The sequence below is a fragment of the Fredinandcohnia onubensis genome (assembly GCF_002734285.1).
Lineage (GTDB): Bacteria > Bacillota > Bacilli > Bacillales > Bacillaceae_L > Ferdinandcohnia > Ferdinandcohnia onubensis_A.
This window is the reverse complement of record NZ_NSEA01000019.1, coordinates 1-57,671: the sequence shown is the minus strand read 5'-3', so window position 1 is coordinate 57,671 and position 57,671 is coordinate 1. Positions and strand designations below refer to the sequence as shown.

Sequence of the window (57,671 nt, the reverse complement as noted above, 5' to 3'; positions counted from 1 at the left end):
TCGTAGCAAAATTTTAGCAAACATACTATCAACAATTTACCAGTTTGGTATCGAAAATGAAGTTACTTGTTTTGTCGCGTTGATTGAACCTAAATTATTCAAAGCATTAAAGGTGTTTTACAAACTACCAGTATACCAACTAGGAGAAAAGTTCTGGTATAAAGGAGATGAGGTAGTTCCATTTGCAATTCTACCAGAGGATGTTCTAAATGAAGAGAATTACCCTTGGTATGTAGGGAAGAGATTTAAAAGGCTGGTTCACACGAATTAGGTGTTTCGTTATATTTTTTACACAAAATATGCTGAGGCTAAAGCAAAGGCGGATGCTCAAGCGGCTTCAAGTCAAGGATCAGAGGACTTTGCCAATTGTACTGAACTAAGAAAGAAATATCCAAATGGAGTAGCTTCTGATCATCCAGCCTATCAACCTAAAATGGATAGAGATAAAGATAATTTTGCTTGTGAAAGATAGTATATTATCCCTTAGTAGACCTTTCTAAGGTATTGAATTATGAATAATCCCTTCTCAACTAATGAGATGGGATTATTTTTTTTGATTTCCTTAACAAACTAAATGGTACATTGATATATCGAATTTAGACTCGAGTTGTAAGTACTTGAAATGCAAGGGAATAAATCAGGTCTTTTTGGAATTTAATAATAGTTGATAGGAATAATCTTAGAATGTACTATTAACAGTGTGATAATAGTGTTAATCTATGTTTTGATTCTGAGATTTTTTAGATTGAACAGTATGAAACTATTATGGGAGAGTCTTGAAATGAAAAAGAGAATCAACTATTTATTCTTACTTTTAACGATCATCTTTATATTTGGTTGTTCCAACGTAGAAGATCCATCCATTACAGATGGAGCAACAGCTCCGCAAGACGTAACGACAGGTGATACAAATAACACTAAAAAAGAAGAAACGAACACTACGGTTGTTGATGAACCAGTAGTCAAGGAAACACCAACCCAATCAAGTAAGGAATTGTTCCCAGGATACAAACTGATTGAAGTTGATGGTGGTGATTTGTCTGGATATCGTGAAGCTAACGTCGTCGTTGATATTGGTTTTGGGGACCGTGAATATTGGGCATTTACGAATGAATACGGTCAACTAGTACGTGTCATTGCTGACGAAATCATTTTACAAGATGACCGTAACGAGCCTGTATTATCGTCTGGCAGATATTACTCTGATGAGGCAAAGGTTCCTGGTGTCGAAAGTGACGTTTTAGATGAAGGACATATCATTGCTGATTCTCTCGGTGGGGTATCGAATGCTTATAACATTACCCCACAAGATAGTACGCTCAACCGACATGGTGATCAAGCATATTTGGAAGACGCCATCCGTCGCGCAGGTGGAGCCACTAATTTTGAAGCGATTATCACATATCCGAATACGGAAACGCAGATTCCTTCAAGTTATCAGTATACCTATACTTTAAAGGGTAACGTAATTGTTGATAAATTTGATAATGTTAACCCTGATGAAGTAAACGCAAAACTTGGTTTAACAGAAAAGAAGCCACCCGAGTCAACTACTCCAAATACAAACGGTGATATTTCTAGCATTGATACAAATGGAAATGGACAGGTGACGATTAAAGAAGCAAAAGCAGCAGGCTTCCGTATGCCAATAACGAGTGACCACTGGTTATACCAATATATGGATGACCGTGATGGGGACGGTATGGTGGGTGAGTAAACCGCTATAACTTTGAGGCAAAATAAATGAACGATAGAACATATTCATTAGACGATTTATAACAACTTGTGAAAGTATGTCAGTACAGGAACAATTGAAGTGAATGGTCATATCGTCTTCATTTGTACGGGTGAAAATATAAGTAATTTTCACTAACCAGGGTGTTTGTAAAAAATCATAAGCCTATTTCCCACTAAAATACTTAGGGAATTAGGCTTTTTTTGTAAATGCAGTTTCTTAAATTATCATTGGAAAGATATTGGAAATTGCTGCTTAAAACTGGTATTTCTACTAAGGGGCAAGCCCTCGGAATTTGTCAATTTTTAAATGAAAATGTCGGACCCCAGCATCTTTCAAAGTATAACAGCTTCACTCACATACAATTTTCCCCCACAAAATAAAATCAAACAAACGATTGATTAAATCACTAGTTCCTTGCTACCACTAGCCTAGCTCATTAAACAAATGTTTGTTTGAAATCGCCAATTTCAGAAGTCATAAAATTAGTACAGATTGCCTTTCTCCTGACAAAAAATGCAACCAAAATACCGAGGATATTACTTATGCACTCCATATAAACTATAGTACGGTAAAACTTTATCACAGCGGGGGCCTGACCCCGTAATCTAAAAAAGGATTCACGTGGGGCACCAGCCCCTTTAGCTATTCATATTCGTGTGGATCATCTTACCCTTAAACTATTAAATTCATATACTCTTGATATTGCCCAATGCGTACCGACCTTCGACAAACTTCGGGGCGTCACTGTGACGCTTTGTTTACACTTTGTTTATTTTCACCGCTTCCCCCTTAGCCGCAGACGTATATAAACCATTAATAATTTGTTGGAGATAGACACCTTGTTTAGGGGTACTTAATGGGAGTGTGCCATTTAAACAGGCATCTACAAATCTTTTAATCTCTTGTTCATGAAAATTTCGTTTCGGTAAATGTGCTGGTGTAATGTCGATTAGGGAATCGTACTTTTCTTGATAAATCTTTAACGGAAAGACATCAGCTCCACCTTGGTCACCCATTAAGGTTACACTCATTTCTTCTGCTTTCTCGACATTAGCAGCAAAGGCTGTTTCCAAAAGGATAGACGCGCCATTTTTGAAAGTGATCATCCCACGGGCCATATCTTCAACCGAAAAATTCTCCCAATCCCATGAGCCCATTAGGCCCACTCCTTTTCGGTTCCCTAACTTTTGGTAAGTAATCCCCAGGACGGTGTCAGGTTCTGGGTAACCCATCAGATATAACGCCGTGTCAAGCATATGGACTCCTATATCTATTAATGGACCTCCACCTTGAAGCTCCTTATTCGTAAAAACTCCCCATCCAGGAATACCTCGACGGCGCATCGCTGTGACGCGGGCAGCATAAACTTCTCCGAGTTCTCCACCATCGATAAATTTCTTAAGCATTTCAACTTGTGGAGCATAGCGAAAATGAAATCCATATGTTAGTATTTTCCCAACCTTCGAGGCAGCAGAAGCCATCTCCTTTGCTTCCTTTGCTGTTATAGCCGGCGGTTTCTCACATATAACATGGCAGCCTGCATGTAGGGCAGCGATTGCAGCAGGATGATGGAACTTATTTGGGGTACAGATACTCACTGCATCTAATGGGACCTCTTCTAGCATTTCCTCATAACTTGAAAAAACGTGCGGAATGTGGAAATCCGCTGCTAGTTGATCAGCTTTTTCTTTTACAACATCACTTACGGCCACAACCTCAACCAGCTCGCCACATTTTAAATAGTTTGGAACATGTACGTCCCTTGCGATACCACCTGCTCCGATAATTCCTACCCTTAAAGTTTTTCCCATGTTTTTCACCACTTTCAATATGATTATGCTAATTTATATGCTAGGAATAGCTTGAATAGCCTGGACCATAAGTTAAAATCTATAGTGCTGACTTATTTTAAAAATGAAAACCAGACTTTAAATGTCTATATTTCATATGGTACGACTGAGAAATGAAGATTTTGCCCATCCTTCTTTTTTGTATATTCAACCACTTCTTCTATTTATTAGAATCATCTCTTAACCTATAATTCGGTTCTATCCCAGTGACAAACATCAATTCTTCGACAAATTTCGATGCATTTCGGGGCGTCCCTGTGACACCACAAAAGAAATTTTCCAAAAATCAAACTGTAGGATAGATTACCAGAGCACTCCAACTAACAGCGTGTTTCCATTTTGTTTTTTCTAGGATTTACTAGTCCTAGAGGTGATCTTTATGATAGATAATTCAGTTATTGGTCGAAGTATTAGAAACTCTCGTAACAAGAAAAAGCTTAGTCAAGTAGAGCTAGCAAAAGCGCTAAACATAGCATCGAAATACTTAAGTGAGATTGAGCGTGGTGTCGGAACACCTTCACTCGACTTGTTATTAAGAATTGCGGATGAACTTGATATACATCCTGGAGAGCTATTTGGGGATTTTGAGTTCATGAGCCAAATCAAACATCCTGAGTTGATGCTTAAATTAGATGAGATATATCAAGAAATCCCAAAGAAATACCACGAAGATATAGTAGTCATGAACAGAAATTTGGCAAAGCTTATTACTTCTGATCCAAAGAAGAAGTGATAGTTGGATTTCTTATCAGACTTTTCTCCAATATTGTTGAACCACCTCTCAACCGACCAATTACGTAATTCTCTTGATTAAAATCCCCCGCACCACCACCACAAAAAAAAGGAGCAACCCACATGAAAAACATTCAACTCACTTACGAAGTGAACCCTCAAACACAGGCAATTCTCCCCGCAAGGGAAATCGAGTACTCATCTATTGTCAAAGAGGAGCATCAAACCCTCTACATAAGACAAACTCCACTCCAAATCATCAAAGCAGCCTGCCTCGATGGCGGAGCCACATACGAAGGCAGGCGCAAAGCCGTCACCCACCTAACTGGCGCGATTCAAAAGGTACCTATTCCAATCAACCCTCGAAGAAATATCTTCGCGTTCCCCACTCACTCTCCTACCGCGTTTGAGTGCAATTGGATCTTCTACCACCATATAAAATCAATCATTCCATCTCTGCAAACAAACAATAAAACCCAATCAATCATACAATTCAAAAATCAACAAGAACTGCCCATGAACGAATCTCATTATCTACTAGAAAAACAATACACCCGAACCGCCATGTGTGTCTTACAGTATACAACACAAGATAAAATGCAAACGTATACATCGTTAGGCATTTAGTGGGACGAGGGACCTTTCCCTCTGACCCACCGCGGATGCAGCCCACTGTCCCGCTCCCTCAAATTAAAACAAAAAGGATGAACGAACATGAATGGAAATATTCTACTGAATGAAAGACCACTAATTGTTGTACCGACTCTTGCCAAATTACTTGGTACAAATGAAAGTATTATCCTTCAACAAATCCACTACTGGCTCCAACGCAGCAAACATATTAAACTTGGTCGAAAATGGGTGTATCTCACCTATGATCAGTTGGTCGAACAAATTCCTTTCATCTCAAAAAGCACGATTAAAAGAGCAATTCTTAAACTAGAAAATAAAGGCTACCTAACCTCACAAAATTTCAATAAACTAAAACTGGACAAAACAAAATGGTACACAATTAACTATGAAAATCTAAACGAATTAAAGGATGATGGCATTTGCGAGGATCTTACTTTCATGGAGGAAGAACTTATCCCATCAGACCAACCTGAACAAGTGGTAGGTTCAGATGGAGCAGACGATGTGTTCAACCTGGACAGCCCATGTGTTCAAATTGAACAGTCGAGCGGTTCAACTTGGCACGTAGAGGAGTTCAATCTGAACACACCAATACCAAAGATTACTACAGAGATTACTACAAAGATTACATCAGAGACTTCTTCTTCTTCAAAAGATGTCCAGCAAAATCATGAAAAAGAAGACCCATTCCAATTCTTCGAGCAAAATGGATTTGGAACAATCGGCAGCTTTATAGCTGACAAAATCAAGGCGTGGTGTAATGAATTATCAGACGAACTCGTGATTAAGGCAATGAAGCTGGCTGTAGAAAATTCATCAACTAAGCGCTGGAGCTATGCAGAAGCAGTCCTAAGGGACTGGGTTGATAAAGGCTATCAAACACTGGATGATGTTCATGCTGGACGTCTTCACTATAAACATCAAACAAAGCACCCATCTATGAAAAAAACGACTAGACAAGAACTCCTTCCTGACTGGTTTCATAATCGAGATCAGGGCAAAGAACCTGTACACAATCCTAGCTTTGAAGAGAAGAAAAGACTATTTGAGGAACGACTGAATAAACCTAGAGTAGATAATGATATACATACGTTGGACACTAAACCTGCCCCATTATGTTATTCAAGAATACTAAATAATAACATTTCACCAGTATAACAGCAGTTCTTTCCCACTCAAAAACTCATCCAATCAAGCGTTTGATTGAAATTGAAAAGGCCTGGCACTGTAATGTTAGACCGCTAATCAAACGTTTGTTTGAAATAATATTTTACGATTAGTACAGGTGAAAGTAAATTAATAGTACCATAATACATAGGAACTAATGAACACACCTACTTTCGACATACTTCGAGGATTTCCGGGGCGTCACTGTGACCATACCTAACCTGTCCCTTATTTCTTAATTAGTGCTATAATAGAGTTTATATAAAATTCTTAACTTTCATAAGGTGATTTTGATGGTGAGTGTGTATATTATTGATAGGGATTTTGAAGAGGCGAACGGTTTAAAGTGGTTTTTGCAGTCCTATTTAGTAAGCGGTGCGGAAGTTACGATTTTCACTTCCCTTAAGCAGCTTCAAGCGATCTATGACCAAAAACAGCCTGATATTATAATGGTTGAAATTGAACTGGTTCAAGATATGAATGATATTCACTTTTTAAAATCAGTCAAAAACGAAGGGAGCTTAACTTTTGGGATTACAGCAGAACCTCTTTTTAAAAATGCTTTAAAAGCAATTCAAATGCAAGTTGCTCATTTATTTGTAAAGCCTATCGATTTAAATCAGTTAAAAATTTCCATACATTCCCATTCAGATGTCATCACAAATAAAAAAGTAAGTCCTGAGCAAAAAGAACTTGATAATGAATTTTATTTGCGATTATTTTTAAATCCAGAGGAACTCATAGAAGAGAGTCAATTGTTTTTTTTAATTGAGCCAGAGAGTCCTGAGGATGTCATCAACTTATATAATTGGCTAAATGGAACACCCTTATTTGAAAACGTCAACTATTACCCATTAACCAAACAAATAATCTGTATTTCAGGAGTCAAAGATCTTACACAATTTAATAAAAAAGCGAGAGCATTGATTCGGGAATGGCACCTAATCGGGGATCATCCTATTAATATTGCTGTGTACGATGGGCCACCTGTATCATTGTGGGAGACGTACCAAGAAACATTAAACTCTTTAAATCAACGCTTCTATAAAGGCTTCGAACATGTTTTTTATACGAGTAAAAGGCTTGTATTTCAGCAATTAGATCCACTGTTAACTCCGGAAGAGCAGAAACTATGGATAGAAGGGCTCGAAAACGAGGATATTCCAAAAATCAAGGAATTTCTATATCAATTGTGTGTGGACGGAATCTATTATGATCAAGATTCAATCCGAATTCACTTAACAAGTGTATTAGCTCAAATTCGAAGATATATGTTAAAGTACAATCTACATCAAAGAGCATTCATAGAAGAAAATTACCGAAGATTATTTAATATCATCTTAGATGCCCCAATTCTCTATACAATTATTCAAGAAATGATTCTTTTTACCCAAACTTTAATGAAGAATGTGACAGATACAAAATACGAACTGAAGGCAAACTATGCCGAATTAGCGGCCGATGTAATCGGACAGGAATATCGTAATACAAAACTATCACTTACGGATGTCGCCAATATCATTGGCATTACTCCGAACTATTTAAGTATTATCTTTAGCAAGCATCATGGTGTACCCTTTAAAAAATATTTACAACAATATCGAATACAACAAGCTCAAAAAATGTTGTTAAAAACAGACTTCACGATTAATGAGGTTGCGCAAATGAATGGTTTTGAAGACCCTAATTACTTTTCTAAAGTTTTTAAATTACACACAAATCTCTCCCCATACCGATACCAAAAATTATATAGGAACGAGGAAGCTGCAAAGCCGTTCCTATGAATCTTTAATCTGTAAAAAAGAAGTAAACCTATAGCATTTGCTAGGTTTACTTCTTTTTCTAATGAAATATCTATAACAATAAATAAGCTATAGGTGTAACAATAATCAAACTTAGAATCGTACGTTCTAACCAAATGACAAGAAGTTTAGGAAAACTAATTGGAATATCTGTACTTAATACACTTGGAATACTTGCTGATAAAAAGAGGATAGAAGAAACACAAACAACTGCAATAACAAATTTTGTAACAAGTGTCGCTTCAACAACTAATAAAGCTGGTAGAAACATTTCAGTAATTCCAAGCGCTGCCGCCTTAGCTATTAAGAATGCATCTGGCAGTTGTAATAATGCAGTAAATGGATAGAAAATATAACCTAAGATATCAAAAAGATTTGTATATTCGGCAAGGAGAATACCGATTAATCCAACCGATAGAATACTAGGTAAAATACTCATTGTCATGACCATACCATCACGTAAATTAACCCATAAATTCTTTCCTATGCTTGGCGCATTGTTCGAAGCTTCCATTGCTTGTTTCCAAGCATTCTGTATATACTTTTCTTTTACTATTTCTTCAGGCTTGCCTTCCATTCCATTATAGTATTCATCACTCATTTTATTAATTGGCCAAATTCTTACTGTAATAGCTGTTACAACAAACGTTACAAATGCTGTAACGAAAAAATACAAATTCCACATACTCATAAGATCTAACGTCTTTGCAACTATAATCATAAATGCAACTGTTACAGTTGAAAAACCAGTTGCAACAATCGCCGCTTGTTTTACTGTATATTTACCATCTTTAAACTCTTTGTTCGTAATTAGCAATCCAACAGCAAAACTTGCAACAAATGACGCTAGTGCGCTTACTGCAGAACGCCCAGGACTTTTAAATATTGGCTTCATGATTCGCTGACAAAAAACTCCCATAAATTCAAATAAACCATATCCAATTAGTAGTGATAAAAACACACCACCTAGCGGTACCATAATCCCAACAGGTACAACTAGTACATCAAATAAAAACGGGCCAACATGTTCATTCATTAACCAATCTGGACCTATTTTTAAATAAATAATAATCCCAACCACTAACCCCATAATCTTTAATAATGAAAAAACGATATTGAAAAGGCCTTGATTCCAGGTTTTTTTTACAAATGGATAGATAACTCCCCCTAATATTACAAGTAAAGCATAGATTGGTGCTATTGACGGAAAGGTTGTATTTAACCAAGTAACCATATGATCTAGAGGGATTGAAGAAGTACCATCAACGGTTATTGGCACAAAAAAAACAAAAATGCCAATTAAACTAAAACATGTGAATTTCAAGATATTAGGAATACTTGCCGATGTTTTTTCTTGGGGTCCAGGATTTGCTTCTACATTGCTTGGTTGAGATTGTAACATACATAAATACCTCCTTTTTTTATAAAAACTATACATTACTAAATATTCAGAAAACCATTGCTGTAAAAAAAAACCCCTTAAGTCAGTTATCCCCCACTAATTGAAGTAGGGGATTTATACTAAATAAAATTAAACGGTTTTTCCCTCAAGGCCAGCCAACTCCTCTACTGTAGCAGCTGGTGCCTTCATCTCAAATATTTCGTTGACAACTGTATAATCATAATAACCTAAGCGGGCAATAGGTTTTATCTTCAAGATATCAAGTTTTCCACTCGGCAGAATGATGTCATCTGAAACATGTACATGAGCTACCCGTCCAATAACTAAATCAACAGTGGAAGTTTTATTACCAGTTGGTATTCTAATAGTCTGAACATACTCACATTCGAATTGGACCGGTGACTCAGCCACACGTGATACAGGAGCTTCGATACAGCTCTTCTTCGTTACACCCGCAGCCTCAAATTCATCGACATCTGCAGTTAAAGCCTTCGCTGAAATATTTACGGCTTCACGTAAATCCCATGTAGCCATGTTCCAAACAAACCAACCAGTTTCCTCAACATTTCGAACTGTGTCTTTTCTACCGCCATCTAGTACTGATTGGTTGGCAGCAAACATGACCATAGGTGGATCCCAAGTTAGATTTTGATATTGGCTGTATGGAGCAAGATTATCTACTCCATCTTTAGATCTGGTTGAAAGCCATCCAATTGGGCGTGGTATACAACTACTTTTAAAAGGATCATATGGTAAGCCGTGACTTTGACCTTTCTTTGGTGAATAATGCATGTTTAATTCCCCCTATATGTAAATAATATATTTTTATAAATGAATTAAAATAGTAAACTAGTTTATTACAATTTACTCTACTGACTTACATCCAAAACTTTCAAGATCATTTGTACAATTGAAATATAATACACGAATTCGGTAAAACGTTTACAATTATTTAAAAACTACTCATAATCTCAGCAACCAAGTAAGCTGCTAATCTTACCGTTTTTTCATCCTCATCCAATAGCGGATTTACCTCTGATATATCAAAACTAAGCACATTTTCTTTCGAAACAATATAGTTTAGAATAGTTCTTGCTGTATTTGGCTCAATCCCAAAAGGTGATGGAGCACTGACTCCTGGCGCTGCAGATGATTGAATGGAATCTGTACACAAGGTGACAATGACATGATCATTGTTATTCAAAAATTCATCAATCGTTTTGAATGTGTGTTGAAAGTCATCTTTTGTTAAATCTTTCTCTAGGATATAGTGACATCCCAATTTCTCAGCTGTTTGAAACAGTGATTTTGTGTTACCAAATTCCTGAATTCCTAAACACAAATAACTTGCTTTATCGTCCTGTTCCAATATTTGCCGGAACATAGTGCCGGAAGATGGTACTTCGTCATCCCTCATATCAAAATGAGCATCAATATTGATAATCCCTAATGTTTTATCATGGCCAATAAATTGTTTAGCTCCTAAATAATGACCATATAATGTTTCATGCCCCCCTCCTAAAATAATTGGAGTTTTATTTTTTTCATAGAGCATGCTTACCACTTGACCTAATTCTTCTTGGGCTTTCTCCAGATCACCACTTTCACAAGAAACATCGCCTATATCAATGGTTTCTACATCTTTTGGAAGATGATATGGCAATTTTGCTAACAGTGATCGAATTGCAGGAGGTGCCAATCTTGCACCGAGTCTTCCCTTATTTCGCCGCACCCCTTCATCACAGGCGAAACCAATAATCGCGAAAGCCTGGTTATATTGTTCGATATCGTCAATATGTTTATAATTCACACACTGGTGAAATCGAAAACTTGCTTGGTCTAATTCACTGTCAATACGCCCAGTCCAAAGTTCTTTATCTACTAATTTATAAATGGCGAAACACCTCCAGTCTGTTCATGTTTGTAATTTCAGAAAATAAACATTTTATCTAACATTTACAATACTAGTTTAATTAACATAATATATAATTACAAATATATTTTTCTTATGTTTTTATAAGTTCTGTTTATAAATGATCTTACTCTATTTGGTAGTAAAAGAACTCTACAAGTCATAAATATTTTTTTGCCATCTTCCTATTTCCTATTATTAATCATGGGGTGTTAAAAAGTGGATTTACGTCAATTACGCTATTTCGTTACCATAGTCGATGAAAAAAGCTATACTCGAGCAGCTGAATTACTCCATGTCTCTCAACCATCATTAAGTATGGCTATTAAAAAGTTGGAAAAACAACTAGGATTACTATTATTCGAGAGAAATACAAGGGATATGTGTATTACGAAAGAAGGAAAAGTTTTATATCACGAGGCAAAAAAGTTATTATTTCATTTTGAACATATATCGAACGAAATGACTCGAATGAAGATTCAGGGGCCACTCGAATTATCAATTGGTCTGATTGAATCAACCATGTTTTGGATACCAAAGGTTTTGGCGACATATAAGAAAGAACATACGGATGTACGCGTAACAATATTGGAGAAATTAAGTTTGAACGATGTAATAGAAGCCATTCAAAATTTAGACATTCACCTAGCCATTACGAATCAATTTATTGAACATGAAACGATTGAAACTGTTCCTATTTATAACGAGAAATTAGTTGCTCTCTTACCACCAAATCATCATTTGGTACAAAAAGAAATAATAGAAATGAATGACATGGCTGAGGAAAGCTTTATAGTTTGTAAGGAAGGGTTTCAAACCCGTAATGATATTTTAAATGCTTTTAAAAAATCAGCAATAAAGCCAAACATACAATTTGAAATTGAACGTTTCGAAACTGCATACAATTTAGTTGAAGCAGGTCTTGGAATAACAGTTGTCCCGGAAAATTATGTCACGCATTCTAGTAGAAATAATTGCATTATAAGAAATATCTATGCCCCAAACATATCAAGAATTGTATATTTGGCGTATGATAAAAACCGGTATTTGCCACCGTTAGTTATAAAATTTATCAATCAAGTACACGCATTTTTCAACACAAGATGAATGAAATTTTTAATCAATAAAAATTAAGATTTATATATTTTTCCTACTTCACAAGTAAAATTGAACAAAACTATAAATATAATTTCTATCTCATTCCTGATTTTTCTATATTTTACATAGGTTATGAAGATTACAATATGGATAAGAGGGAAAGCCATTTGGATGGGTGCATACCTTTTTATTACTTTACTTCATCTAAAAGGGGAGATTAACAATGAATAAAACGATAATAAGAGCGCCTAGGGGAAATGAATTAACTTGTAAGGGCTGGACACAAGAAGCTGCGCTACGCATGCTTATGAATAATCTTGATCCGGAGGTAGCTGAAAATCCGGATGAGTTAGTTGTATATGGAGGAATAGGAAAAGCAGCACGTAACTGGGAAAGCTATGACCAAATTATTGCTAGTTTAAAAGAATTGGAGAATGATGAGACTTTACTCGTCCAATCTGGTAAACCAGTGGCTGTTTTTCGTACTCACGAAAATGCCCCTCGAGTGTTAATAGCAAATTCAAATCTTGTCCCTGGTTGGGCAAATTGGGAGCATTTTTATAGTTTAGAAGAACGTAATTTAATGATGTATGGCCAAATGACCGCTGGTAGCTGGATTTACATTGGTGCCCAAGGTATTTTACAAGGTACATATTTAAGTTTTGTGGAAGCAAGTAAAAAAGTATTTGGAACTCCAGATTTACGTGGAAAATTCATTTTAACTGGTGGAATGGGTGGAATGAGTGGCGCTCAACCACTGGCAGGAAAAATGGCTGGAGCGGTTATTTTAGTTGTGGAAGTAGACCGCAATCGGATCGAGCGTAAAATTAAAGAGGGTTATTGTGACTATTTAGTAGAAACGGTTGATGAAGCACTTGCCTTAGTGAATGATTTACGTGATAAGAAAACACCAGCATCCATTGGTTTAGTTGGCAATTGTGCAGATGTACATCGTGAGCTACTTAACCGTGGTGTTATTCCTGACATTGTAACAGACCAAACATCTGCACATGATCCTATTAACGGATACGTACCTAATGGTATGACATTAGAAGAGGCACAAGAATTACGAAAATCAAATCCGAAAGATTATGAGCAAAAAGCTAAATTGGCAATGGCTGAACATGTTCAAGCCATGTTAGATTTCCAAAAAGCTGGTGCTGAAGTATTTGATTATGGAAATAATATTCGCGCATACGCTAAGGAGATGGGGGTCGAAAATGCCTTTGATTTCCCTGGATTTGTTCCTGCTTATATTCGTCCATTATTCTGTGAAGGAAAAGGTCCTTTCCGTTGGGCTGCTTTATCTGGAAACCCAGAAGATATCTATAAAACGGATGCACTGGCTAAAGAGATGTTTGCCGATGATGAGGGCTTAGTGAATTGGATTGACATGGCACAGAAGATGGTACAATGGCAAGGTCTTCCTGCTCGAATTTGTTGGCTTGGCTACGGCGATCGTCATCGATTTGCATTAAAGGTAAATGAAATGGTTGCAAATGGTGAATTAAGCGCTCCAATTGTATTTGGCCGCGATCACCTGGATTCAGGTTCGGTTGCATCACCAAATCGTGAAACAGAAGGCATGTTAGACGGTTCTGATGCAGTTTCGGATTGGCCAATTTTAAATGCTCTCATTAATACCGCAGGAGGGGCAAGCTGGGTAAGTGTACACCATGGTGGTGGTGTAGGAATGGGTTACTCGCAACACGCTGGTCAAGTATTAGTTGCTGATGGTACAGCACTTGCGGCTGAAAAAATTAACCGTGTGCTTATTTCAGACCCAGGCATGGGTGTTGTTCGTCACGCAGATGCCGGTTACGACCTCGCGATAGAAACTGCAAAACAAAAACAAATTAATATGCCAATGCTTAACAAAAGAGGTTGATTTGAATGGCTATACTAATACAAAATGCAAATGAAGTCATTACTTTAAAAGGTACTAATAAAGGTCCCCGCATAAAAGAAGCAATGAGAGAAATAGGGATTATTGAAAAAGCTAGCGTTCTGTTAGACAAAGACCGTATTGTAGCGGTGGGTTTGTTGGAAGATATCCAAAGGGAATATTCAAATTTAGTAATGGAAGCAGAAATCATTGACGCAACTGGAAAGGTTGTAATGCCTGGCCTAATAGATTGTCACACCCATTTAGTGCATGGTGGTACTCGAGAAAATGAATTCAATATGCGTTTAAATGGTGCTACCTATATGGAAATCATGAATGCTGGTGGCGGAATTCATGCAACGACAACGAGCACGCGCCAAGGAAGCCTCGAAGAATTATACAATAAATCGTATCAGCATCTAAATGAATTTTTAAAGTACGGTGTTACAACTGTAGAAGCTAAAAGTGGCTATGGCCTAGATTGGGAAAATGAAAGAAAGCAGCTAACAGTTGCGAAAATGCTACAAGAGACACATGTTGTTGATGTCATCAGTACTTTTATGGGAGCACATGCAGTTCCAACAGACCTTAAGGGTCGTGAAGACGAATATGTGGATATCGTTATTAATGAAATGCTTCCGAAAGTTGCCGAAGAAAATTTGGCGATATTCAATGACGTTTTCTGTGAAAAAGGTGTTTTTACCCCTGAACAGTCACGGCGCATACTAGAAGCCGGTAAGCAATATGGATTGATTCCAAAAATACATGCAGACGAGATTGAACCTTATGAAGGAGCAGAACTTGCTGCCGAGGTTGGGGCCATTTCTGCTGAGCATTTGCTTGTAGCTTCCGATGAAGGGATTCAAAAAATGGCACAAGCAGGAACGATTGCCGTTTTATTACCCGGTACTGCCTTTTTCTTAAAAGCTCCTTTTGCACGTGGACGCCTCATGATTGACAAAGGTGTACCTGTAGCGATATCTACCGATTTTAATCCAGGCTCGTCGCCAACAATTAGTCTACCATTTATTATGAATTTAGCTTGTATGAATATGGGACTCACACTTGAGGAAGTGATTACCGCAACGACAATTAATGCTGCCTATGCAATTAATAAAGGTGATGATATCGGTACTCTGGAAGAAGGAAAAAAGGCTGACGTAGTCATTTTAAATGTAGCGAACTATAAGCAACTCCAATATTTTTATGGTATGAATCATACTGATGTTGTAATAAAGAGTGGAAAAGTTGTTCTAAAAGACGGCGTTTTACAATGAATAACATTTAAAAAAAGCTGCAGGAATCCCGTATGTGGGATTCCTGTTTTTGTTAAAGGCCCTTAGAGGCTTTTTAATATTGTATATTTTCACTTGTTGTGACTGTTCTCGTCTCTCCGTTCTCTCCTCAGCAGTTCTCTTAACAAACAAAAGGCGTCATAAAATAGACGCCCTTTTTGCTACATACTTTTAGGAATCAAATATTGCTCCCCAACCTTCGGCAAAATTCAAGGCGTCACTGTGACCTAAATTCCTGGGGAGTTTCCGGGCGTCACTTTGATCTAGAACCTTGGACGCGGGACCTGTCCCTCTGACCCACAATTAGGTTGTTGTCAGTGGAGCGATTTAGGGTCATTGCTTCCCAGATTGCCTCTTCTGATATTTGGTTTTCTTCTCTTAAATCCGAAATTGTACGGGCAAGGCGCATCATTTTCACTTGGATTCGGTTGCTCCACTTCTTTTTGAGTGCCATTTGTTGTAGGAGTTGTTTGATTTTCTCTGATGGATTACTCGTTTTTATTAACAACTCATACGAGACCCTCCCATTACAAATTTCTTTGTCGTATCTTTCATATTGACGATTACGGGCTTTGACGACACGTTTCCTAATCATTTCGGATGTCTCGCTTTGGTCATTACTCTTCATATCCAAACTGATAGATTGTAAGGATAGGGAGATATCAAATCGGTCACGTATAGGGCCTGAGATTCGGTTTTGATAGGATTGGATTTGTTTTGGAGTGCATGTACAGTAATGGGAACTCGAACCTAGATAGCCACAAGGACAAGGGTTCATAGCGCCAATTAAAAGAAAGGCGGCTGGATAGGTTACAGTTGAGCGAGCTCTGCTGATGGTGACTTTTTGTGTTTCGATGGGTTGTCGTAGCATGTCTAATGTTTTCTTAGAAAACTCCGCCATTTCATCTAAAAACAATACCCCATGATTCGATAAAGATAAAAAACTATATATAGAATTAAAACCAACGTAAAAACACTATATATTGTATCTAATTCGCCTTTTTTATCTTTATATAATGATGTTTTTGCAAAAATAGATACTATGCGTTATAGATGTATTTATAAATGAAGGCAAACAAAAAAGCCCACCACTTTTTAGTGACGGACTGAATTTCAAACTTTATTGAACTAGTTTCTTCTATTATATAGGTATAGGAATAAACCACGCCATACCCCTTATTAATCGATTGATAAATCTTTTGCAAATGAATAAGATATAGGGCTATTACTTGCAGTATGCTTATATGCTTCTTCTTCATGCATCTTATGAACAATTTCATCAGTAGTTAAATTGCCAACCTCTGAAATTATATGGTCTAGAGTCTGTATTTCCTCTTCTGTTAACTCCGTAATTTCGAACCCTGGTGATGGTTTAAACTTATACCCAATATTTTCACCGTATTGAACTGTATCAAAGTGAACACCATCTAATAATACGATTTGGTCGTAGCCCTCAGGAACAGCCCCCATTGGAAGAGCGTTATAGACAAGACCACTTATCGATTTTTCTTGTCTCTTAAAGTGTACTATATCGGAATACCATAGCATTTTCATAAGCTTTACTTTGTGAAGACTATTTACCTTTTCTGAAAGATAATTAATCATTTCAATTACTTTTTTTAAATTAAGATTTGAATTCCCCCTAGTTATTGGGTCTTCATAATCCGCATAACTAGCGTAAATTGAATCTATAAGATATTGATTTTTCTTTTTTTTATATTGTTCATTTGCTTCATGTAAAGACTTTAAATAGGCTCTTTCTGATATTTTATCTTGTTCCTTTGCTTCATGTAGTTTTTCTATAAACCACTTTGGGTCGGAACTAATTTTCCTTAAAACATCATCATGGGCACGGTCTTGTACTTGATGATTTTCATACCTTGTAATGGTTGCTCTTCCCCAACCTAAGACTTCAGAAAAATCTTTTTGACTAATGTCATATTTCTTTCTAATGTCATCGATCTCACTTGAGGTTAACAATCCTAACTTCTCTCGGTATGCATCTTTCATCGCTAGACTATTAGCTTTTATCATTTCTTCCGTCTCTAGAAAATCTTCCGTAGCAGAACAATACTCATAATGAGCGATAAAGCTAACTTCTTCACCTTTAAAAATTTCATGATCAGTCACTTCAACTGTTTCGACCACATGCTCTTCCATACAAAGTAGGCAAAGTTTCTTTTCACTTTTTAATATTTTCATTATACTCACCTTTACTTTCTATAAGGAAAGTCTTCTTCCTTAAATGGAATCTCTGCAAAATGAAAGGACATAACCAAAATAAAACTGTCACCCGCAACATGCGTAGTGTTTAGTAGTTCCACTCTGATTTTTATATAAACATCCTCATTAACATATTCCTTTCCAAATACTCGCATCTCTGAATAATTGGGAAATCTGAGGTCCTTTACGGTTTCAATGTAATCTTCAACAGTTAAAAGTGAAAGTTCTCTTTTTAAGGCTTCTACTTCATCTTCATCAGGAAACAAATGGGCCATTGTATATCTATTGGTATACTTTTGGTCCCTTTCCTCATCCACTCTTCGATTTTTTTGAAAGTTAATTTTTACTGAACCGCTCTCTATAGCGTATTTTAACCTGTCTAAATATGTTACAACCTCAAATCTATCTTCAATTCGTTTACTTAGTCTTGACTCTTTGTTTTTATTATAACACTCCCAATATCCATTAGCAACATTTTTGGTATCAATTGATACCCATTTTGGCAATATATGCTTTATGCATAAAAATTACAGTAAAGGTTAATATAGAAATAAATGACTAAATACAGCTTACATAACAAATACATTTTACATTAGATAATTCTGTTTTTGTGGTTTTTCGTAAAAAAATGTAAGTATTTTGGGATTGTTATTCCTAAATAACGACAAAAAAACCACCAAGTAGCAGATTAAGCTAACTCAGTGGTTTATGTTTGAACTATATTCACTTTTTCTTCTTACGAGGTTTGCCCTTCTTCCTCAACCGCCAGGCCATCTTTTCATTTCCAATCGCGGTCAGCTGCAAGCCAAATTTCAAATCGTAGACAATCCTTCCGTCTGGATGAATGACTCCCTTTTCAACTATTCGGCTGAAAATATCTGGCCGGAATTCAATCCGTTCTTTGTCTGGCTTGAATTCCTGAATGGCTTCTAATTCTTCCAGAAACCATGCTAGGTCTTTTTCCGCTTCATGACCCTTTTGTTCTCTGTCCTCAAATTCATAAATCTGATTTTGCAACTCCACAATCTGGTCCGTTATAGCCTTTATTTGGTTTGGATCGCCGCCATGCTTTTCACCTTCCTCTACCGTATCGTAGAGCTGGTAATATAATTGCTGCATCTCTTCCTTAACTTGTTCTATCCTCTTTCGTTCGTCGTCATCAGGGGCATGGTCTTTGAACGCTTGCCTAATATCATCCTTAACCCCTTCATTATTTTTCATTTCTTGTAAAAGTGCCATAAAGGTATGTTCCATCGATATTTCTCTAAATCCACGTACTTCACAAGTTTCTTCAACATACTTTTTCTCGGCAGTTCTGCACCGCCAGTAATGAACGCCACCTTTTGAACTTCTTACGTGAATTACCGGTGCTCCACATTCGGAGCAATGAAATATGTTAAAGAACTCTTGGCGGTCGTGAGGCCTTTTTTTACTTCCTTTTCTATTCTCACTTCGATTGTTCATAATTTGTTGAGCCGCTTCCCAATCTTCCCGACTCACGATTGCCGGATGGTGATCCCTTATTGTGTACTGAGGCAGTTCACCTCTGCTTTCAGCCTGTCTTCCCGATAATGTGTCTGTTACGTAATATCGCTGGTACACAAAGTCTCCACAGTATATCGGGTTAGTAATCATGCTATCCATCGAGGTACTATGCCACTTCTTTCTTCCTCTGGCTGTTTCAATGCCGTCTTCAGTCAATTCAATACATATTTGATTTGTCGTTTTTCCTGCTAAAAGCTCACGAAAAATGCGGTGAATCACCTCGGCTTGCTCTGGGTTGACGGCCAGATTCCCATCTTCATTGTAATCATAGCCGTACCTTGCATACTTTGTTTTAAACTGACCTCGCTCCGCTAACCTACGCTTTCCCCAAGCTACTGATTCTGCAAGGCTTCTGCTTTCTTCTTGAGCCAGTCCACTATATACCGTCAGCATCACTTCGCCATCTTCATCTAAAGTTCGTATATTCTCTTTTTGAAATACCACCTCGACCGGAGGCTTCATTGCTTTTAGCATACGCACCGTCTCAAGCACATCAACTTTATTTCTTGCAAACCTTGAAACTGACTTAGTAATAATCCGATCAATTTTTCCTTTTTTACAATCCTCGATTAAACGTTGGAATTCTGCTCGATGTTCTGTTGTCGTTCCACTTACTCCTTTATCAGCGTACACTTTGACAAGCGATTGATCTGGATCTTTTAAATTGTAATATGTGTAGTATGCGATCTGCGTTTCCAAACTGCCTAATTGGTGCGGTACTTCTGTACTGATTCTGGCATAAGCAGCTGTCCGTATTTTAGTTTAATCCTTTTTTCTCTCTACTTGGCGATTAAGCTGATTAGCGTAAAGATTAAATTCCTTTTTAACATTTTGATAAAAAGTTGCCGGATCCGTTTGTTGAACTTCACTTTCCTTCTCTAAAGTCTGATTCAATTTAGGTACCCCCTTTTGTGTGGGAGCTTCAGACAATTCTTGATTAGGAGTGGGTTGGTGTATTGAATCATTCATTTCCTGAACATGATCAGGTACCCTACAATCTCCTACATTTGTCTCCTCCTGGTCAAACCATTTAATAATACACGCTTCTTTTGAAAAGACCGTAGTACTGGTAAAAATAAATTAATAGTACCCTAATATTCATTTGTCCTATGATATCTTTGGGGTCGGACGAACAGACCATCTTTCTCTAAATACTTTGGGGATTTTTCCTGGCTTCAATGTGACCTAGAACCTGGGACGCGGGACCTGTCCCTCTGTCCCACAATTCGGTTGTTATCGGTGGAACGACTTAGGGTCATTGCTTCCCAGATTGCCTCTTCTGATATTTGGTTTTCTTCTCTTAAGTCTGATATTGTACGGGCTAGTCGCATCATTTTCACTTGGATTCGGTTGCTCCACTTCTTTTTGAGTGCCATTTGTTGTAGGAGTTGTTTGATTTTCTCTGATGGATTACTTGTCTTGATTAACAATTCATATGAGACTCGTCCATTGCAAATTTCTTTGTCGTATCTTTCATATTGACGATTACGGGCTTTGACGACACGTTTCCTAATCATTTCGGATGTCTCGCTTTGGTCATTACTCTTCATGTCCAAACTGATAGATTGTAAGGATAAGGTAATATCAAATCGATCACGTATTGGGCCAGATATCCGGTTTTGATAGAATTGGATTTGTTTTGGAGTGCATGTACAGTAATGAGAACTTGACCCCAAATAGCCGCAGGGACAAGGGTTCATAGCGCCAATTAAAAGAAAGGCGGCTGGATAGGTTACAGTTGAGCGTGCTCTGCTGATGGTGACTTTCTGTGTTTCGATGGGTTGTCGTAGCATGTCTAATGTTTTCTTAGAAAACTCCGCCATTTCATCTAAAAACAGTACCCCGCGGTGGGCCAATGATATTTCACCAGGCTTTGGGTTTTGACCACCGCCGATAATCGATACACTAGATGCTGAATGATGAGGATTGCGGTAAGATGGTTGATTGATTTGTAAAACCTCGCTTCCTGCTAATTGATACAAGCTTACCTTTTCGAGTTGTGCCTCGTTTGATAATGGCGGTAAAATAGACGGAAATGTTTCAGCAAGCAAACTTTTTCCACATCCAGGTGGTCCTGCCATAAAAACGTGATCTCCCCAGCAGCGGCGATTTCTAGCGCACGTTTTGCAAATTCATGACCGATAATATCTTGGAAGTCTTTTTCATATTCGATGCTATCATCTTGTATAAGTTGAGGAGAGTGAAAAGGAATCAGCATTTGGCCGGAGAGATGTTGAATGACTTCATGAAGGGAGGAAACAAAGACAATATCGAGCCCCTCCATTTTGATATCCGGTAGATTTGGAACGAATGGCATGTATACGATTGTGAACCCTAATTTTTTTGCGGCTAAAGCTGCTGCTAGTAAACCTTCAAACGGTAAAATGGAACCATCTAATGATAATGCTCCAATAAAGCATGTAGTGGCCGGAATTTTAACCCGTATCACAGCCGTACTTTTGAGAATTCCGATAGCCATAGGTAAATCAAAGATGGGGCCATTCTTTTTCTGCTCAGATGGGGAGAGATTGACAACTGTCTTCTGATCTACTAACTGGTGGCCATATGAATGAAGTGCTGTAGAGACCCTTTCCTTTGACTCTTTAACCGAGGCATCGGGCAGCCCGACAATTAGAAATGCTTCCATGCCATCGAGTGTTTGGACCTCAACTTGAACCCGATAGCCTTCAACTCCTTTTAGGCCAATACTCATGATCTTTGCAATCATTTTAACAACTCCTGTTCTTTCTTTATAGGGTTTTCAACAAAGTGCTTATAATTTAATGTGAGTGGTTCTTGAAAATAGGAAAGTGTTTTGCGTGGAAATACATGGTGATTATCTACTAGATTAAGATAGCTAGGATAACTACTCCATTCATAGGATGATAGGTTTTTCACCATCTTTGCCTCAAGGGGATTACGATGAATATAGCGACTGACTTCAAGAAAATACTGATCTGTATCGATTATCTCTGCTCCATATCGTCCTTGGAAAACATGTCCATCATAATGATATTTCTTATTAAAATAAATGGCATACCTAGAGTGCATTTCTTTCATAATTAATTGAATATGGAAATTCGTTGTTTCGATTTGAAGATGTATATGGTTGGTCATCAAGCAGTAGGAATGAAGATGAAAGGGGTACATGGAGCGAACGTCCTCGAGGATTCCTAAATAGGTAAGATAATCATCGCGTTGATTAAAAAGTGAAGATCTCCGGTTTCCCCTTGCAGTGATATGATACATAGCACCAGGAAACCAAATTCTATGCTTTCGTGTCATTTAACTCCTCCTTCTGTTAACCTATTTCTTTTTCAAAATTCAATTTATCAAATAGTATGAAAACTGTCAATTAAAATCCAACACTGTCGAACTAAATAGAAGAAGTGAAAGTGAAACATAAGCACCAAACATATAAAATATTCATTTGTACTTTTACCTTGGCGGGGGGAAGGCCCGTTATTCGAAGCCCCAGATTTCGTCAATATCTGCTCATAATTTGTAGATATTTCCCGGGAATTTGTTGAAATTTGAAAAATAGTGATAATTATTGGGGACGTGGGTAGATTTTCTACTATATCTGGTTTCACATTCTCATATATCGCCCAGCGATATATAAAAAAGCTACAAAAAATTGATAGTTCCATGCCACTTTCTAACTTACTTTAACCCTGTAAAACTTTACCTTGGCGGGGGTCAGGCCCCAAAATTCAACACTGTCGAACAAAAAAGAAGAAGTGCAAGTGAAACATAAGCACCAAACACTAAAGTATTCATTTGTACTTTTACCTTGGCGGGGGTCAGGCCCAACATATTAAATTAATTTATTCAATATGTTTTTTTCAGACTACGGAAGTGCTATAATAATATTATAAATATAGTATAAAATATTAAAAAATCACACAAACTAAAATAACCGCATGGTTGCAGCCATACGGTTATCCAATTGCAAGTTCACAAAGTGAGCGATTGGCAGTAATAAGGTTTAATTACATGAGTAATCCACCCGTTTCCGACCAAAGAGCAGGGTGGATTACTTTTTCATTTTATCGATCAGTAGTACGACTAAAGTTATAAACATGATCATAAATGTTGCTGTAGCCATATCCAACGGTGTCACCCCCGTTATAGGAAGCTCAACCGCCCACCCTGCTATGCAATTGTATTTTAATCATAGCAGAAATTGGACTAGCGTACTACAAAGATAATTAATGTTGTAGAATTTATATGGTTAGATTCCCACACAGCGGGGGCCAGGCCCCAGAATTCCGAAATTAACATTTTCACAAAATACTTGATTAGTACAGATTGTTACTTCCCGAATGAGTGTATCTACAAATTGCACATGCCGATGCCATACCCTTTTCATTCGATCTTGGCATGTATCTCATTCTCTTTATCACTACTGTGGAGATCGTGCCCTAAAACCAATGTGAATTATTCGGCATCATCCGTTAAATCATACGTCTTTATTTTAAACTGAAAACCTTCATACGACATGAGCATCTTCCCGAGTTCATCCCATGTAAAAGGCTTTCCATCAACGATAACAAGCGGTGTATCATCTGAAGTCTCATCATATTGGATGAGGCCTGTAATTTGATTATTAATGATTGTATGGTAAGTCTGTCCATTAGGAAAAACTCCATTTTTCACTTGTTGTGTACTTGTGCCTCTTCGTGCCTTTGCGATTAATTTGTTAAGTAGTTCTTGCTGATTACAGTTTAACTCTCCATGTACAGCAAATTTATAACCATATTCTATGTTTTCACTAGCTTCTAAGAAAATCCCAGTGGGATATAGTCGCCTTTCAACACTAAAGGTACGACTAGTGCCCTGATAGTCCTTCAACGAAAAGCTTTCAATCAGCGGCTCAAGTTCTACTTCTAAATCCTCAACCATGAGTTCATTATAACAATCGTTACATAAATACATGCTACCAAATATTATTTTCACCTTGTTAGATTCACAGTGCTCACACCGGTTCATACATTCACCTACATAATTTTTCTTCAATTCTATCATAAAGGCAGTAGAATAAACTATAAGTGGCAAGTGTAAATCCATGCAGGAACATTAGTTCTGCACTCTTTATAAATTACTTTAACCCTGTAAAACTTTACCTTGGCGGGGGTCAGGCCCCCTTCTTTACTTCATCCAATCAGGTCTATGGAAGCCTTGAAACTGTTCATCTATTACTTTCTTGAATGCATCTGATTCTACTGCTTCTTTAATGTCTTTTACATATTGCTTATCAATATTTTCCGTTTTTATAACGACTCGGTTGATGATGTTTTCAGGCAGTTTATCTCGAACAAGAGCAGAAGTTAAGTCTAGTCCAGCTGATATCGCAAAGTTACCATTAATTGCAGCAAGGTCTACTGATTCTAAGGTTCGTGGTAATTGGGCTGCTTCAATTGGCTTAAATACTAACTCTTTAGGATTGCTCGTGATGTCTTTCTCGGTAGCTCGGAGGGGATCGATATTACTATCAAAGTCGATTACTCCATTTTCTTTTAATACGGTAAGCCCTCTTGCTAGATTCGCAGGATCATTGGCTATTGCAACTGTACTGCCCTTTTCGATTTCATCCAATGAATCATACTTATTGGAATAAATGCCAATAGGTGCCGTTGGTACCGTAATCACGCTGGTTAATTCCATGTTATTTTCCTTAGCAAATCCATCCATATACACTTTGTGTTGAAACAAATTTGCATCCAAAGACCCGTTGTTAAGAGCAATATTTGGTTGTACATAATCATTGAATTCTTGCACTGTGACTTTATATCCTTTTTCCTCAAGGTAAGGCTTTACTGCTTCTTCAAGCATGTCACTATATGGAATGGTTGCACCCAACACTAACTCTTTCTTTTCTGCACCAGATGCCGAACTGTCATTAGAGCCACAAGCAGAAAGTACACTAACCACTAGAAATGATAGAAGTAAAAAGATCATTTTTTTCATTTTTCATTACCACCCAGAATTTATTTTTTATCGCTTGTTAACAGCCTTTGCTATAAAGTCTCCAAAATACTGAACGAATTGTACTAACACAATTAACAAAATAACCGTAGTGAACATCACCGTATTATCATAGCGATAGTACCCATATCGAATGGCTAGATCGCCAATTCCTCCACCGCCGATTGTACCGGCCATTGCGGAATAACCAATAAGACTAATAGCAGTAATGGTTAACCCTGTAATGAGACCAGGTTTTGCTTCTGGGAGGATGATGTGCCTACAATTCCTCCACCCTTTCTCTTATAATGCTATTTTCCACCCCTGCAGCCTTTAGGGCAAAAGCAACATTCTCATACACTGTTTTGGAAGCAACCAAATGGAACCCTTGAAAAATCATGCCAATTGATTGCCTTGCTTTACGGAGTTCTTTGCTCGATAACTGCAAGAGATCAACACCATCAACTTTAACGATACCAGACGTGGGTCTCTCCAAAATATTCATACACCGTAGCAGCGTACTCTTTCCGGCACCACTGTAGCCGACAATACCAAATATTTCACCCCTATTAATTGTAAGCGAGACATTATCGACACCGATAATTCTATTCTTTTTGCTGACATATTCTTTTGTTATATTCTTCAACTCAATCATAAGAGCTGTTGCCCTCACTTCCATCTCCAGACATATTTCTACTGTTTAGCAGGGACACGTCTATATTTACTACCAGGGTGATCTTCTGGCAATATACTTTTACCCTGTGGAAACAACTTTTCTCGTAACGTACCTTGCTTATATTCAGTTTTGTATAAGCCACGTTCCTGTAAAATAGGTATAACTAAATCAACAAAGTCTTCCAAATCACCAGGTGTGACTAAATGGTTTAAGTTAAAGCCGTCTACCCCTGATTCTTCAAACTGGTACTGAATCGCATCAGCCACCTCTACAGGGTTTCCGACAATGATACTGTTACGGTCCAATGACTCAAAACGGTTCAATACTTCACCTACTGTTAATTGTTTTGGTGCATCCTTGGTAAGCAGAGCGGCTTTATAGTGCCCGCCTTCTGTCTTCTTTTTATATCCAAATGGCTCATCTGGATCTACATCTTCATATTCGGCAATGTCATATCCACTTGCCCCATACTGTGCTTTTGCAGCATCTGGGCTCCACATCTTGTTGTATTCCTGAAATTTCTGTTCTGCTTCCTCCGTCGTTTCTGCGACGATCACACTTAAGAAAGAAATGATTTTGAGATGTTCTGGATTACGGCCGTGTTTTTCCGCTCTCTTTCTAATATCGTCTGCATAATATCGAATTCTTTCAGGCGTCGGACCTCCAACGAAGATACATTCCGCATGCTTTGCAGCAAATTCACGCCCTTTTTCAGATGTACCCGCTTGATAAATAACAGGTGTTCGTTGTAATGAAGGTTCACTTAAATGCGGCCCTTCGACTTTGAAATAAAGGCCTTCATGATTAATTTCATGTACCTTATCTGGGTCAACAAGCGTTTTATTTTTAACATCTTCAACAACTGCATCATCTTCCCAGCTTTGCTCCCACAATTTATACGAAACATCGAGGAATTCATCTGCAATATCATAGCGCTCATCATGCTTAATCATATCTTGCAGACCGAAGTTTCTTGCAGCATTTGGTAGATATGAAGTTACTACATTCCATGCAATTCTTCCTTTTGTTAAATGGTCTAAGGTAGAGAAACGTCTAGCATTACCAAAAGGTGCTTCATATGTAGTACTTACTGTAATTGCAAAGGACAAATTTTCAGTGACATGAGCCATTGCAGAAATGAGCAACGCGGGATCATTTAATGGTACCTGCAATCCATCTCGAATGGACGGCGCTTTACTCTTTTGATACACATCATAGATTCCAAGGACATCCGCGAAAAATACCGCATCAAACTTCCCTCTTTCTAGAAGTTTCGCCAACTCTACCCAATAATCTAAATCCTTATATCGACGATGTCTTTGATTTTTCGGATGCTTCCAAAACCCATGTGAATTATGCATGGAACTATTCATTTCAAAGGCATTTAAGATTATTTGTTTTTGGTTACTCAACTTTCATTCCTCCAATTGATAAAATATTTTTACAAATAAAAAAACCTCTTCTAAGAAAAGAAGAGGCTTTTACACACAAAAGCACAATCCTTCCTTATCTATCAAGCTTATCGCTTGCTGGAATTGGCACAGTGCTAGTAAGCCTGTTGCCGAGGTATCAAAGGGCCAGTCCCTCCACCTCTCTTGATAAAGAAATCAGTTTATTAAATTTAATCCAAAATATACATGAGAATGAAAATATTGTCAACAAGTATTTTTAATATTTTTATTATTCATATTTGGATTTATTTTTTAAATCTTGACAACCATAAAATTATCGTATAATGTGTATTCTAAAATTACATAGTTTCAAAACTTATCAAGAGTCAGGGGAGGAATCTGGTCCTACGATCCTGCAGCAACCTCTTATTTATTAAGAAAGGTGCTAATTCCAGCAGACATAAGATGTCTGACAGATGAGAAAGGATAGATTATCCGAAGTCCTCTTTCGTCGCCAAGAAAGTGGACTTTTTTATGTTAAAAATGGATGGAGGAATGAGTATGACAATTGCATTTGTTCAATCAACAGAAAGTAAGATCCAACAAAATTTACTAAAACAAGCCGAAGAGTTAGCTGAAACTTTTAGAGAAAGGTCTGCCGAAATTGACGCACAGGGAAAATTCCCTTTTGAAAATTTTGAGGACTTGAAGCAAAAGGGGTTCTTAGCACTTACTGTACCAATTGAGTATGGGGGCCATGGTATTAACCTATATGAATATCTCAAGATTCAAGAAATTATTGCGAATGGGGACGGACCAACTGCCCTGTCTCTCGGCTGGCATCTCGGCGTGATTCTCGAAGCAGCTGAAAGTAGAAACTGGAACGAAGAAAGCTTCGCCAAGATATGCGATTTAATCGTAAATCAGAAAGCACTCATTAATCTTGCTCAATCAGAACGTGCGACAGGAAGTCCTTCTAGAGGTGGCGTGCCTACGACTACCGCGATTAAAGAAAAAGACGGATGGCGCGTAAATGGAGCTAAAGCATTCACTTCCATGGCCATTGCACTCGATTATTCCATTGTTTCAGTTGATGTCAATCAAACTGGTACAAAAGGGTATATTTTAATTGATCATAAACTTGACGGGGTTCAGATAAAAGAAACCTGGGATAGTGTTTCCATGAGGGGTACTAAGAGTGATGACCTCATTCTAGACCAAGTCCTTGTCCCTGAGGATGCATTATTGGTAGAAGAGGATATCAAAAAACCTTCACCAAAAGGCTGGTATCTGCAAATCCCTGCTGTGTACATTGGGATAGCTACTTCCGCTAGAGATTATGCAATAAAATTTGCTTCTGAATATAGCCCTACCACCCTACCAGGTCCGATCAAAGATGTACCAGAAGTACGAAGAAAAATTGGAGAGATAGAATTAGAATTATTTAATGCTCGCGAAGTCCTCTACTCTGTCGCAAGAAAATGGGTTGAACAACCTGAACAGCGAGGTAATATGGGGGCAGAACTAGCAGCTGTAAAACATATCGCAACAAACAGCGCAAACAAAATAGTGGATTTGGCAATGAGAATTGTTGGAGCTCGAAGTCTTTCCGCACAAAATCCTCTCCAACGGTATTTCCGTGATGTTCGTGCAGGGCTTCATAACCCTCCAACAGATGATGCAATCGTTTATAGCCTTGCAAAATCAGTGTTAGATGATTAAGAGTATATTACCTATATTCTAAAAATGACACCATTTTTACAAATGGTGTCATTGAAATATGTATTTTTTGTGAAGTAAATACCCTTGAAGCTTACGATTCTGTAGCTGCCGTCTTTCTTTTTTTTAGAGGTTCAAAGACCATCTGCTTTATATTTTCGCTTGATTAATATCATCATATACTTCTAATTCACTTTGAAAAACATGCGACAAAACACTGTAGTTCCACACCACTATTTATTTCACTTTAACACTGTAAAACTTTACCCTTGCGGGGGTCTGGCCCCGAAATTTGGGATGGAGAAAATAAAAATTGGCTACCCCTTGACCGAACGATTAATTCGAGACATGCATACGATATTAATGGAAAACACTAGAGGATCTACAAGTACAGCAGGAGATTATCGAAGAATTCAAAATTTTATTGGTCCCAGTAACAATATAAAAGATGCATCATATATCCCTCCTGAACCTCACCTAATCGCAGAATACATGACAAATTTGGAGCGTTATATTAATAGGCACCCATATAAATCAGAGAATGAGCAAGATCCCCTTCATCCACTAATTAATGCAGCAATTATTCATGCACAATTTGAATCTATTCATCCTTTCTTAGATGGAAATGGACGTTTAGGGAGAATCTTAATTGTTTTATATCTCCTACAATCAAAAATTATCGATTCGCCATTCTTTTTTATTAGCGAGGAACTGGAGAGAGAAAGATTTAAATATTATGCACTATTAAATGGAGTAAGATCCATTGGACGTACAGAACCTGATTGGAAAAGTTGGATTCTATTTTTCTTAGACGCTACTATGCGAATGGCAGAAAACCATTATGATAAATTGGATCAAGCTGAAAGGCTATACCAAGAGGGAGTCTCCAAACTACAGCAACCTTCCACCAAAAAAGTTTGGGGAGCCATGTTCTCGAATCCGATTGCCACTGTTAACCAGATTAAATCTACTACTCTTTTAGCAGCTCCAACAATAAGAAAGAGCCTTACTGAACTTGTACGATTAAACATGATTTATGGTGATGACCGCCAGAGAAACCGCCGCTTCTATCAATATGATTTAATTAGAATCATGTCAGAATAAACTATATATTATTTGAGGCCCCCCCTTCCATATCCTTCAGCGAGGGGGGTCCTTGTTTTCCCCGGTGTGTCAAAGTGACTATACGTTCTATAGCTTTCGGGATCATTATTGCCTATATTATAGACCCGATCTTTTCTAAAATCTTTTAATACTTTAGTACTGTAAAATTTTATCTAACCGGGGGTCAGGCCCCGCATTCCGTCTCGCTTTAGGTTTTCCGCTTACCTGTTTGAATTTATCTGTCGCAAGTTCAACTTCCCAAACCTGCTTACATCTTCCACACTTCGTTTGCACGGGACCACATGCTTGATCCCCCTTATCAAACAACCTGTAACCACAGGCAGGACATTTTACTCGCGTAATGTTAGCTTCTCTAATCATTTGTTTTCCTCCCAACTATGCTGAAGCTATTTAAATGAAAAGTATTCCTTAATTATATTTTACACAGGAACATACGTTCTGTACAGTAAGAATAATAAACATCTGTCAAATAGTAACAAATTTGTAGATATTGATTAGATGATTACACTGCTTCCCCATGAGCCTGATTATTTAAAAATGATACATTTATCACCTTTTTGCACCTTGGACATTTTATTTGCACTTCAGCTTCCTTTGCTGAAAGCATGTCCATTAATCTTTTTGTGCACACTGGACATTTTACTACTTTGGCCATTGATTCCATCCCCTTTTAAACATCATGTAATGAATTAAATTTAGTATTGTTAAAACTTCATTTTATGTATTGTTTGTAGTCAATAGATGTAGTAAAAAAATATGTGAGCAAAATAAACAATGCACCAAATGATTTTCCCAACAACTAATTTTGAAATTATTATAGCACGGTAGTATAATTAACACAACAAATATATTAACTTGATTTTTATTTATCGTTGACTACAATCAACACTTGAAATATAATAAGAATATAAGATAGGATGAGGTGGAATATAATGAATAATGAGGAACAATTCAATAAAGAGGAGTTTGCCGTGCTACTTGACCGGGCGAAAGGTGATAGATCCATAAATAATTTCGCTAATGAGACAGGTGTAAGTGCTGCTCACATCTCCAGGTTTCTTAGACAAATGATTGCTTCACCTCCTACTCCGGAAACGATATCAAAATTTGCTGCAAAAGCACATAATGAAGTGTCTTATCAAGATTTGATGGTTGCTGCTGGGCATTTAGCTAGAAAAGATGAATCGGATGAAAATAGAAATGGCGGAGTAGAGAAATACTCTCCGATGAACTTTAGAGAGCAAATGGAAGAGTTAGAGAGAAAATTCCTACAGGTTATATTGGCTGATTTATTTGAGAGGCCATTTAAATGGAGTGTAGAAAAGACTGAGGAAAGATTTAGATTCCCTGATATGGTACTTAACATAGAGCACAATGAATATAAAAGATGGTATTTAGATTTTAGACCAAGTATTCCTGGCCGGAACCACCCTTCATTCCACCCCTTTCATCTTTATGGACGGATTGCTACATTTGAATTACTTGAAACTGATAAATTTACTATAGTTGTTAATGATGAAAAGGATTTTAATTATATCACGAGGAGACTACCATTATCTCTTCGAGCTAATTTATATGTAATGCTTATTGATCTTGAGTGGGGAAAAATATTAAAAGAAGAAATGCTGTGCAAATATAGGAAGGATTGAATATTGAGGGTTATGTTATGATGTGCATGATCCTCTTTGTGGTGGAAAAGATAAAAAGTACGACAAATAAGCCCGCCGAGCCACTTTTGGCTCAGCGGGTAATTGTAATTAATCTCTACTAAACAAATCTCTTGTATATACCTTGTCCTCTACATCACGCAAATCATCAGATAATCGATTAGCAACGATTACATCTGATACCATCTTGAATTCTTCAAAATCATTAATTACTCTTGAATTAAAGAATGTCTCCTCATGAAGTGCTGGTTCATACACAACAACTTCAATACCCTTAGCTTTAATACGCTTCATAACACCTTGAATAGCTGATTGTCTAAAGTTATCAGAGTCCATTTTCATAGTAAGCCTATAGATTCCAACAATCTTAGGATTCTTCTTAATAATCATTTCGGCAACATGATCTTTTCTTGTTCTGTTTGCATCTACGATAGCTGTCATTATATTATTTGGAACATCTTCATAATTAGCTAATAGCTGTTTTGTATCTTTAGGCAGACAGTATCCACCATAGCCAAAGGAAGGATTATTATAGTGATTACCAATTCGCGGATCTAGACCTACACCATCAATAATTTGCTTACTGTCTAATCCTCTTACCTCTGCATAAGAATCGAGCTCATTAAAAAATGCGACTCTCATCGCAAGGTATGTGTTGGCAAATAGTTTAATAGCTTCTGCTTCTGTTGAATTGGTAAATAATACAGAAATATCTTCCTTAATCGCTCCTTGAACTAACAAATCAGCAAAAGTCTGTGCTCTATCAGATTGTTCACCAACGATTATACGTGAAGGGTATAAGTTATCGTACAAAGCCTTTCCTTCACGTAAGAATTCAGGTGAGAAAATGATATTATCGGTTTCAAACTTCTCTTTTATTTTCTCTGTATAACCTACCGGGACTGTTGACTTGATTACCATCACCGCATCTGGATTGATAGATAGTACATTAGCGATAACCGCTTCCACGGTTCTGGTATTAAAATAGTTTTTCTCAGGATCATAATTTGTTGGTGTTGAAATGATAACATACTCAGCATCTTTATACGCTTTGTAATTGTCCGTTGTAGCAATTAATTTTAATTCTTTAGTTGCTAAATATTCCTCAATTTCATTATCAAAAATCGGAGATCTTCTATTATTTATCATATCTACTTTTTCTTGAATAATATCAATTGCTATAACTTCGTTATGTTGCGCCAGTAATATAGCATTTGATAAGCCTACATAACCCGTTCCAGCGATTGTGACTTTCATTTTATTAATACACTCTCCCTACATGCAAATAACATATTTACCGCACTAGCAACTTCGTGAAATAACTCTAAAAATTACTACTCCCCGACTTAATTATCGAGAATTCATTATTTTTTTGATAACAATATTTAAAAACTCTGTTATAGACGTTTCCCTAAAGATAATCAAAAATGCAAAATAAGAAAACATACCTGTCAAAACATCCCCTACTAGGTTAAAATCTAGTAAATAAACAAGTCCAAACATTAGTATACTTGCACATAAAATCTTGAAAATATTTGTTCCTTTATATAAGCTACTTATTTTAATAATTTTATTCACTCTAAAAAAGCAAATAACAAGAATAATAATTTCCCCTATTAGATACGATATAATAGCTGAATATATTCCAAAGCTATCTATAGTGAAAATAAGTAATAATATTTTTACAACTGTTGCAATAATTATAGAAAAAGTATAATATTTTTCAAGTTTATTAGGTAATATTATTTGCTGGATAAAAACATTATAAATTCCTGTAGTCAAAATTAATATAGCTGTAATTCTAAATAAGCTTTCATAGATAAGGTAATTATCCCCGAAGAATAAAACAACAAACTCTGTTGATATAGCTTGTAATCCAAAAAACATACCAAAGCATAAGATGCTAATAAAGTTTATACTTATAGATAAAGTTTTAAAAACTCCCTCTTTCTCATTTTTTGCGGAAATATTAGAAATATAAGGATATAGAATAGTCCCTAAAGCTGTTATTGGTGCTACCAATGACATTACTGACTTTAACATTTGACTATAGATACCTAATTCTACAGTAAAGTCTTCCATTTCTAAAATAATTTTATCCACATTCATATAGAGCTGGATAACAAACCCCATAAAAAAGAAGGGAAACATCCCCTTAACCTGAATACCTAATAATTGTTTGTTCAACTTTTTAAATAATGGAACTTCTAATTCACGTATCATTTTTATAGTCAGATATAAATTGGGAACTAAATTCACTAATCCATTAACAAGGAGATAAATCCATAAATCTCCACTGTCATTTACCAATAAAAAAATTAAAATAGCTCCCAATAACTTAGACACTATGTTTCTAACCATTATTTCCTTAAACTTTTCGTTTCCTGCATAATACCACGTAACATCAAAAAATGTAGCTGAAAAAAGATAAATAATTTGTATAAGGAATAGATAATAATAATCTGTTTCATAAATAAAAATCAAGAACACTATTGAAGTTACGATTGTAAAGAATGTCCTTATTATAAAAATATGATAGGTTTCTTCTTGTAATTTCGTTTGATTATCTCTAATCCGAGCTATTTGGCGAGTAGCATAGTTTTTCACTCCAAAGTTACCAAATATAATAAATATTGAAACTACAGATAATGTATACGATTCGATACCTAAATTTTCTGGCCCAAGTCTTCTTAAGACATAGGGGATTAACAAAAATGGTAAGACTAAAGTAGTTACTTGATAAATCAAACTATATATATAATTGTTAATTATCCTTCTCATTTTAGTTCCTTCTAACTATTAAGGCAAATTTGTTGGGATTACTTATTAAAACTAATTTCAGTTATTAATTCTTCTTTCGATAATATCAACCGTAAATTCTGGAGTGTTTTCAATAAAGTTTCTTTTTATATCCAATGTATTGTATTTTTTCCCCTTTTCTCTAATAAGAAACTCTTGTAAGTCTAGGAGTTGTGAATCGATATTTTTCCATGTCTCAACATTTAAAACAGAAGGATACTTATTGAAATATTCTCTTGAAATGTCGGTTTTACTAAAAGTTAAGTTAATAATCGGTTTTCCCGTACCAAACATTTCAAATATTTTACTTGGAACAGCATTCTGGATTTTGTTTGAAATGTTTACTAAAAAATCAGTTTGTAGCATAGAATTTCTCACGACTTCCTGAGAAACCATTCCATGATTAATAATCTTTAAGGATTCTCCATCATTATATTTGCTTAAAATATCATCGCAATTCCCTTTGCCATAAATATTTAATATTATATTTTGATCTATTGACTTTAAACACGCCAATAAATATTCTGGATTTCTATAATCACTATCAAGTGTACCGGCATATGTTAATACAGTAGATTGTTTATTTTCATTTTTGGTGCTAAATGAAGATAACTCATGGAAGGTTGGAAAATCAATGTAATCTATTTTTTCCCTTATAGAGTCATATTCCATACCATCATATATTGATTTTCCTCCCTTTGCTAAAAGTATATAATCCAATTCCTTAAATGTATTGATATCACCTTTGTAACATAGTTGTTTATATAACCACTTAGGCATTAAAAACGGACGTTTAGCACTATTAATTAAATCTAGATAATATGCACCACAGACTACATTATTATTATATTTTTTAAATTTCCTTAAAGCTGCTATATTTGTAAATGGTTTAAAAACCCCTATTACACAATCATATTGTTCTTTTTCATGTAAGGATTTTAATAAATTATATGTTTTCTTATTTTGTAAGATATCATTATCTGGAAATCTGTATAATAGCAAACCTAACTTTAATGCTCTCAATATTCGACAAGCTTTAAAAAATAGATTACGCAAAAAGTTCTCCTTTAAGTCTTTTTCTTTAGACATTATGCGACTATAGAATGAAGGACTTATCCGATATATGTGTGTACCATCTATTACTTCGAAAGAACTCTCATTTTCTCTTTTTATACTAACACAGTGAACTTCATGCCCTCTTTTTTTGAGTTCATTAACAATATAGTTCGTATTTATACCATTAGCAGAAGGATTTGGTAGGTATAAACTTGTTAAAATTAATATTTTTTTCATTTTACTCACACTTTCTACTGTCCTTTTACTAAACTTTTGTACTATATTGTAATTTATTAGCATATAGTAATTCCCGGGTTACTTAATATTTAACTTCCTTTTGTTAGAAATCGGGGGATTATAACTAAATATAAAAGATAAGGAGAACCAAAATAAAGAATTATTAATATAGGTGCCGCTAAACAATAACATTATTATTGGATAAATAGATAAAATAAATATAATCCTGCATTTAGGATTTATTTTAATAATATAAAACAATTTCTTTAATGCCAGAGTAATTATAAAAATAAAAATAGAAAAATACACTATACCACCTTGCATTAAAACCTCAAGAAAAATATTATGAGGATATGCTTCAAAGGCTTTCCACATCCCAAAAATACCATATCCTAATAATGGAGACTCGAAAACTAGATCAAGTGCCTTCGAATATACGATATCTCTATTTGACGTTCCAGACCAATCTATTCCATCAGTAGAAATATAAGAAAAAACTCTATTAAAGGAACTATTAAAAGTGGGAATTTCTAGTAGATTTGGCAGTGATATGAATGCTACGATTGCTGTTCCTATAAGTAACACTACATATTTAATTAGTTGAGATAGTTTCATGGTTTTCACGGTACTACTGGTAATAATTAAGAGATACGCAATTACTAATACCATTGCTCCTCTCGCTCCTGATGTGAAAACCCCAATTATTTGCACAGGAAGTATCACTAAACATAATATAAAGTAATATTTATTAGTAGTAAATTTGAACCTTTTATGATTATTTCCATAGAGTAAGTAATACAGATTTAAACCAAAGGCAAATGCTGAAATATACCCTCCTGCCTGATATGTCCCTCCAGCAATACTAAACCTTCCTCCGTAAATAAGGCTATCTATTGTAGATACAGTTATTGAAATACTAAAAATCAACATTATAATTTCAATATACTTTCCAATCTGATCAATTCGGTTATTTCTGGATAAATATATACCCATTAAAATTGATGGTACACCCCACAATATGAAATAGAGAAAACGAGTTGTTCCTGACCAAATAATACTATCAGTTAAAACTGATAATAAATAACTCGAAGCCATTAAAAAAGGAATTGTTAACACTAAAAGTTCATTTTTTTTATATCTATGTTTTTTCCTTAATGAGTCATATAAAAATAAAAGAATTCCCAAAATAAATATTGTCATGCTATATATAATGTAACTTGAACTCGATTCTGCTCCAACATATTCATATCCAACTAATGTTGAAACTGTAAAAAATATATATGAACTAAAGATTACAATTAACGAAATTAAACTTTTCAAAATATCCACCCACTACAAATTATTTTTCTAATGGTTATCTCTTTATTTATGGGTGCAATCTACCAACTTAAGTTTGATTATTTATATTATATTTTAATTAATAGACCTTTTGGCAATATCTAAATACGAAAATTCTTGCATACCCTTTTTCTCAGCTATAGATTTCATATCTAGATATTTATCTTTATCGTTTAATAAAAGGTCAATATTTTTCTTTATTTCTTCCACGGAGTCGTTAAAAAGAAAAGAACAATTGCCTCCTATATCGACATGAGATGTTCCATCCCATTTTTTGAATATTGCCGGTATACCTAAGCCAACCACCTGTTCCCAATACACAGAATGTCTTCCTGGAAATACTGCTAGATCAGCTGAGGCGAAATACTTATAACTATCTTCTCCTTTTAACCAACCAATGTATTGGATTTTTTCACCATCAATAAGATTAAATACTTCTTCTTTTAATTCTTCTATTATAGAGCCAAATACAATTAATTTCACATTTGGGTTATCTATCTTTTTTATAGCTTGCATTAAGAGTATAGTCTGTTTTTTTGCCTTATCTATTTTCCCGCCTGTAATTATTAAAAAATCTGTTGGTAGTATGTTATACTGATTTCTAATTTTGGATTTAATAGATGGATTTTTAGCTTCTTCAATTTTTTCATTATCTGCTCCCATAACTAGTAACTCCACTTTTTCCTTTGGCAATGAATAAACATTCTTTAGAAAATCAACTCTTGCGGGTAATACCCCGTAAAATTTTTCAGTAAATGGCTCAATTAATTTTGCGCATTTCTTCCATATAATTTTGTGAAGTATATTTTTAGAAAGCCAATTTGTCGCACTATTAGAAAAATCAGCATGATTATCTACATAAATTAAAACGTTAGGATTTTTCTTTACATATTTCACTACTTGCAATATATCAAGGAACTGGCATCCGTGAATAAAGATAATATCAGGCTTAGCAGACGAAATTGCTTCAAATGTCCCCACGTATCGTCGAAGTCTTCTGCTTTCTAAAGATTTCTTATATTCTAACCTTGTAACAGGTATACCATGTTCATTTACATACTGACTACTGTTTTCTAATAAACAACTCTTTCCATTTTCGTCAAATGACACAAGGGATGCAATTATTTCAACTTCCAACCCTAACAGTTTATGGTACTTTGGTAACATATTTTCTTGATAAGAATAATTATCTACATAAAAGCTAGCTAAGCATAAATGAAGTATTTTCAATTTATTAGTCCCCTTACCTTGTTTCATTTATGAATTTATTGATTTCATTAAATGATTTCGAGGCATTATACAGTGCCTCTTCATCCAAATCCCACCACTCTGTTTCAAGTAGTTTAGTGGCAGTAACTTCATTGAACCTTTTTCTAATTAATTTAGCGGGATTCCCGGCCCAGATTTCATAAGGTCCAATATCTTTAGTCACAACTGAACCCATTCCAACAACCGCCCCATCCATTATTTTCACACCACTCTTAATTAAGCAATTACTGCCTATCCAGACATCATTCCCTATTGTTGTTTTTATAGTAGTTTTATATGGATGGTTGGAGAAGTTTTTTCCCATAATATTTCTTCCTTCGTGAAATACTGGTGAGGTGGATACCCAATCTAAGGGGTGACTAGATCCACCTATCTTGCAATCCCCTGCTATTGAACAGAATTGACCGATATCAGTATTATTGATTGCCGTATTCCTACCAATGTAAGAGTATCTTCCAATTGTGACATTAACAAGATGTGTTCCTGGAGCAACTCTAGCACTTTCATTGATTTTTGAATTTTTTATGGCAGGTATCTGTAGTTTACTTATCAACTTTGAAATTAAATAGGATATTCTCATCGTTTATACCTCGTTATTGTTTTCCCCATACGATTCGGTTTACATAATCTGTATATGACAAAATAATTCTAACTACCTTATCTGATACATTAGGCATACTATAATCCTCAACTAGTCTTAATGTACCTTTTTCTTGAGTTTCTATGATTTCTAGTCCTTGTAAAATTCTTTCCTTTCCAAGTCCAACCATCATAACTGCTGCTTCTTCCATAGCTTCCGGTCTTTCATGAGCTTGTCTGATATTAAGTGCCCTAAATCCAAGAATTGAAGATTCCTCACTAATTGTTCCACTATCACTAAGAACTGCTTTCGACTTAATTTGAAGTTTCACATAATCATTAAACCCTAAAGGCTTCATAGTTTTCACTAAAGGATTAAACTCTACACCCTTAGCCTCAATCATTTTTTTAGTTCTAGGATGTGTACTCACAACCACAGGCATATTGTATTTTTCTGCAATCGCGTTTAAACTATCAACCAAATCCAGGAAGTTGGTTTCTGAATTGATATTCTCTTCTCTATGTGCTGATACTACAAAATAGTTTCCTTCTTTTAAATCCAATCTTCCTAATACATCGGAATTCTCTATGTCGTCTTTTCTAGAATTTAGAACTTCAAACATAGGGCTACCTGTTTTTATTATTCTATCGGAAGGAAAACCTTCTCTTAGTAGATATTCCCTTGCAATATCGCTATAGGTTAAATTAATATCTGCTGTATGATCTACGATTTTTCTATTGGTTTCTTCTGGTACTCTTTGGTCAAAACATCTATTTCCTGCTTCCATGTGGAATATAGGAATATGACGTCTTTTTGCTGCAATAGCACATAAACAGCTATTGGTATCTCCAAGTACCAAAAGTGCATCCGGTTTTACTTCTTCCATAATAGGATCTATTTTAACTAGTATATTTCCAATCGTTTCAACTGCTGTCCCAGTAGCTGCATTAAGAAAATAGTCTGGCTTTTTTAGATTAAAATCCTTAAAGAATACTTCGTTTAATTCATAATCATAATTTTGTCCAGTATGAACAAGCGTATGTTCAATCGCATTTGATTCTTCTAATCTATTAATAACAGACGACAATCTAATAATCTCTGGTCTCGTTCCCACGACTGTCATGACTTTTAATTTCTTCATTATTTATACCTCCACGAAATAAGTGTCTGGCTTCTCTGGATCGAAACATTCATTTGCCCACATAACGGTTACAAGATCCGTTTTTCCTACATTTACAATAGAATGAGTATACCCTGTAGGAATATCAACAACTTGTAATTTTTCACCATTTACTTGATACTCAATAATTTCTTCAGTTCCAATCTTCCTAAAACGAATTAAACCTTCTCCACTAACCACTAAAAATTTTTCATTTTTAGTATGGTGCCAATGATTTCCTTTAGTGATCCCTGGCTTTGATACATTTACAGAAACTTGTCCTCTTTCAGGTGTTCTTATAAACTCTGTAAAAGAGCCTCTATGATCGGAATTCATTTTTAAATCATAAGAAAACTGATCTTCTGGTAAAAAGCTTAAGTAAGTACTGTAAAGCTTTTTAGTTAGAGCATCCTCCATATTAGGAATACTTAAATTTGTTCTGCTTTCTTTAAAACTCTTTATAAGGTCCGCTAAATCTCCAAGTTTAATATTATGTGTTACAGGTACAACGCAGAAATCATCCTTAACAGTTGGCCTTCCCTCTAGAGCCTTAATAAATTCTTCTAACACATCATCTATATAACAAAGACTAAGCTCTGCATCCGGGTTATTAATCTGTATATCTACGCCACTAGCTATATTATGACAAAAAGTAGCTACCACTGTATTATAGTTTGGTTTACTCCACTTACCAAATAAATTTGGAAGTCGATATGCATATACTTTAGCATCTGTCTCATAATAATAATTTAATAATAAATCCTCTCCGGCCTTCTTACTTCTCCCATATGGGTTATCCTTTTCTGCTTGGATAGAAGAAGTTAAAAGCACAGGAGCTTTATTGTTATGTTTCTTTAATAGTTCTAGTAATTGAGAGGTTAAACCGAAATTACCTTCCATAAATTCCTTTTCATCTTTTGGTCTATTAACCCCGGCTAAATGAAAGACAAAATCGCATTCTTTTGTGTACTTTTCAAGTAGTGAAGGATCACTTTCCCTAGTAAACTCAAATACATTGTTATACCCTTTGTTCTTAAGCTCAGCAATAAGGTTTTTTCCTACAAACCCTTTTGCTCCTGTAACAAGAATATTCATCACTCAAAACCACCCTTTAATTCATAACGTGAATTTTTTTATTCCATTCTTTTAATTCGTTTTGTACATAATCTAATTCAAGTAGTTTTTCCTTAATTTGTTCAATGGTAAGGATTTGTGTATTATCTGAATTATACTCTTCTACACTAGTAAGCTTTTGATCTCCCTCTGCAAAATACTTATCATAGTTAAGATCTCTTTGATCTGCAGGAACTCTATAGAAGCCAGGTAAGTCATCTGCCTTTACATATTCTTCTTTGGTAAGAAGTGTTTCATAACGTTTTTCTCCATGGCGAGTTCCAATGATTTTTATTTCATTATCCGCATTAAATAATTCTTTTACAGCTTGAGCAAGGTCCCCAATAGTGCTAGCCGGGGATTTTTGAACCATGATATCGCCTGCCTCAGCATTATGAAATGCAAATACTACTAATTCTACCGCTTCTTCTAAACTCATAAGAAATCTTGTCATATTAGGATCCGTTACTGTTAAAGGCTGACCACTCTTAATTTGTTCAATAAATAATGGTATAACTGATCCACGTGAGGCCATCACATTGCCATATCTAGTTCCACAAATTAGCGTCCTATCTGGATCAACTGTTTTTGATTTAGCAACAAATACTTTCTCCATCATTGCTTTTGAAATACCCATCGCATTAATTGGATAAGCTGCTTTATCTGTTGAAAGGCATATCACTTTTTCAACTCCATATTCAATAGCAGCTGTGAGTACATTATCTGTTCCTATGACATTAGTTTTTACAGCTTCTAGAGGAAAGAACTCACATGATGGAACCTGCTTTAATGCTGCTGCATGAAAAATATAGTCCACCCCATGCATAGCATTCTTTACACTAGCTAAATCTCTAACATCACCTATATAAAACTTTAACTTTTCATTTTTGTAATGTTTCCTCATATCATCTTGTTTTTTTTCATCTCGTGAAAATATACGAATTTCTTTTATATCAGTGTCTAAGAACCTTTCCATTACAGCATTACCGAAAGAACCTGTTCCCCCAGTTATTAATAAAGTTTTATCTTTAAACATAAGAAATATCCTCCTAATTTTTTATTTAATCACTGCCATTGCTTTGATTAAATTTACATATTTATCTACATTTTCTTGTTTTGTGAAATCCCTTTTAAACAGGTCTTGTTCATCTATAGAAATTCCTCTAATAGAGTTTTCGTATTTTTCCATGATACATTTAGCTAGTCCCATTTCATCATTACTATCAACAACAGAACACTTATCAAGAGAATCTATCATTTTAGAAAACTCTGAATCTAAGTCTACACAGGCAATAATCGGCTTACCACATGATAAACACGTAGCTGTTTTACTAGGAAGAGCTGTTTTAATAATTCCTTTGCTTAAGGGTATAATGTTGATATCAGCCATAGAATATATATGAGGTGCGTATTCTGGTGGTTGCATTGGGTAAAATAATACATTCTCCAAGTTGTTATCTTTTGCATATTTCAAATACTTTTCTTTTTGAACTCCCTCACCAATTATATAGAAACGTATTTCTCTAATTTCTTTCAGGAGTTTTGCAGCAACCATAATTATATCGATATTTTGTACTTCACCAATATTTCCTGCGTACACTACCTTATAATGAGAATCCTCTATATTATTCTCCTTAATAAACTTATTACTTTTATTTTGAATATCTATTAATTCGTCCGAATAACTCCAGTTATAAATTACATTTATTTTATCCTTGTTTACCTTTTCGTTCTCTAAAGTTTTCTTCATATCAAATGAGATTGTTATTATCTTATCAGCCATTTTGTACGCACTTCTTTGTAAAAACCTCACTACTTTAAATATCGGACTTTTCTCTGACAATTTTCCGACCATTAATGCGTTCAAAGGAAATATATCCTGAACATTAAAAACAACTGGTTTCCTTATAAATAACTTTAATAAAAGAAGATGAAATATAGCCGTATTGCATGACTGCAAAAAAGCCACATCTATATCCTTTTGTTTTTTGTAATATTTCAAACAAGAAAAAGCATACATGATATCAGACAAATATCTTTTTGCAAAGCTTGTCTTCGGTACATTCTTCACTTTACATGTATCGTAAGTTAAATTTTCATTATTTGAAATAGATGGAGGTATATCAGGTTTTTGACCTGTTTTGTGTTTCTCGATAACATGAACCTTGCAACCATCTTGTAAAAGATTTTCAATTATCGATTCAAGTAAGTGGTTAGAGGGACCAGGTGTATCAAATCCACTATTTAAGACAAATAGAACCTTCATGTTTTTTCTCCTTTTCAACCAAAGAAACCTTTATATCGTCACTTTATTTAAGTCATTTTTAATTTTGGTTGATGAAATTTCAGGGGTTCTTGGTAAATACACTACATCACATTTATTTTTCAGAAAATCGAACTTCCCTATCCAATCATCACCCATGACAAAAGTATCTATATGGTACTTTTCTACATCAGTATTTTTTTGTTCCCAACATGTTTCCGGAATAACTAAATCTACAAAACGAATCGCTTCTAATAGATTCTTTCTTTCTTCATAAGTAAAATAACACTTTTTTTGTTTCTCATTCCAATTGAATTCATCCGTTGACAAAGCAACAATTAAATAATCACCTAATGCTTTACTTCTTTTTAATAAGTTAATATGTCCATAATGTAACAAATCAAATGTTCCATAGGTAATAACCCTCTTCACTTTAAAAACCTCCTGTGTTTTTCATATATTAATCCAATAGCTTTCGAACACACATCTCTGTTGCATTACCACCAATTTTAAGATACTTATTTTTAAATTGTTCTGTCTTTTGACATTCATTTTGATAATCCATAGTCTTAATCTTGTTTACAAGTTCTTCTTGTGTTTTTATTACACCACTCGGAAGTTCTTTTTCTAAATCAATATAAAAACCTCTATCATTTTTATATTGAAAATAATCATACCCGAAACAAATTATAGGTCTTTCAAGAATTGCATAGTCAAAAATCGTTGCTGAGTAATCAGAAACCAATACATCAGCTATAATAAGCAAATGATTGATTTCAGGATATGCTGAAAAGTCCCGGACAAAATTATTGAACTGAATCCCCATTAATTTATTTGTATAAGAGTGAGTTCTGAGTAAAAGCACGTAATCATCTTGTAGTTCCTTTTGCAAAGAATTTATATCTATAGGAGGGTCAATTACATAACTTTTACCATTATCAGTACTATCTCTCCAAGTCGGCGCATATAATATAACCTTCTTATCTTCGGGAATATTTAATAGCCCTTTATATTTATTAATCACCTTACTCGACACATGATATAGTGCATCATTTCTAGGTAGACCTGACAGAAAAAGACTATCTTCAGATACATTAAAATCTCTTTTATAAATTTCTTTTTCATAGTCACCCGAATAACAAAATATATCAATACTAGAAAAGTCAAAGTCCTTTCTACCACTTACAGCATTACCAATTAACTTTAAGGGAGTACCATGCCAAGAGTTAAGATAGATCGTCTGTTTCTTCTTAAAATGTAATCCTCTCTCAATATTTACACAACTCACCCAATATTTAGCTTTTAATGCGGTCATGAAATACTTAAATGTATCCATTTTAATTTTTATAGAATGTGGTATATCATATTTTTCAGGCTCATCTAAAGCCCATACAAATTTATAATCGTTATACTTGTTACTTCTTATAATATATTCATATATTTCTCTTGGACTATCATTATATTTTCTCCCGTGCCCATTAAATAAGATCATTTTCTCATCAGTCTTGATAAAATTCCCAATTAGTTTAAAGATCGTACTCATTAGAAGTTTATATAGCTTTTGTATAATTAAATTATGTTTTAAGATATAATCAATTCTACTTCTAATACTACCCATTTAATTCACCTCTGTATTTTTTAAACTGTTTGTAAAAGAAAACATACAATATTGCTTACTATAAATGGATAGTTCCTTTTCATATACTAAGTTCCCAAATACCTTTTGTACTAAAGTCAATTTGAACAACCCCAGAAATGGATTGAAAAGTTTAGTAAACCATATTTTCTTGCCATTAATTTCTGCTATCACCTTTACCATTTCTGATGTGCACACATATTCCTCATTCTGAGGAAAAAATAAACCCTTACTAGAGTCATCAATTATTAATCGTATAAATTCACATAGATTATAAATATAAATCATACTTCGCTTATTATCTATTTTAGGAAAAACAGGGATTTTCATAGTAAGCATTGCTAACCTAGTATAATTACCTTTGCATCCTTTTCCATAAATCATAGGTGGGCGTAAGATTACAACTTTAAAAAAATCTTCTTCTAATGTAGAAATTAATTTTTCTGCTTGTAACTTAGATTTCCCATAACTACTTAAAGGTTTAAGAGGTGTTTTTTTACCGATCACACCATTGTCAATTCCATATACGCTCATGGAGCTGAGGAATATGAACTGGTTTACACCTTCAACCTTAGCTTTCTGAGCAACTTCGTAAGCTAAATCACAATTAACTTTGTAATAAAGAGGTGCGTTTTCTTTCGTTTCCTTTATATGTGCTATCCCAGCCACATGAAACACCACATCATACTCTGAGAAGTCCTTTTCCTTCCACGAATCGTTTCTTAAACTAATCGAATCTATTGAATATCTATCTGGATAGTTTCCAAGCCATTTCTCCAGGCTTGTACCAACATAGCTGTTTTTACCTGTTATCAGAATCCTTTTCATTTAGAAATACTCTCCTTAGTACTTGCAACTTCCTTCTTAACACCAGTCCCACCTTCAACAACCCCGTCACTCTTCACTACACTAACTATGGTCCCGAAGAAGCAGTTTACATCCATCCAGAGGCTAATCTTCTCAACGTACTCCCCATCCAACTTCGCTTTCACTTCAATAGGAAGCTCGTCTCTACCATTAATCTGTGCCCAACCAGTTAAACCGGGTGGTACATTATTCGCACCATACTTTTCCCGTTCAGCAATCAAATCATACTGATTCCATAATGCTGGCCTAGGCCCGATTATACTCATCTGCCCAACAAAAATATTCCAAATCTGCGGTAGCTCATCAAGTGAAGTTTTTCTTAAGAACTTCCCCATCTTTGTGATATACTGTTCTGGATTATCTAATAAGTGAGTTGGAGTGTCCTTCGGTGTATCTATTCTCATGGTACGGAATTTCAATATATTAAAATGAGTCTTGTTAATTCCTACACGTTTTTGCTTAAACAAAACGGGGCCTCTTGAATCCATTTTAATAGCAAATATTAGAATTAAAAAAATGGGCGATAAGACAATAAGTCCTATTAAAGAAAGAATAATATCTATCAATCTTTTAACCTTCATATACATCCAGCAACACTCCTTAAAATTTGTTCTTTAGTAGATTAGGACTTAATTGGAAGTCACTTATTCCAACCAACTACTAAACCACTAAAATTGTTATCTACTACTGATAGCCACCTCGCATATATTATTCAATATGAGAAATAGATGAAAAAATCAACATATAGTATGTTTTGTCGTTATAAAATGGATTTTAATACTATATATTGCGTATTGTTATCATATTACGATACTCACCTCGTAATATCTATTCAATCGACCAACTAAATACGAAATAGATATTCTTGCATTTATCATCCTAAACCGAGTTTCTTCCTATTATATATACCATTCAATCAATCTATAAATCTCACTAAAAATGGATCAAACCCTTATCCAGCAAGGCTTTCAGCATGTTATCTAAGCACGATACTCAGTTCCTTAACCCCATTCAATATTTTCCCATATTTTAAGGTGTTAAAAAGCCCGTCAAATCAACGTTTTTCATAATCGAACTACCCGATTTTAGCCATTTTATCTTTATATACTAACAAAATGGTACTATGTTATATAGATAAATTCCATATATTGTATATTTTCATGATTTTTCACTGATTTTACCACAATATATTGTGGTTATCTATTGACCATTCTTACTTCCCAACCACCTTCAATCAGTCCAATTAAACCCAGCTCGAAGAGCTGATGCTGATCAACACTCACAAATAAGGAACCTCATCTTCCTCTTCTTCCAAATCATCACTATTCCCTTCACCATGCACACTACACTCAACTTCACCATTAACATAATAAAATTCACCATCTTCCGGACAATTATCCTCACCAAACTCAAGCAACCATTGTCCAAACAATGCACCTGTAGCCTCGATACCTTTCAAACTCAACTCTGCTTCAAAAGCTCTTTCCAGCTCAACTCTATTACTATCACATACATCCTCTTTAGTACTCTCAATAACCTTCATAACACTTGGCACCGCGATCGCCGTCAGAATTCCTAAAATAACAACAACAGCAAGGACCTCAATCAAAGTAATACCTTTAGAACCAGATCTACTTACAAAAGATTTAATTATAACATTCATATTCTATGCACCCCTAAGTTTTTGTAACAAACACATAAGTAAAGATACTTACAAACACTCTGTTAACTCAAAGGTGCACGTTTTAATCTAAATCATTAAATAAATTCAGGGCATCAAACCCAACCTCACACCACACTACCGACAACTCAGTGTCTAAGGTTAACAACCCACAGCATAGCCGAGTGCCTTCATTGATAAAGGTAAGAAGACATCACCCAAAAAAGAATACCAAACTCCTCGAAGGAGGAGCAGCTAATCAAACAACATCTTAAGTACTCTACAAAAGAATCACAATAAAAACTATAATATAAAGACAATGATTTTAAACTACCAAATAATTACCAACTTTATATTTCTAAGCCTTAACTCCAACCCTACTACTCTCCACGACCGTCTCTAAATACTCTAATAAATCCTGTCGTAGCGTCTCATTTTTCAATGCAAACTCCACCTGCGTCTTAATAAACCCGATTTTCTCCCCAACATCATACCGAGTACCCTCAAAATCATAAGCAAACACTCGTTGGATCTCATTTAACTGCTGAATCGCATCCGTTAACTGAATCTCTCCACCAGCACCCGTTTCCTGTTTATCCAAGAACATAAAAATTTCTGGAGTGAGAATATATCTACCCATAATCGCTAAATTAGAAGGAGCTGTCCCAGGTGCAGGCTTCTCCACAAAATTTGTAACCTGATATCGTCTACCAACCTGAACTGCAGGATCCACAATTCCATAACGATGTGTCTCCTCATCAGGAACAGTCTGAACACCAATCACAGAAGAATACGTCTTCTCATACTCATCCATCAACTGTCGTAAACACGGCTTCTCCGCTTGTACAATATCATCACCAAGTAAAACAGCAAATGGCTCGTCCCCAATAAATTTACGCGCGCTCCATACTGCGTGTCCCAAACCTTTTGGCTCTTTTTGACGAATATAATGGATATCTACCCTAGAAGACTTTTGAACCTCTTCCAATAACTCTAACTTTCCTTTTTCCAATAAATTCTGCTCTAACTCGAAAGAGTTATCAAAATGATCCTCAATCGCTCGCTTTGTCTTACCAGTTACAATAATAATATCCTCAATCCCAGACTCTACCGCTTCCTCCACGATATACTGAATGGTCGGCTTATCAACAATCGGCAGCATTTCCTTAGGCATTGCCTTAGTCGCAGGCAAGAACCTAGTTCCAAGACCAGCAGCAGGTATGATCGCCTTTCTAACTTTCATCTCAACGACTCCCTTTTCAATTTTCATTTACCTTACTAACAGCTCGAAGAGCTGGAGATTTTAAACAATCTATCTTCCCCAAAAGAAAAAGCTCGGTAGAGCTTTTCCCAATTTATCCACCAATCATCTAACAAAAACCCTCTATAACCAAGGCTCGCAAGAGCCACTAAATTCTCCAAATCCTTCTAACCAAATACAACCCCAAAAGGTTCCACTCACACCAAAACCAACTTCTCCACTTTCGGCTCAACCCGATTATTCGCCAAATCAATCAACCTCTTACTCAACTCTCCCACCTCAAGCTCCAACCCACGCTCAAGAATCTCCTTAACCTCTTCCGTATAAAGGTTATACGTCTTCCCAATATAAATCTTAGGATAGATCTGCCCTTTATCCAGATGAATCTCATCGTCATTCAACAGTTCCTCAAACATCTTCTCCCCAGGACGAAGTCCTGAAAAACGTATCTCAATCTCATCCAACGTATAACCCGAAAGGGTTATAAGGTTCTTCGCCAAATCCACAATCTTTACCGGCTCACCCATATCAAGCACAAAAATCTCTCCACCACGAGCAAGGGCACCTGCCTGCAACACAAGCCTTGAGGCTTCCGGTATCGTCATAAAATACCTTGTCATCTCCGGATGAGTAACCGTCACAGGTCCACCAGCCTGAATCTGCTTCTTAAACAAAGGTATTACAGACCCTCGACTCCCAAGCACATTCCCAAATCGCACCGCAGCAAATTTCGTCTTGCTCGAAAGAGCAAGATTCTGAATGACTAACTCCGCCATTCGCTTCGTCGCACCCATTACATTTGTCGGGTTTACCGCCTTATCCGTCGAAACAAGAACGAAGTTCTTCACACCAAATGTATGACACGCTTCCGCAACATTTCTTGTCCCAAACACATTATTCTTCACTGCCTCTTTAGGGTTGTACTCCATTAAAGGAACATGCTTATGAGCTGCCGCATGATACACAACATCTGGGGCATGTGTTTCAATCACTTCAAACATCCGGTTGCGATCTTGGACGTCCCCAATCACGGGGATGATTTCAAATTGTTGTTTGTATTTATTACGAAGCTCCATATCAATAAGGTAGATACTATTTTCCCCGTGACCTACTAACACAAGCTTTTTCGGATTAAACATACTCACCTGACGACAAATCTCAGAACCAATTGAACCACCAGCACCCGTGACTAGTATCGTTTTACCCGTTAACTTTTCTGAAATACTTGCAGTATCCAATTGTACAGGCTCTCTTCCTAATAGATCTTCTACCTCTACATCACGGAAACTGTTAACTGTTACTTTTCCTAACATGACATCCTCAATCAGTGGCATGATTTGTGTCTTTGCTTTTGTCTTGCTGCATTCTTGGAAAATATCATTTAGTTCCTTTTTGCTTAAGGAAGGAATCGCAATAATAATATTTTCAATATTCTTCGATTTTACAATTTCTTCAATTGAAGATACTCCACCAAGGACAGGAACATTATAGATTTGTAGATTCTGCTTTTTTACGTCATCATCGACAAACGCAACAGGTTTTAAGTCAAGATCATGATTGTGAATCATTTGTCTTGCTAACATTGTACCTGCAGCCCCTGCACCGACAATTAATGTTCTCTTTCTGACCTTTGTATCCTTAATAAACGAATCTCGGAAGATCCTCCACGAAAAGCGTGACCCACCAATAAACAGGATGTGCATCATCCAGGTGAGGATTAGAACCCTCACATATACATTTCCCATTGCTAGTAATTGAACAACACCAAGTACCGCAATTGAAAACGTAACAGCCTTTGCAATACTCATTAACTCCCCAATACTTGCATACTCCCACGCTCTTTTGTATAAACGATATACATAAGCAAACACATGGTGGCTAGCCAGTAGGGTAATTGAGCTTATCAGTAAGAAAGGCATTGTAAAAATTTGAAAATAAGGATGTAACATAAAATAACTAATATAAATAGCAGTTAACACAATAATAGAATCAACAATCACTAATGATCCTAATCTCTTTCGATAAGACAAAGCCCTCTCCCCTTTTTCATATCGTTTCTATGTATAAATAATAGAAACATAAACCCCTATTAAAGCAATCAATATTTGAAATGTTTTCTGAATTCAGCCCCATTTAGATTGAGCGTCTAGAATGTCAATCATAAGAATAATTTACCAGGACCCATTAAAAGAAATGGTATTTAGCCAAATAGCCCAAATAACTTCTTTTGTATGATCCTCTCAGGTGTATCTCTTATAACCGCCTTGTTATCTAGTAAAAGCTCGGCATTCTCTCTAAAATAGTAATCAGCAGCAATTCCATACTGCTTCACTAGCACATCATATGCCTCTCTCAATCGAAACGGTCGAGTTGATAGATTATGAGCGTCAGATGCTAGAAAATGTGTTAAATTATACTCAACTAATTGCATCGAGAACTTTTTAATCTTTTTTCCAAAATGACCGGTTACACTAGATGCTGTGATTTGCGTGCACGCACCATTCTTCACAAACCGGTATAATAGGTTTGGATTACCTAGGAATTCACTATTTCGTTCTGGGTGGACAATAACAGGTATGAGCCCATTCAGTTGCAGGTCAAATAACAACTGCTCGGCATAGCGTGGTACATGGCCACTTGGGAACTCGACAAACAGGTATTTCCCTCCATTGTTAAGCGAGAGGATTTCACCTTTGTTATAGTCCTGTAGCAGCTCTCCGTCGATACGCGGTTCTTGACCGGGTAAGATGGTTACGGGGATTTTTGCTCGAGATAGTTCTTTATTGACCATCTCAACAGCCTGTAGAATTTTCTCTTTTGGATTCTCGTATTCTCTCTTTTTATAATGAGGAGTTGCGATTATCTTTGTAATACCTTCATCTGCGGCTTTCTTCGCCATCTCTATCGTTTCAGCTAGGTCTTTTGCCCCATCATCAAAATATGGGAGTATGTGACAATGTAGATCAATCATAGAAATCGCCCCCTCTATCCTTTTTATTTTTCGACACATTCTCTGGAAATTTGCTTACAATCGTAATAGTACCATAGTAGTATACTAAAGAAAACGGGGGAAATTTGTCGAATTGGGTCGAATATAAAAAAAGGAAGTATTTACATTTGTAAATACTTCCTTTACGTTCATTTTCCTATTACTCTTTTATTACATTACTTCTTTGCGTAGTAATAGTAGTATGGACTTTCTGTTCTTTTCTTCTTATTTAAGACAACGCCTAAAAGCTTTGCCTTTGCATTAATAAGTTGTTCTTTTGCCTTTAATGCAGCTTCATTCTCCGTCTTTCCACTCGTAACAACCATCACGACACCATCTGTTTTATTCGCAAGTACCTGAGCATCTGTTACAGCAAGTGCAGGAGGTGTGTCGAAAACAATTATGTCGAAAAGATCTTTTGCTTCTTTTAGAAAATCATCCATTGCTCTTGATCCAAGGATCTCCGCTGGATTCGGAGGAATGGGACCACTCGGTAAGACATACAGATTATCTTCATCTGTGTCTTGAATAACATCATCTAATTTTGCTTGTCTTGTTAAAACATTCGTTAATCCCGTATGGTTATCGACACGGAATGTGTAATGAGCTGTTGGTTTGCGTAAGTCTGAATCGACAAGTAATACTCTCTTACCTTGCTGCGCAAAAACAACTGCAATATTATTTGTTGTCGTAGATTTCCCTTCAGCTGGGCCAGGAGATGTAACCATAATTGTTTGGATATCTCCATCAACAGAAGAGAACTGGATGTTCGTACGAATCGTGCGATATTGTTCCGATATTGGTGACCTCGGTCTTAGCATTGTGATTAAACTACGATTTTGTTGTTGAAATTGTTTGCGTTTTGATTTATTACGCGCCAAGAGAATCACCTCTTCCTCTCGTACGTTTTCCTGTATCTGTACCTTCACTTAATTCCGCTTCAAGGTCGATCTCGGCAATTGCCCCTAATACAGGTAACTCTAGTAGTCTTTCAATATCTTGTTCTGTTTTAACCGTGTTATCTAAGTATTCTAATAAGAACGCAAGTCCGACACCCGCCATTAATCCCACAACAAGTCCAATCGCCATATTAAGCATAGGGTTTGGTTTTACAGGCACTGGATTCTCTGGAAGCTCGGCTGGTGAAAGAATGCTCACATTGTCGACATTCATGATCTTTACGATTTCTTCCTTAAATACATTGGCTGTTGTGTTAGCAATGTTAACTGCAATCTGCGGATCTGTGTGTTGTACTGTCACTTTTACAACCTGTGACTCATTTTCACTTCCAACTGTGATCAGGTTGCTAAGTGATTCATTTAATTCTAGTTTTTCTTTTACAATATCTAAGATTGCTGGGCTTTTAATGATGACATTATACGTGTTTATTAACTCGATGTTTGTTCGGATGTCGTTTTGATTTAAGTACTGCTGTTCAGATGCTTTTTGATTCACGAGAATTTGCGTGGAAGATTGATAGATGGGTGTTAGAAAGAAGAAACTCACAACCCCAACCGTCGCCACAATCACGGCCGTTATAATCGTTATTAACCAAAGACGCTTTCGAATCGTCTGAAATATTTCCTTTAAACTAATCGTTTCCTCCATTATGCTATGCTCCTCCTAAAACTCTGGGTCAGAGGGACAGGTCCCTTGTCCCAAATTTTATCAGTCTATTGGTTATTATAAAGTACCAATTTACAAATATCTACAAAAACTGAGGAAAAAATTATATACCATAATATGGGACAATGGTAGGAGTTGGGACAGAGGGACAGGTCCCTTGTCCCGCTTTCCGATTCAGGGTGATGGTTTATCAGATCATCCATTAGGTAGAAAGTTCTTCATTGGGAAGGCCCTGCCAGGTTCCTCACCCCGCACGCGTGATGAGGAACCTGACATATTGACCTAGAATTTGTCGAGCTTTTTATTATTGTACTAGACAAGTTCTGGCTAATTTCTCGTTGTTCGTATGCTATATTGGTGAAACTTAATAGGAAGGGATTTGATAGATTTGGCTTTCGAAGTGATTCTCGATGTAATCTTTGGTCCCCGCGAAGTTTTTCACGATATGGAATGTTCCGTTTGCGGACATGATGAAATCTATTATATGAACCCTGTTACGAAACAGCAGATTGGCAGAGCGTGTAGTGGATGTGGATTTTTTCAGAAGTTTGAGTTTTGATCAGCAGTGGCACGCAAGTGTCACTCGAGCAAAGAGAATGTAGAGATATTAAACAAGTTGAAAATAGTTTACGACGAAAGTTACGCTTATGATGTAAAAAGAGATTTTGTAATAACTAAAATCCAAGCCTCACAATAAATAGGAAGAAGCGACTCGCAGGAGCCGCTTCTTTTTGTTGGACACCGCATTTGTCTCCGTGACCCAAGATTAGATTTGGTATAAAATTTGAACTAACTATATATGTAAGGAGAAGAAAAAAATGTGTTGTCTATATCGATTGGGAACCTTAACTCTACTTTTTGTATTTTTATATGGATGTTCGTCTAATTCTCTTTCTATTAAGACTAACGAGGCCAAAGAGTCACAATTCAAAACTTCTACCAATGAAAATTCTTCAAAAGCTACCGAGCTTACTGAAAAAGAATATGTAGAGGAAAGTGCCGAAGCAGAATCGAGCAGTAGTAATGACCCACTTTCAACGTCACAAAAAGATAATGTCTCTCTTGAAGAGAAGGAACTCTTAAAGGAAAGGCTTAGGACGTACATATTTGATGAGTATGTAGCTAGCCCCGATTATGGTTATGCAAAAGGAATTAACTGGTCTGAGAATTTTTATGATAATTTAACCGCTGATGAGATTTGGGATGTTATTGAGGAATTTAAGAAAACGAATAATGGTGAAAACGGAACTTTGTTTGATCAAGCCCTGTACCTATCTGTGAATGCACCCATAAAAGATAATTGGAAAGAACTATTTTTAGAGGAATGGGGGCACGGTTCCCGTTCGGAGGAGAATGAAATAGATACACTGATAGATAAGGGTGATACAGTATGGGTTTATACGAAATCTCTCCCTTATACAGGCGAAAAAGATAATTATCCACTCTTCGTTTTAACTAAAAGAACTGGCGCTTGGCATGGGTAGGAACAATGAACCCGTTAATGTACAACGTCCCTTCAATTGGATGAAGGGCTTTTTTATTTTTACAATTTTCATATGAATCTTTGCACCCCTTTTTAACCTCTCCTAATTATTTTCCATATTTTTATACAAATTGGATTATTTTTGTACTATAATGGTAATCGGTGTAAAAATATTAGGTATTTATACCTATTTCCAATTTAATAGGGGGGATTTCATTTGCGAAATCATAAAATTATTAATCTATTATTAGCTTTATCACTCTTTTTTCCATTACTATTACCTGTAACTTCAGTAAGTGCGGCAGATGGACAGGAACAATTATACAATCTGTCTTTTCATGCTGAAAATCCAACTCAAACTACAATTGACCTATCAATCACTCTTGATGGTCCAGTAGGTCAAACAGAAACCATTACATACTACATTAATTACGGTCCATATACTGAGGTTGCCCAGTATAGCAGTCAGACTCAAGTGGTTACAGTTGATGATTTAGAGCCAAATACTGCATATGATTTTGAGATTGAAGCAATCCAAAATGAGGAAGTGATTGCTAAAGCTGACGGTGTAGCGGAAAGTACACTTGAAGCTCCACCCGCTCCACGTTATTTTGAGGATCCAGCCTTAGAAGATGCTGTACGCAGTCAATTAGGTATGTGGGACCTATCTACTTCTTTAGTCGATAGTGATATTGAAAAATTAGAAGAATTATATGGTTCTTTAAGTGAGATAACTTCTCTAAAGGGCTTAGAAAATGCAAAGAACCTAAAAAGTCTGATCATACCTAATAATAAAATATGAGATCTTACGCCTCTTTCTAACCTAACAGAGCTAGAAATACTATACATTGGAGATAATGAAATTTCAGATCTTACTCCAATAAAAAATCTAACCACCTTAAAACAGCTAGATTTTATGGATAATCCCATTTCAGATGTTAGTGTCTTAAAGAACTTACCAAACTTAGATACCTTATATTTAAATAATTTCACAGGAGACCCATCTTCATTAGGTAGCTTAACTCAGTTGGAGGAACTTGTTCTAACTTCTTCAAATCTAACAAACCAGGACATTGCAAATGTGAGCACACTAAAGAACCTTAAAAGATTAAACCTAAGTAATAATAATATAACTGATATTTCTGCGTTAAGTGGACTTACGCAAATAGAGGAACTATTTCTAATAGATAATCAGATCACAAACGTATCACCATTGCGGAATATGAAACAATTAAGACATTTAACCGTTCACAATAACGCAGTTTCAAACGTATCGCCTTTAAGCAATCTACCGAAATTGAAGTCTCTGTACCTTGGTTTTAATAAACTATCCGACCTTTCATCATTTGAAAACCTTAATCAGGTTGAATTACTATACTTAGAATCTAATAATATTTCAAAAATTGATAGTCTTTTAGAGATGGATTCTTTAAGTTATGTCGATTTGTTTAACAACCCTCTATTCACATCAGCAGAAAATGTAGTAAAAGCTCTGGAAGAAAAAGATGTGTATGTGGATGTGTTATCAGAAGACCTTGGTAGGGGCGGAACAGAGCAAACTCAGGAAGAAACGAAACCTGAGGAAAACAAGGAACCAACTGAGAATGAGGAGAAGCCTGAAGGAAATACTGGTTCAAAAGATACAACCCAAGATGATTCTGAGTCTCAGATTGAGAACAATGGGGAACCAACGACAGTCACACCTCAGATTACAAATGGTACTGCATCAGTTGTAAACAGTGATGTAGAGAAGGTACAAAAGGGAGCAACTCTTGTAGTTGATGTTAGCCAAACTGAGTCTACTAAAGTTAATTTATCAAAAGAACAAGTGAAGACCTTAAAAGAAAAAGGTGCATCTTTTGCTATTAAAAACAACAGTATTGAGCTGCAAATTCCTTTGAACAACCTCCCGGATGGAAAGGAAATCTCAACAGACATTAAAAAGCTAAAACCTGTAAAAAACGCTGTTAGTGATGTATACGATTTTACAATCTACGCAGATGGTACGGCTGTTTCACAATTTAAAGAGCCTGTTACTCTTGTCTTTGCGGTAGATGAAAGTAAAATCAAAAACTCAGATGACTTACAAGTGTATTATTTTAACGAAGCAAAACAAAAGTGGGAACTAATCCCTGGTGCAAAGTACAACAATGGACAAGTTACAGTAACCACAAATCACTTTAGTATTTATACAGTATTTGAGGTTTCAGGATCATCTAAAACTGCTGAAAAAGAACTTGTTGCTGAACATCCTGAAACAACTCAAACCTCTTCAGGAGACAAAACTGGATTAGAAGAAGTGGAAGGTAAACTCTTACCGGAAACAGCTTCTCCACAATTTAACACTTTAATAGTGGGAACTGTAATCTTATTGGCTGGTGTAATACTTCTATTCGCTTATAGAAGAAAAAGCCTACGATAATAAACCGAAAGAAGCTACCCGAATGGGTCGTTTCTTTTTTGTTGGGACAGAGGGACAGGTCCCAATGTCATCAAGTTAAGAATCCA

At 35.9% G+C, this 57,671-nt stretch carries 50 protein-coding genes, 4 pseudogenes and 2 riboswitches (1 of these 56 running past the window's edge); of the genes and pseudogenes, 16 read left to right on the top strand and 38 right to left on the bottom strand.

What is annotated here, in order from left to right; translation table 11 throughout:
• From CKJ95_RS17575 to CKJ95_RS17565, 3 genes and pseudogenes are all read left to right on the top strand, one after another.
• Nucleotides 1-271, top strand: the 3' portion of a protein-coding gene (locus CKJ95_RS17575) for a GNAT family N-acetyltransferase (protein WP_099354741.1). The gene continues 248 nt to the left of window position 1, outside the view; 271 of the gene's 519 nt are visible here — the last part of the coding sequence; the start codon falls outside the window, past its left edge; it ends in the stop codon at nt 269-271.
• A 75-nt stretch (nt 272-346) separates the two neighbouring features.
• Nucleotides 347-472, top strand: a pseudogene (locus CKJ95_RS17570) (excalibur calcium-binding domain-containing protein); the annotation flags it as partial.
• A 309-nt stretch (nt 473-781) separates the two neighbouring features.
• Nucleotides 782-1,717 carry a DNA/RNA non-specific endonuclease gene (locus CKJ95_RS17565; protein WP_099354740.1) on the top strand — a complete coding sequence of 312 codons (936 nt, stop codon included), beginning with the start codon at nt 782-784 and terminating at the stop codon, nt 1,715-1,717.
• A gap of 779 nt (nt 1,718-2,496) precedes the next feature.
• Here CKJ95_RS17565 and CKJ95_RS17560 read toward each other — a convergent pair.
• Nucleotides 2,497-3,549 (bottom strand): Gfo/Idh/MocA family protein, encoded by a 1,053-nt coding sequence (locus tag CKJ95_RS17560; RefSeq protein ID WP_099354739.1) that lies wholly within the window; start codon nt 3,547-3,549, stop codon nt 2,497-2,499.
• 418 nt (nt 3,550-3,967) lie between these two features.
• Here CKJ95_RS17560 and CKJ95_RS17555 point away from each other — a divergent pair, with 418 nt between their 5' ends.
• From CKJ95_RS17555 to CKJ95_RS17540, 4 genes are all read left to right on the top strand, one after another.
• On the top strand, nt 3,968-4,321 hold the full coding sequence (locus CKJ95_RS17555; RefSeq protein WP_099354738.1) for a helix-turn-helix domain-containing protein: 354 nt from the start codon (nt 3,968-3,970) through the stop codon (nt 4,319-4,321).
• A 122-nt stretch (nt 4,322-4,443) separates the two neighbouring features.
• On the top strand, nt 4,444-4,947 hold the full coding sequence (locus tag CKJ95_RS17550) for a competence protein ComK (protein ID WP_099354737.1): 504 nt from the start codon (nt 4,444-4,446) through the stop codon (nt 4,945-4,947).
• A gap of 87 nt (nt 4,948-5,034) precedes the next feature.
• A complete protein-coding gene (locus tag CKJ95_RS17545) occupies nt 5,035-6,111 on the top strand; it encodes a DnaD domain-containing protein (protein WP_099354736.1) in 1,077 nt (358 codons plus the stop codon).
• A 305-nt stretch (nt 6,112-6,416) separates the two neighbouring features.
• Nucleotides 6,417-7,904 (top strand): response regulator transcription factor, encoded by a 1,488-nt coding sequence (locus tag CKJ95_RS17540; RefSeq protein WP_180271569.1) that lies wholly within the window; start codon nt 6,417-6,419, stop codon nt 7,902-7,904.
• 70 nt (nt 7,905-7,974) lie between these two features.
• Here the strand turns inward: CKJ95_RS17540 and CKJ95_RS17535 are convergent, their stop codons facing one another.
• The 3 genes from CKJ95_RS17535 to hutG form a co-directional block, all read right to left on the bottom strand.
• Nucleotides 7,975-9,324: a YjiH family protein gene (locus CKJ95_RS17535; RefSeq protein WP_099354734.1), complete on the bottom strand. Its 1,350-nt coding sequence runs from the start codon at nt 9,322-9,324 to the stop codon at nt 7,975-7,977.
• 129 nt (nt 9,325-9,453) lie between these two features.
• A complete protein-coding gene (locus CKJ95_RS17530) occupies nt 9,454-10,116 on the bottom strand; it encodes a flavin reductase family protein (protein ID WP_099354733.1) in 663 nt (220 codons plus the stop codon).
• Nucleotides 10,117-10,276: 160 nt separating this feature from the next.
• On the bottom strand, nt 10,277-11,179 hold the full coding sequence (gene hutG, locus CKJ95_RS17525) for a formimidoylglutamase (RefSeq protein ID WP_306475373.1): 903 nt from the start codon (nt 11,177-11,179) through the stop codon (nt 10,277-10,279).
• A gap of 276 nt (nt 11,180-11,455) precedes the next feature.
• Here hutG and CKJ95_RS17520 point away from each other — a divergent pair, with 276 nt between their 5' ends.
• The 3 genes from CKJ95_RS17520 to hutI all read left to right on the top strand — a co-directional run bounded on the left by CKJ95_RS17520 (nt 11,456) and on the right by hutI (nt 15,496).
• On the top strand, nt 11,456-12,343 hold the full coding sequence (locus tag CKJ95_RS17520; RefSeq protein ID WP_099354731.1) for a LysR family transcriptional regulator: 888 nt from the start codon (nt 11,456-11,458) through the stop codon (nt 12,341-12,343).
• 214 nt (nt 12,344-12,557) lie between these two features.
• The gene (hutU, locus tag CKJ95_RS17515; protein ID WP_099354730.1) at nt 12,558-14,222 is read left to right on the top strand and encodes a urocanate hydratase; all 1,665 of its coding nucleotides are present in this window, start codon (nt 12,558-12,560) and stop codon (nt 14,220-14,222) included.
• Nucleotides 14,223-14,227: 5 nt separating this feature from the next.
• Complete coding sequence (hutI, locus tag CKJ95_RS17510; protein ID WP_099354729.1) at nt 14,228-15,496, top strand: imidazolonepropionase; 1,269 nt, start codon at nt 14,228-14,230, stop codon at nt 15,494-15,496.
• Nucleotides 15,497-15,767: 271 nt separating this feature from the next.
• Here the strand turns inward: hutI and CKJ95_RS17505 are convergent, their stop codons facing one another.
• From CKJ95_RS17505 to CKJ95_RS17450, 12 genes and pseudogenes are all read right to left on the bottom strand, one after another.
• Nucleotides 15,768-16,466 carry an ATP-binding protein gene (locus CKJ95_RS17505; RefSeq protein ID WP_306475372.1) on the bottom strand — a complete coding sequence of 233 codons (699 nt, stop codon included), beginning with the start codon at nt 16,464-16,466 and terminating at the stop codon, nt 15,768-15,770.
• 227 nt (nt 16,467-16,693) lie between these two features.
• A complete protein-coding gene (locus CKJ95_RS17500; RefSeq protein WP_099354728.1) occupies nt 16,694-17,716 on the bottom strand; it encodes a type II TA system antitoxin MqsA family protein in 1,023 nt (340 codons plus the stop codon).
• A gap of 11 nt (nt 17,717-17,727) precedes the next feature.
• A complete protein-coding gene (locus tag CKJ95_RS17495) occupies nt 17,728-18,243 on the bottom strand; it encodes a hypothetical protein (protein WP_257215840.1) in 516 nt (171 codons plus the stop codon).
• A gap of 217 nt (nt 18,244-18,460) precedes the next feature.
• Nucleotides 18,461-20,038: a recombinase family protein gene (locus tag CKJ95_RS23890; protein WP_257215856.1), complete on the bottom strand. Its 1,578-nt coding sequence runs from the start codon at nt 20,036-20,038 to the stop codon at nt 18,461-18,463.
• A gap of 6 nt (nt 20,039-20,044) precedes the next feature.
• Entirely contained in the window at nt 20,045-20,176 is a 132-nt protein-coding gene (locus CKJ95_RS23885; protein WP_257215839.1) for a hypothetical protein, read from the bottom strand.
• A 281-nt stretch (nt 20,177-20,457) separates the two neighbouring features.
• Nucleotides 20,458-22,010 (bottom strand): annotated as a pseudogene (locus CKJ95_RS17480) (YifB family Mg chelatase-like AAA ATPase).
• Nucleotides 22,007-22,567 carry a transposase gene (locus CKJ95_RS17475; RefSeq protein ID WP_099354725.1) on the bottom strand — a complete coding sequence of 187 codons (561 nt, stop codon included), beginning with the start codon at nt 22,565-22,567 and terminating at the stop codon, nt 22,007-22,009. The pseudogene CKJ95_RS17480 and the gene CKJ95_RS17475 overlap by 4 nt, the downstream one beginning before the upstream one ends.
• A gap of 1,155 nt (nt 22,568-23,722) precedes the next feature.
• Nucleotides 23,723-24,274, bottom strand: a complete 552-nt coding sequence (locus CKJ95_RS17470; protein ID WP_099354724.1) for a DUF7713 domain-containing protein — start codon at nt 24,272-24,274, stop codon at nt 23,723-23,725.
• Nucleotides 24,275-24,433: 159 nt separating this feature from the next.
• Complete coding sequence (locus CKJ95_RS17465) at nt 24,434-25,252, bottom strand: MetQ/NlpA family ABC transporter substrate-binding protein (protein ID WP_099354723.1); 819 nt, start codon at nt 25,250-25,252, stop codon at nt 24,434-24,436.
• 27 nt (nt 25,253-25,279) lie between these two features.
• A pseudogene (locus tag CKJ95_RS17460) lies at nt 25,280-25,525 on the bottom strand (ABC transporter permease subunit); the annotation flags it as partial.
• A 7-nt stretch (nt 25,526-25,532) separates the two neighbouring features.
• Nucleotides 25,533-25,904, bottom strand: a pseudogene (locus tag CKJ95_RS17455) (ATP-binding cassette domain-containing protein); the annotation flags it as partial.
• A gap of 38 nt (nt 25,905-25,942) precedes the next feature.
• On the bottom strand, nt 25,943-27,337 hold the full coding sequence (locus CKJ95_RS17450) for an LLM class flavin-dependent oxidoreductase (RefSeq protein WP_257215838.1): 1,395 nt from the start codon (nt 27,335-27,337) through the stop codon (nt 25,943-25,945).
• 91 nt (nt 27,338-27,428) lie between these two features.
• A riboswitch (SAM riboswitch) is annotated at nt 27,429-27,530 on the bottom strand.
• 159 nt (nt 27,531-27,689) lie between these two features.
• Nucleotides 27,690-27,799: riboswitch (SAM riboswitch) on the top strand.
• Nucleotides 27,800-27,877: 78 nt separating this feature from the next.
• Here CKJ95_RS17450 and CKJ95_RS17445 point away from each other — a divergent pair.
• Nucleotides 27,878-29,038 carry an acyl-CoA dehydrogenase family protein gene (locus CKJ95_RS17445; protein WP_099354925.1) on the top strand — a complete coding sequence of 387 codons (1,161 nt, stop codon included), beginning with the start codon at nt 27,878-27,880 and terminating at the stop codon, nt 29,036-29,038.
• A 321-nt stretch (nt 29,039-29,359) separates the two neighbouring features.
• Nucleotides 29,360-30,139, top strand: a complete 780-nt coding sequence (locus CKJ95_RS17440; RefSeq protein WP_180271568.1) for a Fic family protein — start codon at nt 29,360-29,362, stop codon at nt 30,137-30,139.
• 153 nt (nt 30,140-30,292) lie between these two features.
• On the opposite strand, the gene CKJ95_RS17435 is transcribed toward CKJ95_RS17440, so the two are convergent.
• Together CKJ95_RS17435 and CKJ95_RS23520 are read right to left on the bottom strand one after the other, a co-directional pair.
• Nucleotides 30,293-30,520 (bottom strand): hypothetical protein, encoded by a 228-nt coding sequence (locus CKJ95_RS17435; RefSeq protein WP_099354721.1) that lies wholly within the window; start codon nt 30,518-30,520, stop codon nt 30,293-30,295.
• A 142-nt stretch (nt 30,521-30,662) separates the two neighbouring features.
• Nucleotides 30,663-30,815: a hypothetical protein gene (locus CKJ95_RS23520; protein ID WP_180271566.1), complete on the bottom strand. Its 153-nt coding sequence runs from the start codon at nt 30,813-30,815 to the stop codon at nt 30,663-30,665.
• Nucleotides 30,816-31,092: 277 nt separating this feature from the next.
• Between CKJ95_RS23520 and CKJ95_RS17430 the strand changes: the two genes are divergently transcribed.
• Nucleotides 31,093-31,809: a hypothetical protein gene (locus tag CKJ95_RS17430; RefSeq protein ID WP_099354720.1), complete on the top strand. Its 717-nt coding sequence runs from the start codon at nt 31,093-31,095 to the stop codon at nt 31,807-31,809.
• 108 nt (nt 31,810-31,917) lie between these two features.
• Here CKJ95_RS17430 and CKJ95_RS17425 read toward each other — a convergent pair whose 3' ends face one another.
• The 20 genes from CKJ95_RS17425 to CKJ95_RS17330 form a co-directional block, all read right to left on the bottom strand.
• On the bottom strand, nt 31,918-33,084 hold the full coding sequence (locus tag CKJ95_RS17425; protein ID WP_099354719.1) for a nucleotide sugar dehydrogenase: 1,167 nt from the start codon (nt 33,082-33,084) through the stop codon (nt 31,918-31,920).
• Between the two features lie 93 nt (nt 33,085-33,177).
• A complete protein-coding gene (locus CKJ95_RS17420; RefSeq protein WP_099354718.1) occupies nt 33,178-34,608 on the bottom strand; it encodes an oligosaccharide flippase family protein in 1,431 nt (476 codons plus the stop codon).
• Between the two features lie 57 nt (nt 34,609-34,665).
• The gene (locus CKJ95_RS17415) at nt 34,666-35,919 is read right to left on the bottom strand and encodes a hypothetical protein (protein WP_099354717.1); all 1,254 of its coding nucleotides are present in this window, start codon (nt 35,917-35,919) and stop codon (nt 34,666-34,668) included.
• Nucleotides 35,920-35,997: 78 nt separating this feature from the next.
• Nucleotides 35,998-37,239 (bottom strand): O-antigen ligase family protein, encoded by a 1,242-nt coding sequence (locus tag CKJ95_RS17410; protein ID WP_099354716.1) that lies wholly within the window; start codon nt 37,237-37,239, stop codon nt 35,998-36,000.
• A gap of 93 nt (nt 37,240-37,332) precedes the next feature.
• Nucleotides 37,333-38,487: a glycosyltransferase family 4 protein gene (locus tag CKJ95_RS17405; RefSeq protein ID WP_099354715.1), complete on the bottom strand. Its 1,155-nt coding sequence runs from the start codon at nt 38,485-38,487 to the stop codon at nt 37,333-37,335.
• Nucleotides 38,488-38,500: 13 nt separating this feature from the next.
• Entirely contained in the window at nt 38,501-39,106 is a 606-nt protein-coding gene (locus CKJ95_RS23515; RefSeq protein ID WP_180271567.1) for a CatB-related O-acetyltransferase, read from the bottom strand.
• 13 nt (nt 39,107-39,119) lie between these two features.
• Complete coding sequence (gene wecB / locus CKJ95_RS17395; RefSeq protein ID WP_099354714.1) at nt 39,120-40,247, bottom strand: non-hydrolyzing UDP-N-acetylglucosamine 2-epimerase; 1,128 nt, start codon at nt 40,245-40,247, stop codon at nt 39,120-39,122.
• A gap of 3 nt (nt 40,248-40,250) precedes the next feature.
• Entirely contained in the window at nt 40,251-41,360 is a 1,110-nt protein-coding gene (locus CKJ95_RS17390; protein ID WP_099354713.1) for a capsular polysaccharide biosynthesis protein CapF, read from the bottom strand.
• 16 nt (nt 41,361-41,376) lie between these two features.
• Nucleotides 41,377-42,414: a nucleoside-diphosphate sugar epimerase/dehydratase gene (locus CKJ95_RS17385; protein WP_099354712.1), complete on the bottom strand. Its 1,038-nt coding sequence runs from the start codon at nt 42,412-42,414 to the stop codon at nt 41,377-41,379.
• A gap of 21 nt (nt 42,415-42,435) precedes the next feature.
• Nucleotides 42,436-43,644: a glycosyltransferase family 4 protein gene (locus tag CKJ95_RS17380; protein ID WP_099354711.1), complete on the bottom strand. Its 1,209-nt coding sequence runs from the start codon at nt 43,642-43,644 to the stop codon at nt 42,436-42,438.
• Nucleotides 43,645-43,674: 30 nt separating this feature from the next.
• The gene (gene tagD / locus CKJ95_RS17375) at nt 43,675-44,073 is read right to left on the bottom strand and encodes a glycerol-3-phosphate cytidylyltransferase (protein ID WP_099354710.1); all 399 of its coding nucleotides are present in this window, start codon (nt 44,071-44,073) and stop codon (nt 43,675-43,677) included.
• 28 nt (nt 44,074-44,101) lie between these two features.
• Nucleotides 44,102-45,259: a CDP-glycerol glycerophosphotransferase family protein gene (locus CKJ95_RS17370; RefSeq protein WP_218962756.1), complete on the bottom strand. Its 1,158-nt coding sequence runs from the start codon at nt 45,257-45,259 to the stop codon at nt 44,102-44,104.
• Complete coding sequence (locus CKJ95_RS17365; RefSeq protein ID WP_099354709.1) at nt 45,260-46,105, bottom strand: NAD-dependent epimerase/dehydratase family protein; 846 nt, start codon at nt 46,103-46,105, stop codon at nt 45,260-45,262. It abuts the gene before it with no gap.
• The gene (locus tag CKJ95_RS17360) at nt 46,102-46,731 is read right to left on the bottom strand and encodes a sugar transferase (protein ID WP_099354708.1); all 630 of its coding nucleotides are present in this window, start codon (nt 46,729-46,731) and stop codon (nt 46,102-46,104) included. Before CKJ95_RS17360 ends, CKJ95_RS17365 begins: the two co-directional genes overlap by 4 nt.
• Nucleotides 46,732-47,423: 692 nt before the next feature.
• Complete coding sequence (locus CKJ95_RS17355) at nt 47,424-47,807, bottom strand: type II secretion system protein (protein WP_099354707.1); 384 nt, start codon at nt 47,805-47,807, stop codon at nt 47,424-47,426.
• 355 nt (nt 47,808-48,162) lie between these two features.
• Entirely contained in the window at nt 48,163-49,047 is an 885-nt protein-coding gene (galU, locus tag CKJ95_RS17350; protein WP_099354706.1) for a UTP--glucose-1-phosphate uridylyltransferase GalU, read from the bottom strand.
• Between the two features lie 215 nt (nt 49,048-49,262).
• Nucleotides 49,263-51,095: a polysaccharide biosynthesis protein gene (locus tag CKJ95_RS17345; RefSeq protein WP_099354705.1), complete on the bottom strand. Its 1,833-nt coding sequence runs from the start codon at nt 51,093-51,095 to the stop codon at nt 49,263-49,265.
• 170 nt (nt 51,096-51,265) lie between these two features.
• Complete coding sequence (locus CKJ95_RS17340) at nt 51,266-52,036, bottom strand: tyrosine-protein phosphatase (RefSeq protein WP_099354704.1); 771 nt, start codon at nt 52,034-52,036, stop codon at nt 51,266-51,268.
• Nucleotides 52,037-52,230: 194 nt separating this feature from the next.
• Nucleotides 52,231-52,875 carry a CpsD/CapB family tyrosine-protein kinase gene (locus tag CKJ95_RS17335; protein WP_099354922.1) on the bottom strand — a complete coding sequence of 215 codons (645 nt, stop codon included), beginning with the start codon at nt 52,873-52,875 and terminating at the stop codon, nt 52,231-52,233.
• 49 nt (nt 52,876-52,924) lie between these two features.
• Nucleotides 52,925-53,662: a YveK family protein gene (locus CKJ95_RS17330; protein WP_099354703.1), complete on the bottom strand. Its 738-nt coding sequence runs from the start codon at nt 53,660-53,662 to the stop codon at nt 52,925-52,927.
• A gap of 836 nt (nt 53,663-54,498) precedes the next feature.
• On the opposite strand from CKJ95_RS17330, the gene CKJ95_RS17320 reads away from it, so the two are divergent.
• The 3 genes from CKJ95_RS17320 to CKJ95_RS17310 all read left to right on the top strand — a co-directional run bounded on the left by CKJ95_RS17320 (nt 54,499) and on the right by CKJ95_RS17310 (nt 57,585).
• Nucleotides 54,499-55,164 (top strand): hypothetical protein, encoded by a 666-nt coding sequence (locus CKJ95_RS17320; RefSeq protein WP_099354702.1) that lies wholly within the window; start codon nt 54,499-54,501, stop codon nt 55,162-55,164.
• A 216-nt stretch (nt 55,165-55,380) separates the two neighbouring features.
• Nucleotides 55,381-55,965 (top strand): fibronectin type III domain-containing protein, encoded by a 585-nt coding sequence (locus CKJ95_RS17315; RefSeq protein WP_099354701.1) that lies wholly within the window; start codon nt 55,381-55,383, stop codon nt 55,963-55,965.
• 114 nt (nt 55,966-56,079) lie between these two features.
• Nucleotides 56,080-57,585: a leucine-rich repeat domain-containing protein gene (locus tag CKJ95_RS17310; RefSeq protein ID WP_099354700.1), complete on the top strand. Its 1,506-nt coding sequence runs from the start codon at nt 56,080-56,082 to the stop codon at nt 57,583-57,585.
• Nucleotides 57,586-57,671: the final 86 nt, after the last annotated feature.

Coding starts and splice junctions, on each gene's coding strand:
- CKJ95_RS17380 (WP_099354711.1), bottom strand. CDS start 43,644: ATGAAGGTTCTATTTGTCTTAAATAGTGGATTTGATACACCTGGTCCC.
- CKJ95_RS17555 (WP_099354738.1), top strand. CDS start 3,968: ATGATAGATAATTCAGTTATTGGTCGAAGTATTAGAAACTCTCGTAAC.
- CKJ95_RS17545 (WP_099354736.1), top strand. CDS start 5,035: ATGAATGGAAATATTCTACTGAATGAAAGACCACTAATTGTTGTACCG.
- CKJ95_RS17465 (WP_099354723.1), bottom strand. CDS start 25,252: ATGAAAAAAATGATCTTTTTACTTCTATCATTTCTAGTGGTTAGTGTA.
- CKJ95_RS17390 (WP_099354713.1), bottom strand. CDS start 41,360: ATGAATATTCTTGTTACAGGAGCAAAAGGGTTTGTAGGAAAAAACCTT.
- CKJ95_RS17340 (WP_099354704.1), bottom strand. CDS start 52,036: ATGATTGATCTACATTGTCACATACTCCCATATTTTGATGATGGGGCA.
- CKJ95_RS23515 (WP_180271567.1), bottom strand. CDS start 39,106: ATGAGAATATCCTATTTAATTTCAAAGTTGATAAGTAAACTACAGATA.
- CKJ95_RS17560 (WP_099354739.1), bottom strand. CDS start 3,549: ATGGGAAAAACTTTAAGGGTAGGAATTATCGGAGCAGGTGGTATCGCA.
- CKJ95_RS17425 (WP_099354719.1), bottom strand. CDS start 33,084: ATGAAAGTCACAATCGCTGGAACGGGTTATGTAGGCTTATCAAATGCT.
- hutU (WP_099354730.1), top strand. CDS start 12,558: ATGAATAAAACGATAATAAGAGCGCCTAGGGGAAATGAATTAACTTGT.
- CKJ95_RS17370 (WP_218962756.1), bottom strand. CDS start 45,259: ATGGGTAGTATTAGAAGTAGAATTGATTATATCTTAAAACATAATTTA.
- galU (WP_099354706.1), bottom strand. CDS start 49,047: ATGAAAGTTAGAAAGGCGATCATACCTGCTGCTGGTCTTGGAACTAGG.
- CKJ95_RS17475 (WP_099354725.1), bottom strand. CDS start 22,567: ATGACACGAAAGCATAGAATTTGGTTTCCTGGTGCTATGTATCATATC.
- CKJ95_RS17320 (WP_099354702.1), top strand. CDS start 54,499: ATGTGTTGTCTATATCGATTGGGAACCTTAACTCTACTTTTTGTATTT.
- wecB (WP_099354714.1), bottom strand. CDS start 40,247: ATGAAGAAATTAAAAGTCATGACAGTCGTGGGAACGAGACCAGAGATT.
- CKJ95_RS23520 (WP_180271566.1), bottom strand. CDS start 30,815: ATGGCCAAAGTAGTAAAATGTCCAGTGTGCACAAAAAGATTAATGGAC.
- CKJ95_RS17535 (WP_099354734.1), bottom strand. CDS start 9,324: ATGTTACAATCTCAACCAAGCAATGTAGAAGCAAATCCTGGACCCCAA.
- CKJ95_RS17385 (WP_099354712.1), bottom strand. CDS start 42,414: ATGTTTAAAGATAAAACTTTATTAATAACTGGGGGAACAGGTTCTTTC.
- CKJ95_RS17430 (WP_099354720.1), top strand. CDS start 31,093: ATGAATAATGAGGAACAATTCAATAAAGAGGAGTTTGCCGTGCTACTT.
- CKJ95_RS17365 (WP_099354709.1), bottom strand. CDS start 46,105: ATGAAAAGGATTCTGATAACAGGTAAAAACAGCTATGTTGGTACAAGC.
- CKJ95_RS17335 (WP_099354922.1), bottom strand. CDS start 52,875: ATGCTAAGACCGAGGTCACCAATATCGGAACAATATCGCACGATTCGT.
- CKJ95_RS17530 (WP_099354733.1), bottom strand. CDS start 10,116: ATGCATTATTCACCAAAGAAAGGTCAAAGTCACGGCTTACCATATGAT.
- CKJ95_RS17355 (WP_099354707.1), bottom strand. CDS start 47,807: ATGAATGTTATAATTAAATCTTTTGTAAGTAGATCTGGTTCTAAAGGT.
- CKJ95_RS17445 (WP_099354925.1), top strand. CDS start 27,878: ATGACAATTGCATTTGTTCAATCAACAGAAAGTAAGATCCAACAAAAT.
- CKJ95_RS17550 (WP_099354737.1), top strand. CDS start 4,444: ATGAAAAACATTCAACTCACTTACGAAGTGAACCCTCAAACACAGGCA.
- CKJ95_RS17360 (WP_099354708.1), bottom strand. CDS start 46,731: ATGTATATGAAGGTTAAAAGATTGATAGATATTATTCTTTCTTTAATA.
- CKJ95_RS17330 (WP_099354703.1), bottom strand. CDS start 53,662: ATGGAGGAAACGATTAGTTTAAAGGAAATATTTCAGACGATTCGAAAG.
- CKJ95_RS17420 (WP_099354718.1), bottom strand. CDS start 34,608: ATGAGAAGGATAATTAACAATTATATATATAGTTTGATTTATCAAGTA.
- hutI (WP_099354729.1), top strand. CDS start 14,228: ATGGCTATACTAATACAAAATGCAAATGAAGTCATTACTTTAAAAGGT.
- CKJ95_RS17565 (WP_099354740.1), top strand. CDS start 782: ATGAAAAAGAGAATCAACTATTTATTCTTACTTTTAACGATCATCTTT.
- CKJ95_RS17500 (WP_099354728.1), bottom strand. CDS start 17,716: ATGAAAATATTAAAAAGTGAAAAGAAACTTTGCCTACTTTGTATGGAA.
- CKJ95_RS17415 (WP_099354717.1), bottom strand. CDS start 35,919: ATGAAAAAAATATTAATTTTAACAAGTTTATACCTACCAAATCCTTCT.
- CKJ95_RS17310 (WP_099354700.1), top strand. CDS start 56,080: ATGGATAATCCCATTTCAGATGTTAGTGTCTTAAAGAACTTACCAAAC.
- CKJ95_RS17470 (WP_099354724.1), bottom strand. CDS start 24,274: ATGAACCGGTGTGAGCACTGTGAATCTAACAAGGTGAAAATAATATTT.
- CKJ95_RS17435 (WP_099354721.1), bottom strand. CDS start 30,520: ATGATTAGAGAAGCTAACATTACGCGAGTAAAATGTCCTGCCTGTGGT.